Here is a 57,671-nt window from a genome sequence, read left to right on the forward strand (position 1 = left end):
ATATGTTGAAACACTCTTAAACAAATAGCCGTTCTCGTAGAACAAATGATCATATGGCAAACCATTAAAATTCAAGGTAACATGAAAGAACTGTTAACCGGGTGGGAGAAGGTGTCACTGAAATGAATATCATGACATGGATTGATTTATTATTATTTTTTGTTTTGTTCGCTTTGTTCATCTACATATTTGCGTCTGTAACCATCACTAACCTACATAAAGCATACTTAGTATTTCATTTTACTATGATGTTATGGCCCTTCTGTCAATTTGCTATCAAAACTACCGACGATCCCAAGTTTCAATTGTTTTATGTAAAGCTCGCTTTTATCGACTCGGTTCTGTTAACGATTGGCTGGCTTCTGTTCACGGTACTACTCACCGGGAATTCACATCTCCTTCGAAAAAAGAACACGCTGATCCTATACATTCTCGCAGCATTGATCATAGTAGTAGTGATCGCTAATCCAAACGGAAATTTTGTTCTCCCTATGAACGGCGGATATATCGAAAGATATTATGGTCCGATTTTTTGGCTGCTTATTATCTTCTTAACCACCAGCGTAATGATTTCTCTGTATATCATCTATTCAGCCCTAGTCTCAAACACTACACAGCGGATCAAAAAACAGGTTGCTCATGTGCTCAAAGGGGTGCTGGTGCTAACGGTATTTATATTATTGGATGTTTTTCTTAATGTGGTGTTGCTTAAATCTGATCCAGTTATTCCGGGGCTGACCTCTCTGGGGATCTTAATCTCGGCAATTTTTTTCGTAATTGCTATTCATCGGGATAAAATATTTGATCTCGTAACCATCGCCCATCAGGATATCATTGACACCATTACAGAAGGAATTCTTGTACTGGATGATAGTGAGACTGTAGTAGAAATCAATCGCTCGCTTTTCCCAAGAATCAATCTACAAACCGGTGCTCGCTTTGACGTGTCGACCATCGCACCCATGGAGCAAACTTCCGGAGCTTTCGATTTATTCCTTCATACATACTTGAACCAGCCCATGGAGAGAACCGAGGTTGAACTATTCTACACCTCACTCAATGCATACATTAACATTACTGCCGCGCCGATTGTGGTAGGTGGAATCAGGGTTGGACGCATTCTTACTTTTCAGGACAGAAGCGAGCTGCATCGCCTCATAGCCGAGACCAATCACCAGAACGAGACCCTGCAAGAGCGTAATGCTGCATTAACTGAAATCCAGAATGAACTATCGCAAACCAACCAAAAACTTAAGCAGATGGCCATAACGGACAGCTTAACCGGTTGTTATAATCGTCATTACTTAACGTTACACTTAGAGCATGAGATCATAGAAAATATGAAACTCAAGCAGCCTTTTGCTATCATCCTTCTGGATATCGACTTTTTCAAAACAGTGAATGATAATTACGGCCATTTAATCGGTGATGTGGTCATTTGCAGCACGGTAGAGGTAATTAAGAAAACGTTGAGGGAGACGGATGTTCTGGCGCGTTATGGCGGAGAAGAATTTATCATATACTTACCAAATACAGATCAAACACAAGCAAACCACTTGGCAAAACATATCAAATCTATAATAGAAGCTAATAAAGTACATGTAGAGGATGTTGCTCATGCCCTATCAATTACTGTTAGTATGGGACTGCTGTCCATTAGTAATTTTGCAGCTCAATATACAGAAAGCCTGACCAATCAACTAAATGATTTATTCGAATCTGTGGACAAAGCCTTATATCAAGCAAAAAATGCCGGACGAAATCAGATTGTTGAGATTAATAGATAACGTTTAAAATAAAGAATCAGCCTACTTCTGTTGAAGTTAAGCTGATTCTTATTTTTTAGATCTTTTTAACAAACTCGGACTTTAATTTCATAGCTCCAAAACCATCGATTTTGCAATCAATATCATGATCTCCGTCCACTAAACGGATGTTTTTCACCTTTGTTCCTATCTTCAGAACGGATGAGCTTCCTTTTACTTTAAGGTCTTTAATAATAGTTATAGCATCTCCATCATTTAAAATATTTCCGTTGGCATCTCTGACAACCTTGTTCTCTTCACTGCTTTCAGCCTCTGTGTCGAGGCTCCACTCATGCGCACATTCCGGGCAGACGAGCAAACTACCATCTTCATAAGTGTATTCTGAATTACATTTCGGGCAATTTGGCAAAGTAGACATCAAAGTGTCCTCCATTCGTTAATGTAAATCTAGTTGTGGTTCCAGTGCATAGCCTCAAAAGTATATTTCATATTTGGTAAGGTTTCCACTAGATATCAGCAGTAAGTTTGTCTAGATTTCGACAGCGGACAGTAATTCTCAAATATTGTCTTGTATATTTTTTCCTAATTCAATAAGATGGAAATGTCGAATTTTTATGTAAATACATAGGAGAGTGAGTAATGATTAGTCGCAGAAGTGTTGCATTCGCCATTATTTTGTCATTAATTACATGTGGGCTCTATACAATATATTGGTTTATTGTTCTAACCAATGAGGTAGGCGAACTGAGTGGGGACTATACATTTACAGGAGGAAAACATTTTCTTTTAACGTTGGTTACGTGTGGGATCTGGAGCTTCATTTGGGCCTATCAGGTAGGTAAACATATTGCTGAAGCTCAAAGACAGCGCGGCCAATACCCGTCAGATAATTCAGTGCTTTATGTGATCCTGACACTCTTTGGTCTGGGTATTGTCACGTATGCCTTGGTACAATCCGATGTTAATAAACTGGTATAAGTTTACGACTTATAAAAGGACACATCCTAAACTATTTTGGGGTGTGTCCTTAAGTCTCGTCGGCGTAGTTTATCTCAAAGCATGGATACCCTTAACCAAGATTAGTATCCCTTGTCCATTTCATGAATGGACTGGATTGTATTGTCCCGGATGTGGAGTCACAAGAGTTATTCTTTCCTTGCTGAAGTTCGACGTTATTCAAGCGTTTAGATTTAACCCGTTGCTGTTTATTTTAGCACCTCTGTATATGTTGTATTGGATTACTAATAAGAAGCAAATCCGGCCTCTTAGCCAGGCAATTATGGCTATAATGTTGATTCTGACCGTTACATTTGGAATACTGAGGAATCTCCCGCTGTTTGAATATTTGGCCCCGACAGTAATTCGTTAACAGCAACAACTATTACAAAATAGCTTGCAGTCGCACAATCGCTTGGGCCCGATCAACCACTTCTAATTTGCTGTAAAGATTGCTAATATAATTACGCGCCGTACCTTCCGCAATATGTAATGTATCGGCGATTTCACGATTGTTCAGTCCCCGGATAATGAGCTGTGCCAGCTCCTCTTCCCGTTCTGTCAGACTGATGCGATCCAGACCCGATCTCTGCCAATGTTCATAGTCCTCTGTTAACCTGTTCATCCTCGACGCCAGTTTGGCTGCTACCGGAGCTGGCAGAATAAATTGCCCGGATAACGTATCATGAATCGAAGCGATCATTTTATCTGCATCCATGTCCTTCAGCATATAGCCGCTTGCTCCGTAGGCCATTCCCTCTACAATATAATCAGTCTCTATAAAAGTAGTCAGAATCAGAATGAAGATGTTCGACCGAACCTGCTTTATTCGCTTCAAGGCGCTAAGGCCATCCATAACTGGCATTTGAATATCGAGCAGCACCAGATCAGGCTGGAGTGCTTCAACCATCTCGCAAGCTTCTTCTCCATTCTTGGCAGCACCGACCACTTCCATATCATCTTCCAGATCCAAAATGGTGCGAAGTCCTTCCCGCGTCAACAATTGATCATCGGCAATTACAATTTTTATTTTGCTCAATTTCTATCCACAACCCTTCGCATGGGCAGATCAATCTCCAGTAAACAGCCTTCATCCATTTCTGAATCGATGGATAAGCTGCCTCCCAGTTGCTCAACCCGTTCCTTCATCGTCCTAAGTCCAAATCCCATCACGATTGGACTCATCCCTAGCCCACAATCCTTGAGTCTAAACTGCAAGTTCGCTCCAACAGACTCCAGACTAAAATGGAACTCGGCACTCTTTCCATGTCTGATCCCATTAGTTAAGCCCTCCTGCAAAGCATGATAGATTGCCTTTTTATAGGCTGTTGACATGGCTTCCGGCAGATCATAAATAACTGCATGAACAACAACGCCTGCATTGCGTTCTGTATCTTTAATCAACTGCCTCAGCATCACGGTTAGGTCAGAATACCTGTCCTCTTTCAGCATATGGACAGAGCCGCGGATTTCATTCAAGCTATGCCGCACAAGATCCTGGGCTTCTGCCAGACGCTGAAAGCCGCTGTCTATCTCCTTCTTCTGAAGCAGCCGCTTGCCAGCTTCAATCTGCAGAATCGTCGATGTAAGGGTATGCCCGACAATATCATGAATCTCTTGGGCAATACGATTGCGTTCCTCAAAAACAGTAGCTTCGGCCAAAGCCGCAGATGTTTCCCGCATCGAACGCTCCAGGCTGCGAGTTCTTTCTACCACTTGATCCTCCAGATTTTTTTTGAGATATTGGATTCCCGAATATAGCTTGGCATTAGCGATTGAGATTGCGCATTGTGAACCAAGCAGCTTGAGCACATCGAGTCTGCTTGGAGTAAATACACCCGGCGATAGATTATTCTCCAAATAGAGCAGGCAAACCAATTTATTCTGATTCATGATGGGGAGACATAGAACGGATTTCAGTCTATTATTCCTAACGTAAGTATTACGTGTAAATATCCCTTCACTGAGCGCATCATGTAATACAACCTGTTCTTGTGTTCTTGCCGCGTAAGCTATAATCGCTGCCGGGACCAACCCCGATTCTTCCCCAAGTGGAACAGATTCGATATGCTGGGCTTCTGAGGTCCCATAAGCTTCCACCATCCATTTGCCGTCATGATCAAAAATAACAGCCCCATATTCTGCCCCAGCATTGTGGAGCATGATTCGCATCAGCGTGGCCAATAATCGGCTCATCTCCATCTCGCCCGATAATGCTTGGGCAGACATTACCACAGAAAGGGAATCCACACGATCGAGCCCGGGCTCTCGTTTAATATGCAGCAAATGGCGATGCTGCTGCTCCAGGTCAGCCGCTTTAGCCTTTGCGCCCCATTGCAGATAAGCCTCATAGGCCTCAGTCATATAGATTCTTGCCAGATGCATTTTGCCATGACGAAGCCCATATTTGCCATAACATTCCGCCGCCATCGCTAAATCGTGAATATGACCGTGGACCCGGGCGGTCTCAATGGATTGCTCATACAACGCTTCAGCTTGGCGGGGATCTCGCGATAGACGAGTTAACTCAGCCTTCATCAACAGATATTTATGCTGATAATTCCCCGGACAACGCATGGCAAGATTTTTCATTTTCTTCAAGCATTTACGCATTTTTGCCCGATATGTACGTTGCTCTTCAGCGTTATATTCCTCATACAACTGAGCCCAGACTAAACATTCATACATGATCTGCATGGGACTGTCTAAGCCATCTTCGCGTGATTTTATAATGGCCGCTGATTTGGCTAATGCCTCACTGGCTTCTCGGTATTCTCCAAATACATAGCCCGTCAAATACTGATAGATCCAGACCATTTCTTGTATAAAATCAAAGGTGTCCCCATGAACCGACTTTGCAAAATCAGGCTCGCTAATCTCCGCGATGGGAAAGGGATCATCTATAGAGCGATAACCTGTCAGTCGAACAAGAATGGCCGCCGCTACAATAGCCTGCTTACAATGAAGACTGTTGTTATGGCGCAGCAAATCTCCGGAATGAGTAATTAATCGCTCATAGATATCGCCGAGAGGATGACCAAATTGCAAAAGGGAGGCACAGTTGATCAGCACATTCTGGTTGCCCTTCCATAAGTCACCTGATTCCAGTCCCACTTTACCAGCCTTCTCGGTAAATGTATGGAGCATAGCAGGATCATAATGCCGCCAGCTGTCGTAGCACATGGCGAACGCAGCTAAGGTTGTCATATGCTGTTTCGGATAGGGTTCGGATAAGCTGAATGCCAGCATGGCCCATTTGAATGTCTCTTCATCATTACGGAAGTAATAGTATTGAAACATTGCATAACCTATGAATCCAATGGAAGCCTCCGGAGTCATCCCATAATCAAGCGTTAATTCAATCATGGTGAAGGAAGAAGCGAGCCACCCTTCTCGATTGACGTAGAAACAAGCATTGCTCGAATGATCTAAAGTAGACATTGCGATTCTACGTGCTTCATCAGTCATTGGAGGTAAAAGAGTAAGCGATTCGAGTGAGACCTTCTTGAGTCTACGCCGCAATCGCAACCATTGAAGCGTCAATTGAACATACCCAGGATCAAATTGATGCTTCACTTTCAGTAACGATAGGGTATGCTGGCCTAAGGAGATCACCTCTTCGTGGTTATCATTACTTGCTTCCAACTGCACCTTCATTGCGTAGACGTAAGCCTTATCCATATTTGTCGTAGCTTTATCAATTAACAGATGGAATAATTCATTAGCCGTATCAAAATGGGAACATAAATATTCGAGCTCCGCCCTCTCACGAAATACCCGGAAGGTTAGCCCATATTGCGCCTCCCAGCTCTGCTCCGCTAATAATGACGTTGCCTGAAGCATATATTGCAAGGCTGTCTCATGTGCGGTTGTTTGCTTCGCTTTTACCCCTGCCTGTAAGTTCAGCTCTACCAGTTGAAGCCTCTGTTCAGGGCGGTCTAACCATGTAAGTGCCTGATTCAAATGCTGGACAGCTTCAAATAGGGTCGTTCCTTCACTTAGCGGGCTGCGGCCTAGCAATAACAGACCAATCTTCCAATGCAGCTCGGAACGCTCCTCTTCGGAAATAAAGGCATATGCTGCCTGATGAATGCGGTTATGCTGAAACTTATAATGCGGATATTCCTCCCCGTTAACGGGCTGCAACAAGCGCCCATGTACAGCAACCGCCAACGCTTCGCTCAATGCCTCTATCGGGGTCTCCGTAATATCAGCAAGTGTACGTAAATCAAATAGGCTGCCTATGAATGCGGCTCTGCTAAGTGCATATACCGTCTGTTCAGGAAATTGTTGCAATTTACTTGAAAGGTATGAAGCTACGTTATCGGGAACATTTAATTCAGTAATACGCTGGAGATCCCATTTCCAGCTTCGAATATTCTCATCAAATTCCACTCGCTGATCATCTATCAAATCTTGAAGGAATTGCTTAATAAATAACGGGTTTCCATCTGTCTTATGAAGCAGCACACGCGCCAGCTCGTCCAAGTCAGCTGCCTCGTAACGCATAACATCAAGTAGCAGTTGTTTTAAATCGGTGAGTTCAAGCGCTTGTAAAGAAATTCTGCTCATCGCTACGTTGCGGTCAATCAGATGCTTTTCCAGCCTACTGAGTGGGTGCAGCCTTGTAATCTCCCGATTGCGATAGGAAAGCACGATTAGCAGATGAGTCGTTGCCGTATCCTCTATAAGCGAAGTGAGATATTGCAGCGACGTATCATCAGCCCATTGCAAATTATCCAATACCAAGATCAATGGATGATCCTCATGAGGAAAGAGTTGAATAAATCGGCTCATGATTAATTGAAAGCGATGCTGAGCTTCCAGCGGTGGCAGTGAAGGCACGGAGGGTTGTGGGCCAATCAAAAGTTCAAGCTTAGGAACAAAATCGATCAGCAACTGACCGTAATTGTCCACTGCTTGTAGAATACGCAGCTTCCAAACTTCCACTTGCAGCTTTGTTTCCATCAGCAGCTGACTAACCAACTCTTCTATGACTTGATGCCAGATGCCATAAGGGAGTGAGGTATGTCGGGATTCGAATTTGCCTCTGGCGAAGAAACCATCCAAAGAGACTGTATTTCTAAGGGTCTCCTTTAGAAAGGTTGTTTTGCCGATACCACTCTCCCCGCTAATCCAGACCGTCTCTACGGCACCTTGTGATGCTCGTTGCAGCGCTTCCCTTAAGCTTTGTTGCTCAAGATGTCTTCCATAGAAGCGTCCTGATACCATCCACCGCTCTGGGATATCCCAGCTTCCTAGTGGAAAAGGCTCAATATGCCCGGATTCTTCTAGACGGGATAGACATTCCTCAAGATCCGATTTAATGCCTAATGCGCTGGCGTATCTCGCTTCAGGCATCTTCTCCATGCATTTACCAACAATATCAGAGACCGATAGAGGGATAGTGGGGAACTTGCGGTGCAGAGGCTCAGGTGTATCTGCAAGATGACGATATACAATATCAACAACATCATGCAGCTCAAAGGGGCGGCTGCCTGAGAGACATTCATACAGGATGATCCCAAGCGAATAAAAGTCAGAACGGTAATCCGGTTTGACTCCGGTTCGTCCCGTTTGTTCTGGAGCTATATAAGGAAGCAGAACATCGGGCCGACCGCTTAACGGTGACAAAGGACTCGTGATGTTTTCGGTAGAGCACATTCTTATATCAATAAATTTCACTTCAAAAGTAATGGGATTGACGATTAGATGAGCGGGGGTTAGTTCATTTAGTGTTATTTTTTCACGATGAATTTGCATAAGACAATCAGCAATAGCTGTAGCGATCCGAAGCAGCGCTGGAAGACCCAGTGAATTAACAGGCATACGCAGGATCTGCCCAAGAGTACTCCCCTCTATATCTTTTAAGAGAAGGACTGGTCGGTCCGCCATAATTTCCAAACTGTACGCCTCTATTGCACCACGTCCGCAAAGTCGCTTAAGCATGTCATACTCATGACGAAAAGCATCGACCATGGCAGCTCCCGGGTATTCTCCTATTGTTGTCTTAGCGATAACCCTTAGGCCGTCCTCTTGACGTAGGAGTCTGTATAATCTGATATCCGCGGTATTATCTATCAGATCTAAGGTTTGGTATCCTGGCAATTCAAACATCAACAGCACTCCCTAATTACAATTAGACAGAATACTCAATCTTGCAAAGTAGTTAAAGCCATTATAACATCTGATCTTGCCGTTCTACTCGTAAGACATTTCATATTTCGTTAATCCTATCGCGTTGGCGCACAGTGCCGCCTGTGTCCGGTCAGTAACCTGCAGCTTCGCTAAAATCTGACTGACATGCTTCTTCACCGTAAATTCACTGATAAAAAGACGTGTGGCAATCACTCTATTGCAAGCACCTTGTCCAAGCTGAATCAGGACTTCCTTCTCTTTTGGTGTCAATTCATCTGTTGGACTGCTGGCGCTCATTCGCATCTTTTCTTCCATTAGGCCAGGATCGTAATATTTTCTCCCTTTGTACACCAACTGGATAGCAAAGAGTAATTCCTCCGGCAGTGCCTCTTTCAGTACATATCCGTCTACCAGTACTTCTTCAGCCCTCAAAAAATCCTCTCTGCTCGCAGAGGAAGTCAACAGTATGAATTTACTAACCATGCCGCGGGTACGTGCTATCTTAATGACATCCAGTCCTGATTCATCAGCAAGCTTAAGATCAATGAGGACAATGTCTGGCTTTGTCTCTTCAATCACATCAAGTGCTTCCGGGCCAGTCGTAGCTTCACCTGCAAATTGCATATCCGATTGCATTGCAATGACAGATGCCAGCCCTCTTCTAACTAAAGGATGATCATCTACAATGATGATTTTCACAGAAACACCTCTCTCTAAACCGCATACATTATTTACTTCTTTGTATAAAAAGCTTCAATTAGAGTATTCATTTAAATTTGACGCATTTCTGATTAAGTATAGTTAAAAGACTACACCGCTTATAGTGAGCGTTGTCATTTCTTTTGTCATATGACAAAATGGATATTTTTACATAAAAACTTCCTCATTTAAAAACTGGCGAACCATGGTTATAGAGACCACAATCCGCCTGCTTTCTTGGGAATTTAATTATTATTAATAAAAGAAATGATTTGCACGAGATTACCTGCGACTTGGTAAGTTAACCCCAGCATGTAAGTTCCTTTCTCCTCGTTCGATAGGTCAATAGTAAACACATCCGGATTAGCAGCCCATTCCTTCATATCAAACACAATTTCTTTAGATGTTCTAGTGTTTCTTACCCCAGCGGAATTAGGGATCACTTTGCTGCCATCGAGCCCTTTCACCAGATTAGCTACTTCAACCACAGGTCCCTTAAATTCTCCTACCTCTACCACTTGTGGGTCGGCCAATAAGCTCGTTAGTTTAGTTAACCCTTGTAATGGGGAGAAATCTGTAATTTCATTTCCAGTAATATCAAGTGTCTCTAGGTTCTTTGCGTACTGCAAACCTTCCAAGGATCTGACTCTTCTGGTTTCGCTGGTTAACGTTGTAAGGCTATACATATCCCCTAGCGTTAGTTCTCCAGTTACGCCCAATGTAGTCTTGATCGAAGCACTTAAATACGGGTCCGCCACAGTAATCACTTGCGTAAGATCTATTTGGACCAAACCTTCGGTTGCTTGTTGCAACGCTGCTACAGCTTCGTCTACTTCACTTTGCGTAACAGAAGAGTTAACCAACACTGTCTCTGCTATCGAGAGGCTGGACGTAAATGCCGCGATGCTCTCAGGTGTGAAGCCTTCTAGAGAAATTGCTTTAGCCGCTGCAATCGCCTGTTCAAGATCTCTAGTGAATAAGTGATCTCCATTCGCGAAATGTAGTTTGGCTCCACCCCATGTAGCATGGTCAGATCCGTTGCCATTTCCCCCGTCTGTGACGACTAATTTCAGTTCTTTTGCTTCATTAATATCCAATTCGATGAATTTCTGCGGATCTCTCGAACCCATGACCCCACTATCGAATTTCTTCTCTCCATCGACAAACACCTCAAAGCTCACCGAACCAACAGAACCGTACATTTGTCTATCTACACCTACATAGGAAGTGAAATAGTCCACGTTTTTGTCGCTTAGATCGTATACAATCGTCGAGTTAGAGTGCGCTCCAATTCCTCTTTCATAGGACACTACCTGATTGTTCTCATCTGTTAATCTCAGCGTATTGGCACTAATAGATTTATCCTTCAAAGGTGCAGTATAGCTGTTCTGAGTAGAATTCCAGTCGTAATCCGTCAGGTACGTAAAGTCCGTCATGTCTACTACGGCTATCGTTCTAATCTTCGTGGTCGTATTTCCATCACTATCTGTTACTGTGTAAGTGATTGGATACTTTCCAGCCCGGTTGAAATTAACCTGCTCTAGGCCTGTGACCTTCACTTGAGCCGTCAAGTCACCGTCTTCCGAATCCATTGCCGAATAGCTTTCATTGATATCAATCGCTTGGCCCACTTTGGTTGAGACAGATTTAGATATGGTAAGCTCTGGTGTATTGTTCAAGATCATAAACTTCGCATCAGCAAAATCACCGTGATCTGAAGCATTTCCGTTACCTGCATTATCTAACACCAGCTTCAATTCACTTACACCCTTAACAGGTATCCGCGCAAGCTTGGCTTCTGTAACAAATTTCATCAGTCCGCTGTTATAAACCTCTGCCCCATCGGCAAAGATTTTGAAAATTACACTGGAGTTGCTCTGCTCAGGGATATTTCTATCAACCCCTACATACGTTTCAAAATATTCATAGTTTGCACCCGCCAGATTATACACGATTTCAGAGCTGGCATGGGTTCCTAAGCCCTTAGCGAACTCTTTGACCTCACCATTTACCAGCAGTTTAATCGGATTGTTAGAGCTAGCCTTATCTTTTCGAACCACATTATAATCCGTTTTTGCCGATTGCCAATCTACATCACTCAGGTATTTACTAGCGCTGTATACAACAATCTTTCTGGCCTGCACAGCGGAGTTTCCATCTGAGTCTGTAACTGAAAACTCGACGTTGTAAGTCCCTGTTTTGCTTGATGTGAATCCATTGGATTGTACTTCAACGGCTCCAATTAAATTACCATCTTCCGTATCAAAAGCTGTTACATCGCTCAACACATCAAATTCGCTGTTCAGCTTAACGAAGGTTGTCTCTTCCGGCACTGTAATGATAGGTTTGCTTGAATTATTCGAGAACTTCGCATCGGCCCATACCGTATGGTCTGAAGCATTGCCATCCTTAGCATCTGTTGTGACCAGCTTCACCTCTCTTGCGCCAGTCACTGGGATTTTCACAAATTGATGTTCTGTTCCTGCCCGGAAAACATCACTCTCAAATTTCTGTTCTCCATCCACATACACTGCAAAAGTAGCCGAGGAAGGTTTCCCTTTCATGGCCTGATCGATCCCAATGTAGCTTTCAAAGAAGTCGTAACCCTTACCTTCAATATCGTAAACTACCTCAGAGTTGGCATGAACACCAATCCCTTTCGCGTACGTCGCAGCCAATCCTTGGCGAACAAGGGTTATGATTCCCCCGGAAATAGCTTTATCTTTCTTTAATTCACCCCAGCCTACAACGACTGACTTGGCATTGAGATCGGAAATATAGGCGTAGTCGCTCGTTACCGTAACCTGTGTGGTTTTCGTTTCCGTAACCCCTTCGCTTTTCACTTCATATACAATTTCGTAGTTGCCTTTTTGCGTTACATCAACGTTATTGGCTTTCAGAGAGACATCCGCAGTAATATCGTTTCCTAGATAGTTAGCCGCTTTTACATAGCTCATCGGATCAAAGGTTTGATTAAGCTTTAAAGTGAGCTGATCTTCAACAGACAAGGCTGGCTTAAAGGCTTTAATCTGTACGGGCTTCAGTGGGTTCAGCTTTTTATCATAACCGACGATCTTGTACGTATAGTTGATACTCGCATCTACATTCTGATCCACAAATTGGTCAGTTCCTGTAAAACCAACTAACACATCATTTCTATACACTTCATATCCTAAAAAGTCTTGCTTAAGCTCTTTATCTATACTGAAACTTAACGTGTTCGTTCTAGCCGTGGTGTTAGGTGTGATATTAACCTTAATGGCCAGATTTTTATCCACTATTCCAGTTCCCTCATAATTAATCACCGAGTTATTTAAATACCATAACTTTTGCGGTGCCGGATACTTGGCTACTTTCGCTTTTGTCTCAGGATTCACAGTGAAGCCATGTCTGGCAAAATAGCTGCTTAAATCTAATCCCAGTACTTCGGAGGAGAACTCCACCAAATACTGCTGCTTGGAATTGTCACCGTTGGGAAGGGTGACCTTCCGCTCCCGATATAGCTTGGTCAGCTCTGTCCAGTATCCCGGATGTGCCAGCTCCAGCTGCCAATAGGCTCCGAGTTGTGCAAATAAGCCCTGCTGATTCATTACCACTTTATTTTCTTCGAGGACATATTTATAGATATCTGATTCATACGGTATACGATTATCTATCGAATTCGCCGCGACAGACATAAACATAGACACCATATTATTAGTTACTTCGCCATATTCCCGTTCACCCATAGCCAAGCGATGCCCAATTTCGTGATTCAGTCCCCAGCCCGGATAAGCTTTGTTAAAATCACCTAACATGGTTCCTACTGTTCCAAGTTGGATCCCTGTATGATCTCCCGCTGCATACATCGCACCATAAGGCTGCATCAATCGAATATTCTCACGAATTAGCTTGGCATCATGAATCTCACTACTGCCATCCAAGCCATAGAAGGTAAAAATGCTTTTCATCCAGGTGTCATACCCAGTTACGGTATCCAGCGGGTTATTTCCTTGCGTAATAAATTTGTTGTATGCTTCAGTCGCAGTTCCTGTAAAAATAACATGATCGCTGGCCATTTCTACCACATCGATAAGTTTGCGATCTTGAACATTTGGATGAGCCGCTTTATCTTCGTCCAGTCTTTGTTTGTATGTGATTAAGAAGGTTTTGAATTGCTCTGGATCCGTGGTCTTGGTCATAAAAGGAATCTTTTCTAAACCTTCGAAGCGGATCAGTGGCGCCTTCCCTTGCTCCTCAGCTGTATAGGGATTTACGATATAAACGGTGCCGCCCTTAGTTACATCATGAGCATAAGCACTAGTCGTTGCAATTTCAGGTACAGTTATAGTGTTCTTGCCCGCACGCAATTGTACGCCCCTAGCCCAACTATTCCAAGCTCCCTCTTGTTGAGAAAAGATCAAAGAAGGCAACTTATCACCCGAAGCAGCATCCACATAAACATTGATGGTCTCGCCAGGCATTGCCGCAAGTCCTGTAGGCTGGTTGTTCGTGCCGAAGCCTATTCTCAGGTTTTGCTGAGCATGTTTATTCATATCTCCACGCTGCTCGGCCTCTATGATGGTACCTTCGGTTTGAACCTCGCCATTAACCAGCTTCTTAGCTAGTTCCAATGAATCTTTAAGGATTGGATAGAGCGGATGTACTTTTGCCGCTTCCTCCAATTCATTGATTTTTGCAACGTTATTATAAGCAGACACAACCGCACTCATCGTTCCATCTGTGAAAATACCATTTACAGCTTCGCTTACTTTATCTTCTGTATAAAATCTAAATTCAGCCGCAAAAGGTCTGTTAATATTAGCTTTTGTGAACTTAAATTTTAATCTTTTAAACTTCGTCGGTTCGAATTTAAATTCCAGAAAATCATTGGTACTAATCGCGGTTCCGCTAGATACAAGTTGGAAGGTCTCTCCTTTACTCGTCTCTGATGCATAGATTTCAAAAGCCTCTGGGAATCCTTTGCGGTTATCTCTAGCCAAAAAAGCCACTCTGTCCAGCACTTCCGCTTGCGCTAGTTCAAACACGACTTCATTCGTGAAGCTTGCATCATTGTTTTTGTTCGTTTCCCAATGCGTAGTGGGCTGGTCATCCAGCATATATTCAGGCTTCGTACCTGGGTAGCTTCCACCGTTCACCGTTACTTTTGATACGTTTGCATTTGGCATTCTATAAGCTTGGCTATAGGCATTTTCATAGGCTGTACCATACCCTTTTAGCTTCGAAACCTTGGCTGCTGTTACCTCTACCTGATGGTTCTCCAAAAGGATCTTTGCATTCTCTATCTCTTCTTTAAACTGCGCATACAGTGGATGTGCTTGTACTTCATTTTCTAAAGCTGTTAATTTCTCTGCCGTATCAAAGGCTGTACTAACTTGGCTCAAGGTATCATCTGTAAATAAATTTTTCATTTTAGCAGAGACACTATCCTCTTTATAAAAAGAAAACTCAGCTGCACTCGCCCAATCCTGGTTTGCTTTTTTGTAGACAAATTTAAGTCTCTTAAAGGCCGTAGGTACAAACTGAATCTCCACTACATCACCGGTTGAGCCTGTATATTCCCCAGAAGACACGAGTGTGAAATCGCCCGCATCTGTAGTGGAGCCATAGATATCAAATTCTTGAGCAAAGCCTTTACCCTTAGCACCGGATTGCCTAGCGGCATATACCATTCTATTTAATTCAGCGGACTCATTGAAAACAAACACAACCTCATTCGTAAACGTTGAACTATTCGGTTTGCCAGTCTCCCAATGCGTGCTCATATCCCCATCCATAGCCTTAGCTATAGGTGAGCCTGAGTAGTTGCCACCGTTATTTGTGATGGTTTTAATATTTGCTGGATTCATTCTAAAAACCTCATTATAGGCATTTAGAACATCCTTGCCGTACAGCTCAAACGGAATAACCGAAGCGTTGCTTAATAAGTTGACCTTACTTTGCGCGACTGTTTTTGTTACCTTTACCTTGCTTGCCTCACTTGCTAAAGCATAACCTGCCTCACTCGAAAAACTGGCCAACATGGCCGCCGATGTAGCGATCGCAATCATTTTCTTCATCTCTTCTTACCCCCAGATGTCATATGAATCTCTCCAGTGCCCAAAAATGGGCACAAAAAAAACTACCCCAAAAGAGTAGCTTGATTGCGTATAAAGTCGCCTAAAAATTAAGACTTAATTTTTATTAAACCTTAACAAGCATAAACGCCTTCGGCGTCCTTATAAGGACGGTAAGCGTTTAAGCGAGAAATATAAGATATTAAGTATAGGTGTATAACTTATACTTTCTTATATTTTAACAAAAAGCGTTACACACTCTTTGGCAGCTGGCTGACAATAGTTATGATAACCTTAGTCCCTATAGCTTTGCGTCCCTACATTTCCATAGGTTTGCCTATGAAGTTTCGAATACATTCAAAGAGTAACATAAGCCTAGATCTGATCGCATGATTAATTGGTATGAAATGAGTATAGGTAATTGCAATTAGTTTTTCTTATGTGATAGATATTATTTATCGAATATTCCGGAAGAGAATGGGATCCTTTAGGACTGGAGGTCTACTTAACTCCCCGATCCGAACAAACGCCGGAACCAATTCCACACATCGCCCGTGATGGGAATTAATCCGAAACCATGTTCGCCAACTGCGATTACACCATATGCCCATTGTCCGATAGCTATGGCACCCCCAGCGATCCTGCCTATCGCTATCGCACCAAACGCCGTATCCCCTATGGCGATGGCCCCCAACGCTTTTTCCGCGATTGCGATCGCTCCTACAGCCACTCCTGCAATCGCAATCGCTCCCACTGCGAAGCCAAGCCAGCTAAGTGCTATTGCTCCGATCGCTAACCACATTCCCAGTGATATTGCTCCTAAGGAAAGTACGCCCACGCTTATCGCACCTATGGAAATCAATCCGACAGCTACATCTCCAATAGCGATTAAACCAACGGCTGTCTTTACACGGGGTTTACTTCCATGACCATACTTTTGACCTGAGTATCGCCCTAAATTACTACGAATACTGATGACCGGAAATGAGGGAGAAGGCCATTGATAATCAATTTCTCGTCCATCAAAGCCCCTAGAATCCGCCCAGCGCGTTACAAATTGATGCCATTTCATATCCATCCCGTCCCCCTTTTCAAATTACCTAAATTATACAACCCCGGGGGTTGGCTGTACTCAGACTCTGACCTGAAATTCATCTCATCCTCTGGACCGATATATACTCATTAGGATTACTGTTTGGGAATAGGATCAGGCTTTCCAAATAAATATCCCTGAAACAACTGATAACCACTCTGCTTAAGCCATTCAAAGTCCTCTCTAAACTCCACACCTTCTGCTAAAGGAACAGATTGGATTTCTAAAGCCTTTTCTAAAAATTGTTTAGCTATTTTCTGTTTGTTCGGATCACTGGACACGCCTTGAACATATTTCATATCTAACTTCATGTAATGAGGTTTAAGCTCCAATAACATCTCGATTGTGCTGAAGCCTTCCCCAACATCATCTAAAGCGTATTCAAATCCCCGATCCTTGTAATATGTTAAAATAGCTTTCAAATGAGCGAGATCATCCACTTTCTCCGTTTCAACAACTTCAAAGACAAAAAGAGAGGGATCGACACCTAATTGATTAGCCAATTCAACCGTTGATCTTAAGCAGAACTCTGGAGCGTAAATTGATGTAGGGATAAAATTAATAAACGTTTTTTTATTTAAGGGCGCAGCATATTTTACGGCAGTCATTCTACATAACCGGTCTAAAGCATATAAACGCCCACGATTCCGTGCTGCCGCAAAGATCTCATTAGGATAGATAAGGGATCCATCTTCTTTTTTAAATCTCGATAAAAGCTCGTATGCAAAAATCTCTTCCCTTACGTTCACAATCGGTTGGAAGTAACAAGTAACAAGACCCTTAGTGATAACCTCATCAATCCACTTCATATCCATTACAGTAGACATCTCGGATAGAGGTCTCCATGCTTGGTCATCTATACGAAATTCAATTTTCCCGGACTCCATATGATCGTTACAGAAATCTAGAAGATCTCGCGCTTCAGCTTCCTTAATCGTAATCACATTTTCTTCTAACTTATGTATCGTATTACTTCTACTCAAGTGATGAATAACCTCAGGTAAAACCCTAAGATTAAGCTCACCATGAGGCTTGATTTGAAAATTCAGCTCTCTTACTACACAATGATTACAAGCCATATTCATAACCCCTTTAATAATCGATTCTCTGAAAAAGATCCCGGAACGGCTCTTCTCAATCGAAATCCGTATACTCCAGTAAATATGTCGCGTCTAACACGGTGATCTGCTGATGTTGAATCTCAATAATCTTTTGCTCTTGCAGATCTTTAAGCACAAGGGTAGCCGTCTCCCTTAACGTTCCGATCATATCCGCGAACTGCTGATGGGTCAATCGAAGATCAATCCTCTGTTTGCCTTGCTCCTCTACTCCAAATCTTTGGTATAGTCTTCTCAGCGTAAATATCGCACGCGCTCTCGCATCATGAAATTTCATTTCATGTAATAACCGATTCGATAAAAATAAACGGTCCATTTGCAGCAGCATCAATTGCTCCTTAATCAACGGGTAATCGGCAAGCATCTGCTTAAAAAGCTCATGTTTAATCTCAAATAATACAGTATCATTCATAGCCACCGCAGACAGCACTCTTATATTGGAGGGATGGATCACTTCCAGATCGCCAAAGAAATCGCCTTTTCCAAAAAGATCTACGGTATGCTCTTTCCCTTTCGTGGTAGCGTACACCCTTATAATCCCCGAATAGATAATGTAGGCATAATCCCCCGGATCTGTTTCTGCAAACACCAGGGTCCCCTTAGAATATGCCTTATAAGTGAATAATCCTGAGACCGCCTCGATCTTCTCCGAGGGTAAACCTTGAAAAAAGCGAGTGCCAGTCCAAAAAGAAGCTTCCATCTCATTATTCCTTTCTAACACATTCCATAGTTTTGTATGCCAACATACTGATAATAAATCATCATCCTGTTATATTCTATCGTAACGTTGTCACATAGGCTTGATGCCAATACAAATTACAAAGGAGATCCATTCATGAAATATAATTTTGACGGAAAAGGACTTATTGAAACGCCAGATGTCGTGTTTGAGAGCAATCCGCTACTAGAACTGAGCATGTACAACAATCATATTAAAGAGATTCCCGATCAGCTCTTCCTTCATGACGAATTAGAGGTACTTAATTATGCGGGCAATGAAATCGAACAGTTATCCGAGAACATCGGTCGCTTAGTTCACCTAAGAATGCTGGATTTAGGCCATAATCGGCTGAAGGTGTTGCCGGAGAGCATTGGCGGATTGCAGGGGTTGGATTCTTTTCTATACCTAAGCAATAATCAGTTCGAACAGCTGCCGGAGCAGCTCTGTATTCTCCAGAAACTTAAGTATCTGAACGTAACAGATAATCATCTCAAGCAATTGCCTGCCCGTATAGGCGAAATGAGCAGTCTGATTGAATTGCGGCTTTATTATAATCAGCTAGAATGTTTACCTGATTCGATCACACAAATAAAAGGGCTAAGAGAGATCCATCTCTATGGTAATCAACTGGTCATGTTACCAGAACATTTGGGTGCTATAGAAGAACTTCGGATACTTGATTTAAGTGATAATCGAATCACTAAGCTGCCTTCATCTATCGGTAATTTAAGCAAGTTAAGAAGACTGAACCTTAGAAAAAATAAACTTAATCAGCTTCCTGAGGAAATAGGTCAATTAAGCAGCCTTGTTGAGCTTGATTTAAGAGATAATAATCTGCAAGAAATCCCGGATTCGATTCTACAACTTGGACGATTAGAGAAACTGGATTTAAGATGGAATCACAGCTTAAGAAGAACAGAATTATTAGAGCAATTAGAGCAAAGAGGATGTATCGTTTATAAATAACAAAAAAGCCTCCGATTAAAGAAGCTTTTCACTCAAATCCATAATATGCGTAACGCGATTTCTCCCCTGTTCTTTCGAAGCGTAAAGCGCATGGTCAGCTTTTTCCAGAAGAGTGATGTCTGTATCGGTTGCTTCAAAAGTAGCTATGCCGACGCTTACCGTAACCCTGCCAATCTCCCAAGTGGAGCTGGCAATGAATTGCCGCAAATTGTCCGCTATAGCCTTGGCATCCGATGAATCTATATTAGGCAGCAGAAGGATAAACTCCTCACCACCATACCTAGCTACGATATCTTCTTTACGAGATTGGGATTTCAGGATACTCGCCAATTTCTCCAGGACATAATCACCCATCTGATGACCGTAGGTATCATTCACATTTTTAAAGTGATCAATATCTAAAATACATAATGAAAAAGGCGCCTGATCACGGTGATACGCTGCAATCTGCTCTTCCAGCTTTTCTTGCAGGAACCTTCTATTCTTTAATCCAGTAAGCTTGTCTGTAGTAGATAGCTCTACTAAAACGGCATTCATCTCCAGCAATTCAGCTTGCTTTTGCTCGATTTCAAGGTGGATTTGTTTGAGCTTTGCCAGCGCCTGATCTTTTTCCCAATAGGCCTCTTCTATTTGCTTCTTCGCAGATCGTAACTCTAGCTCATAATCAATACGTTTGCCCATCTGTACGAGAATACAATCAATGACCTCTACACCTTCACACTCGAGGCGTCTACCATTTAACAAGTAAGGGACGGCTTGTCCCTTGCTGTCCTTCAAATTGATAAATAGCTCTTCTACATGTCCATTCAGATTGATAAAAGGATAGAAGTATGAATGAAAAATAAGCTTGTTCGCCGTAGACATGATAGATTCAAAATGTTTATTTACCAAATCAACCTGCTGATATCCCATCCCATCCAAAAAGGTTTGATTCACATTGAGGATCATTCCTTCATGGGTAATGGAAACATATCCGCACGGCGCATATTTTAACCGGTCATCCATTGTCTAAATATCCTTTCAACACCATAATCTTCTCCATCTCACCTAAGATACTCATTAATCAAAGTAATGGTCTCCTGTGGATGGCTAATATGCGGATAATGGCCCTTGGCCTCCATTAACCGGAACGTACTATTATTCAAGTGTCTATGTAAATATTCTCCTACTTCTATAGGAACGATACTATCATCCGAGCATTGCAATATGAGTGTAGGCACTGTCGCTTTAGGCAGATCTTCTCTATGATCCGAAAAAAATGTAACTTCCGCAAATTCTCTAGCGATAATAGGGTCGGCCGAAATAAAACTTCGTTCCAGCTGTTTAGTCAACATTGGGTCAGGGTTATTCATCGCAAGTGGAGCCATAAAGCTAGCCCAGCCCGCGAAATTCATCTCCATCATATCCAGAAGCTCAGTAATATCACTTTTTTCAAAGCCCCCGAAATAAGCATCTCCCTCATTTAAATAACGTGGGGAAGGTCCGATCATAATCATTTTATCAAAATAATCCGGCCGCTCGATTGAAGCAAGCAAACCGATCATAGAGCTAATAGAATGGCCTATAAAAATAATATCCTTGAGTTCAAATGTTTCGATGACATCTAGTACATCCTGTACATAACCATGGAGAGTATGATATTTATCCGATGTATATGCGCTTAAATCTGAATGGCCTGAGCCTACATAATCAAATAGAACGATTCGATACTTTTTCTCAAATGATGGCGTAATAAACTGCCACATGCTTTGATCACACCCAAATCCATGCGCAAAAAGGATAGTTTTTTCTCCTGCTCCAATGACTTTTACATGATTCCGCACCATAACATCGTTCATTTCATATAACTCCTCTATAGTTAGCATTCTCTCTATTTTGCAGGGTTCCCCTGGAAATATCAAGCGTATAAAAAACTCCGCTAGATTAATCTCTAGCGGAGTTTTATGTAGCCTCCCGTTTGGGTCATCATTTGGCAAAATGGTAGCGTGCTGGGGTACCTCTGCGTTTAATCCGATCACATTTTGTCCGAAAAAATGGGTTAGCGGACCGAGCAGACCTTAAATGCGCCATTATTACACATTTGGATTACTAACGGACTCCACTGCAGCTATTGGCGCGAAAACACCAATTATGGGCCGATTTATATGAAATAGCGTCTCTGGAGTCCGAATCGCTTCTCAAAAGGCTGAAAATTTGCGAATAACGCCATCTGGGTCCCTAAGACTCCGTGGATAAATTGTTGAGGCAGAGGTAGACAACCAACATTTAGAATGCAGAAGTCCAACCCGCATCAGCAGCGATGATAGCTCCGTTCACAAAACTGGAATCATCCGAAGCCAGGAATAACGCAACTTGTGCGATTTCTTCAGGTGTACCTACACGAGGGATCACAGCCTGTGTTAATTGTGTACGGCTCACGCCGAATTCATTTATATTTTTCATTGAAGCACTGATGTTTGTGGCAGTAGCTCCCGGTGCGATAGCATTACAACGAACCCCTTTGTTGGCATACATAAAAGCTGTGTTTTTCGTCAAGCCTACTACAGCATGTTTAGAGGCAGTATAAGTTGCTCCCGCATGGGCACCACTTACGCCACCTGTAGAAGCGGTATTAACGATAACCCCTTTTCCTTTTTCCAGAAAAATAGGCATTGCTTTACGAGTGGACCGCATTACACTTTTGGTATTGATATCAAAGATAAGATCCCATTTCTCGTCGCTAATGTCGCCAACTGGCTCAAACCCATCCATAATACCGGCGTTATTAACAAGAATATCTAGTGTTCCGTATTCTTTTACTGCGGTATCAATCATGCTATCGATATCTTCAACTAGGGCAACATTTACTTTCAGTGCCTTAGCTACTCCACCATTACTGTTGATCCCTGCAGCTACTTGTTCTGCACCTTCGAGATTAAGATCGGCTACAATCACTTTCGCCCCTTCTTTAGCGTACAACTCTGCGATAGATTTCCCCATACCTGATGCCGCCCCGGTAACCACTGCAACTCTGTCTTGAAGTTTCATGTTGGAAGTCTCCTTTACGTTTATCTATAATGTAAATATCAATATATAAAATCTCTTTAACGCTTAAAATTTATACTACTCAAGTTTAATCCTCTAAAATTTAACTATCAATATACAAATGGGACACCAAATGTTCATAAATATATATAATGCAGGATTCTGTTCAAATAGGATTAGAAAATAGACAGTTAGGTGGTCTTCTGTTGCTTAAAAATAATCGGAGAACTAGCAAATCGCGTAAAGAGCTTAAAAACGCATTGATATTAATCATGGAAAAAAAGAATTTCCGCACCATTACGATAACCGATATCGTTACCCTTGCCGATTTAAACCGCGGAACCTTCTATAAACATTATCAAACCAAAGAAGAACTTCTGAATGAGCTAATTGATGATGTGTTGGAGGATTTAATTAAGGCTTATAAAGAACCCTATCTTCATACCGATAAATTTATAGTTAGTGAGCTGACCACCTCGAGCATCAAGATTTTTGAACATGTGGTCTCTTACTCTAATTTTTATACCATCATTATAAATTCCAATGTTCTGCCAGGGTTCCAAAATAGGATTTGCGACCTCTTAAAGGAGCTCACCAAGCGGGACTTAGTCGCAGTTAATAACACTAATACCAATGTTAATATCGAATTGTTTTCCAGTTATACCGCCTATGCTCTATTTGGATTAATCATAGAATGGGTAAAAGGCGGATTTAAATATACAGCTAACCATATGGCAGAGCAGCTGATTGAGATTCTGTCTTTTAATTCACATAATGTGATCATCAATACTTCAAATCAACCGATTAAACAGAATTCCATCCCTGTTAACGGCGACTGATTTACCTCAAACTATCAAAAGCCACTCCAAAATAATGCTGGAGTGGCTTTTGATATGCAATTTATAAACTAAGGTCTTCTGTTTCCACCACCGCCACCTGGACCTTGATTAGTGTTTGCGGTTGTTACTCCTGATTCATTTAGCCAAGTTACGCTGCTGGTAATTTCGAACGCTACTACTTTTGTTCCTCCTGTGTATTCACCATCCGTATACAGTCCGTTCGCTTCACTACCAGTCGAGGTACCTCCCGAGTAGAGGGTGTAAGAACCTCCGTCCTTCAGATCCGGTGAACTAATCACCACCGTTTGATAGCTCTTCGAAGGAGCAAAGGTCAGGATTGTGTTGCCTTCGCTGTCCTCTAGATGAACCAAGGTTCCAGCCTCCTGGGTCTGAGGGAAAGTCATGCTCACTGCATGTTGGCTAGAGGTGTCAGACGGTGCTTGTGCCATGCCCGAACTTCCCGCAGCCACCAAAATTCCTCCACTCTGTTCAAAGCTACCGTCGAAATCAAGTGCACCGTTACCGCTATTGGTAGGTCCATTGACAATAACCGTGCCACCCGACATTGTGATGGAGCCGTTCGAATCCAGCCCGTCACCTGAAGCATCCACCGTTAGTGTTCCTCCACTAATCGTTAGCATATTGCTAGCAGAATCGCTGAATTGATCCTGCTCCTGAGGGCCGCCGCCTACAGTCGCCTCATCGTTACCTCCTGCTACATTCACTCCATCATCAGAAGCAACCACATGAGCCTCGCCACCGGAAATCTCGATGTTTGCTCCTTCAATCCCTTCGTAGCTCTTCGTAATATCAATTTTGCCACCAGATATCGCCACCAAGGCATCCGCATGGATTCCATCGTCGCCAGTTTTGATGTTGAATTCTCCATCAGCTATAGCAATGTTACTGTTGCTGTGCACTGCATCATCAGCAGAATCGATGGTAAAGGTTCCGTTGTTTAAGCTAATATCTCCTCCAGCCTTCAATCCTTTAGTACTTGGTGTTTCCGATTCTGTAGTTGTTGCCGTTGTTGTCGTTGTTGGTGCTTCCGTTGTTGGTACCTCCGGTTTTGTTTCTGGCATCGTCTCTGGTTTTGTTTCAGGTATTGAGGTTCCTGTTGTTCCTGGTGCTTGATCCCCTGTTCCCTGACCTCGGCCACCTCTCATGCCCATACCTTGCCCTTGATCACCTGTTTTCACTTCACCCTTCTCGTTGCCCCCACCCGTAACTAAGGTGTATGTTCCGCCATCTATTACAAGTGAAGTCTCAGCTTGAATTCCATCATTACCAGCCGTAATATCAAATGTTCCTGCTGCTATTGCTATGAAGCCTTTGTCCGTCTCAGTATCGTTGGTTGATTTCATACCATCGCCTTCTGCCGTTATGCTGATATTTCCGTCTTGTACAGCGACAAGATCTTTACCTACAATCCCGTCATCGGCAGCCTTAATTTCAATAGTGCCACCCATAATTTTCAGATCGTCCTTGCTCGTAATTCCGTCATTATAGTTAGCGGAAACAGACAGCTTCCCGGTACCATTAATCGTTAAATCCGCTTTACTGAAGATAGCCGCACTTGGTTCATCTGTAGTTTCATCGGCATACACGTAAGTTGCTCCATCAGATACGGAGTTCTCCGTCCCGTCTTCCAAGGTAATGATTACTTTGCCCGCTTCTTTAATATCAATTGCAGCACTATCGCTGTTCGTGATGTTCACACCGTTCAGTACCAAGTGCACACTACCTTCATCCTGATTATTAACTACAATCTGTCCATCACTCAGCTTACCAGACAGCACATAAGTTCCTGCTGCAGTAATTGTCACTGAGCCATCCTTAGACTCAGCCCCGGTGCCGTCAACAAGCGCACTTGTTCCAGCCAAAGCAATTTCCGTCGATTGGTCAGCCGTCCAAGTTGTATTAGAATCCTCTTCATCGAACGTCACCAGATCGGACAATTTGGCGCTTGCCAGTTGTACTCCCGTGGCAGCCCCGTTCTGAGTTATCGTTGTTCCCGAGGCTGCTGCTGTACCCGCCGCTTCAGACTGTGTTGTTGTGGAATTGGTGCTGCAAGCCGACATAAGTAATGCACACAATAGCAAGATTCCTACTTTACTTCCGGTTATATATTTATCCATTTTTCATCCATCCTTTCGTTATCTTAATAGTCATTAACAGTTGGAGTCATGGTCAGCGAGAGGTCTAAATTACCGTTCCGGGTACGAATCGCATCCAAAAATTCCTTCTGGTTCACAGCCTCACCCAGCGTTACAGCGTAGACCAGCTCATATAAACTGCCAAGCTCAGTTGTTCTAATCTTTTTAAGCTCGTACCCAACATTATATTTATTGAATACTTCAGCGAAGGCTTCCTCATATCCCAGACTCTCCGGGATGGTTACCTTTAATGTTTTTTGCGACGTTGTTCTTACGCCAAAGTTAGTCCGGTTAAGGATAAACATAAGGGCACATAGGATAAGGGTGAACAAAACTGCATATCCAAAGGAACCCACTCCGCAGGCAAGTCCAGAAGCCATGGTGAACAAAACAAATGTGATATCCTTCGGATCGCCCGGCGCACTTCTAAAGCGAATGATGGAGAACGCCCCGGCAAGACTGAAAGCTCTGGCAACATTACTGCCGATAAGCAAAATGATGATTGCCACAATTACGGGCAGCAGTACCATCGTCAGTGTGAAGCTTTGCGAATAGCCGCTGGCATTCGTCTTCATATAGGTGTAGCTAATGATTCCGCCAAGAACAATAGCTATAAAAATAGTTAGCAGTGCGTTGGTAAACGTTAACTCTGTACTAGTTGCTACGGTAAATAATGAATCAAGCATAGAGGGCACTCTCCCGTTCTGTTTTACTGTTCTTCAGCATTTTTTTATATTCGTTGCCGTACTTAGAGAAGCTTGTACGGTACATTTGATGCTCTGAGAGCATTCTGGCCAGCCAGACCGGAATCGTGTTCTCAGCCTTTACTTCCATAAGCCACTGCCCCGGCTCCAGCAAGGGTTCGCCATGAACACCCTGCTCCATCTTCAGATCGTACCGGCGGCTGCGAATATTTGTATCGAATGTAATTCTTAGATCGCGATTGTTTTTACAGAACAATGCTTTTCGGTCATAAGACAGATACACCTTGGGCTGCAAATCATAGCGTGTCAGAAAATATTTGATCTCTTCAATCACCTGTTTATTCATGTAATCCTTGAATTCCGGTTCCATACCGGTGGCGACAAAATCATAAGCCTCGTTTAATTTAAGCGACGTTCTTCTTTTATTAACAAGACCAAATACCTTCTTCTTGATTTCCAGATACACCTTCGTATCTTGATTTGGAACACCGTAAGCTCTTAAACGAAGCTTCTCTTTGTACTTGGGCTTCGCAAGACTGTTACGAATCAGGGTGTTGTGCTCCGTGTCATAATATAAGTTGGTTATGGAGTAAAACTCATGTTGCTTGTTGAAATCGTCCAGTTCCATGTATTCAAGCAATTGGTTATAAAATTTATAGTAGGCTTCGTTGTCCAACAAATATTTGTTCTCATAACGGTTGAATACCTCAATCGCCATATGTGATCAATCCTTTCTGTTTATCGTTGTCTCGTGTGCTTATGAATGTATCTTAGATCCCAAACCTTTAATGAATCTTAAATGGTTTTACAAATTATTGATTATCTTTTACATTCCCTTAACACAGGTGTACATCGTAACTGCGGTGTATGTTGGACTTCCGGCCGCTGTTGTCTCTCTTCATTAAGGTTCAATAAAGGTAATACTGATATAATGACCTCAATAACAAATACTGGTTCTATGTAGGGGATGGCAAAACCATGAGAATATTAATAGTAGAAGACGAGCTTCATCTCGCTGAAGCCTTAACTCAAATATTAAAAAAACATAATTATTCGGTGGATGCAGTCCATGACGGCAGGTCGGGTCTGGATTATGCACTGAGTGGAATCTATGATTTGCTGCTGCTCGACATTATGCTGCCTGAGATGGATGGGGTTAGCGTCCTCAAGATGCTGCGAAAAAAGGGGATACCCACTCCCGTTATCCTGCTTACTGCAAAGGGTGAGATTACAGATATGGTCACTGGGCTGGACTATGGGGCTGACGATTATATCGCCAAACCTTTTTCCTCAGAGATCTTATTGGCAAGAATAAGGGCTGTACTAAGACGTAAAGGCGAGGTGATACCGGATGATGCTTTAAAGTTCGGGGATATTGAACTGAATACATCCAATCTGAAGCTTACCGTGGGTGGCAAAGAGATCAAGCTCAATCTAAAGGAATGTGAACTATTGGAGCTTCTTATCTTGAGGAAACAAGCCGTAACCTCCAAAGAACAAATTATTGAGAAGCTGTGGGGCTTCGATTCTGATGCTGAGCACAATAATGTAGAGGTGTATATTTCTTTTTTGAGAAAAAAACTGACCTTCTTAAATTCGACCGTACGTATTAGTACGATCAGAAACGTAGGGTATGTATTAGAGGTGACGACCTAATGTTCACGAAGCTCAGAAATCGGTTTCTTATTGTTAACTTAGTCACTATCTCGGTGATCATGCTGGTGGCCTTCATCTCGATTTATGTAATTACGTACCAAGATGTCCAAAACAATATTCAGATGGATCTTCACAGAATCATGGAAAACTACAAGTCTCCCGGTGGTGATACAGGACGAATGGGCTCAACTAAGGGAAGTTCCCAGTTACCCCATGCTGATAATAAACGTATGGATAACGGGACTCCACCTCCTGAACGGTCAGTCTCATTTATGCTGAAGATAGATACAGCGTCGAACCTCATAGGGAAAGATTCCAAATTTACTATGGACGATGAATTTTATAATACGGCTCTGCAAGAAGCGCTAAGTGCCGGTAAAGATACCGGAAGGTTCACCTTGGATAGCAGCAAATGGATCTTCAACATCCAGCATACGAGTGATGGGGCGATGCTTGTATTTCTGGACATCACTGCAGAGCAAAAAATCCTCACCAATTTAATCTATACCTTCTCTGTAGTTGGTTCGGTGATGCTGATTATCTTGTACTTCGCTAGCCGCTTTTTTGCTAATCGTTCAATTGCGCCGGTAAAGGAGGCTTTTGAGAAACAGAAACAATTTATTGCGGATGCTTCCCATGAGTTAAAGACGCCGTTGACCATTATTAACACCAATGCGGATGTTCTCCTGTCCAACAGTGATGACACCATTCACAATCAGTCCAAGTGGCTGCACTATATCAAATCGGAAACAGAGAGAATGACCAGCCTGACCAATGATCTGCTGTACCTGACCGAGATGGACGATTCCAGATCGAGAATGATTTATTCGAAATTCAATCTGAGCGACGTGGTTGAAAATATCATTTTAACGATGGAAGCTGTAATCTTTGAGAAGCATATCTCCCTTGAATATGACATCGAGCCTGATCTGACAGTGCTAGGCAATAGTGAACAGATCAAACAAGTGATTATGATCCTCTTGGACAATGCTGTAAAATATTCGAACCCTAAAGGCTCAGTCACCTTATCCCTTAAAAAACAGCATAATGACATGGTGTTAGCAGTCACTAATACGGGGGAGGGCATTGCACCGGAGCACTTAGCGAGCATCTTTGACCGATTCTACCGTACAAATGCCTCCCGGGCGCGTAAACAAGGGGGATATGGCCTAGGACTGGCGATTGCCAAATCCATTGTTGAACAGCATAAAGGAAAAATTTATGCCAAAAGTTTCGTCGGCGAGTCCACCACGTTTTACGTACATCTTTCATAACTACAAATAAAAAAGACTCAAACCCTGTTATCACTAAGGTTTGAGTCTTTTTATTTATTTTACACTTCGCCCCAATAAATTTCGGTCTTATAATCAAAAAACACTTGCCCACTCTGGTTATTTCGTTCAAATATATTCCGCAGCTCAGTCATCATATTCTCATAGCTTGGATCTCCGGGGACCGGAGTGTAGGAAGACGATCGAAGCCGCCCGCTTAAGCCCTCCAAATCAAACACCTGCTGATTGCTAAAATGCGCTACTTGCATCTGTCCTTTCTTGAAAAAGGAGCTAAGGATCTCAGGGGTAATGTTCTTATGATTAACTTGAGTGTAGTTCGTGCCGAAGGTCTGCAGTAGCTGCTCATATTCCTCCAGAAATGGGGTACCGTAAGTAAGCCGGGAATTCCATATCAGAATAACTTTTCCACCCGGTTTTAGAATCCGCTTGAATTCCAATTGCGTTGCGTCCCTATCAAACCAGTGAAACGCTTGGGCGCATACTATAAAATCCATCGACTGATCTGATAATTCTGTATGTTCAGCAGACCCCGGCGATACAGAGAAATGGTTATCCTTTGCGAACTTCTCTTCCGCAGCTCTACGCATTTCCGGATTGGGTTCAACGGCAGTCACACAACTCCCGCGCTCCAGAAGTAATGCTGAGAATATTCCTGTTCCTGCACCAATATCAGCAATATCACAATTAGGTTGGAGCCCAATAGTATTGTACAAATAATTAATGGCTTCTCCAGGATAGCTCGGCCGATATTTCACATACGAATCTACCCGATTAGAAAATATTTCTTTGCTATTCATCCTTCGTCTCCTCCTAGGCGCTCAGGTTCATATTCACTTAATTTACCTTGGTAAACCAATCTCAGCCGATCACTTTGGCGAAAATCATCCGGAGTAACGAGTGCAGGCAGCTTATTCCATAACTTAATACCCGACCGCTCTAGAATTTCCGCTACAAATTGCGAACAAAAATAAGAGTTGCTGAATTCGACAGGCTCCTTCAGGGCAATGCCAATTACGCCGAGAATATTATAGAGATACTTTTGACGGCTTCGGATAAAGACTTGCAAGACCCGCTCCATTTTCTCCACTTCGCGGGCTGTAACTTGAAGTTCATATAGGACACATGTTGTATTTGGATATTTGCTGAACGTACCTGTCTTAATATCCTCCTTCACAAACCCTCCATTCAGGGGGTTGCTCGGATGCTTCCTGCCAAAGCTATACAGCTCGGAAAGCTCTCGATTAAAGGAGATCGAGGCATGATTATAGGGTGCTTTTGTATAGCCTTGAATGAGCTTCGTAAAAAGCGTCCCGGTATTCGTCAGTAATATAAAGACCGATGGATCTGCTGCCATTTACAATTTTCCCCTTATCAAGTTTGAACGTTTCCTTCATAATAACATATGAACCCATTAATGGAATCTACTCTAGGACAAGTTGGTGATCAGTTATCGACCGCTCTTTATTAACTATAATTCTTATCTTTGCGGCCCTATCGGCCATTCACTTGATGTATGTAGTTATAGGGAAGCTACAGCCAAATAAAGATTATACGGGCATTGGCTTTCGCATCAAGACGTGGTGGGGAATGCTTTTTATCTTTTGCCTAGCTACCCTATTTAATCCCGTCGTCTCTCTTCTTTCTCTCATGGTGCTCTGCTTCTTTGCACTGAAGGAGTATTTCTCCATGATGAAATCACGAAAATCCGACCGCAGGCTATTTCTGTGGGCGTACTTATCCATTCCGTTACAGTTCTACTGGATTTATATCGAGTGGTACGGAATGTTTATTGTCTTCATCCCAGTTTATGTATTCTTGCTCCTACCACTGCCCAGAATGATTAATAAAGGCACGGTTGGTTTTATGCGTAGTGTCAGCTCCACGCAATGGGGGCTAATGCTGATGGTATTCGGGCTTAGTCACTTGGCCTACTTTCAATTTGCTACACCGGAGTATGGAGCCGGGCTTGTACTTTTTTTAGTAGTGCTAACGCAGCTCAATGATGTGGTCCACTATCTGGCATCACTTTATGTAGGGAAGCGTAAAATAGTTCCCACCGCCAATCCGTATTTGACTTGGGAGGGTTTCGCTTTCGCATTTGTCATCACGACAGGAGTTTCCTATCTAATTTATCCCTACCTGACGCCGCTCAACCCAATCTTCGGGTTACTGTCAGGCATGTTGGTCAGCTTGAGCGGCTTCTTTGGCAGTTTAACGGTTTCCGTGTTAAAGCGGGATCTGCTAATCGGCGATGGCGATAAATTCGTGGCTTTGAAGCAAAGCCATTTAAGCCGGATCGATAGCTTGACCTACACTTCACCGGTCTTTTTTCATGTCATTCGTTATTTTTTCGACTTCATGTAAATTATCTGATTGTGAGCTTGAATCAGCCCTTCCATGAATGATTATGCAGTATCTTCATCATCTGTTCTTGATGGCTGGCGAACTGCTTATATCGATGTCCGTTGGCGCCCGAGGGGTGGGGAAATCCCCATAAGCAGCGTTGTTTATCTAGCTCACCTGCGGACACAAGGAGTTGAAGTATACTTTCCACTGTTTTTCCTAAGGGAATAATTAAGGCCCGGCTCAGTATGTTCAGCTCCTCACGCAAGGAAGATAATGCCTGCGCCCTGAGGAATGAATTTGAAAGTAGCTTGGGCTGGGTCCCACTATAATTTTTCTTATCCACGAACACAGGAAAACGCAATAAAGAGCTGGTGTGCAGGATCGTCTGCTGCTGCTGAAATAGTTCTTCACAAGAGGTTAGGTTCAAGTGTTGATGCAGTTTAAGTGTATCTAACATATGAATTAACGTGTTCCGCATGGAGCCTGCGAATCTCGCCGCTTCCTTCGCTGTCCTACATACCTCTTCATCTGATAAACCAGCTTCCAGACCTATGATCGCTTCTTGTATCGCTATGCCCATTTGTGTGAACCCGGGCGTTAACCCTATAATGATCATCTTAGCAGAAGGATTAATGTATTCATTATGGGGGGCATAATACATTTCCACCTTGCCATTACGCTCCATTAGAAGCTTATCCACCTGCAGATCCTCTTTAGTTAGCACTGTACCCTTCGGGAGTGAGAGGATCGCCGATTTATACTGATGCAGATAGTTAGAGAGGAGCATATCATCTGCCTCACAGGTCTCTATTTGTTATCGAACCACTCACCAGACGGCCTTCGTACCAGACAGCTTGGCGCTGCGCTCTTCGGGCTACTGCTTCTGCCGAACAGCTGGCATGCAACAGCACAAAGCTAGCAGTGTCGCCAACCTTTGGCCATACCTGCTCGCCTTTTGGATCAAGGGGTGTTAATCCTCCTGTTATAAATCCGAGGGATTGAGATAATGCCAATTCATCGTTGCAGCCGTACAACTCCGCGTAACGTCCTGCCTTTTCCAATTGATCTCCATTACCAAAAGGGGACCAGTGATCGGTAAGGCTATCTGTTGCCAGCTTCACTTTTACCCCTTGGCTATGCAGCATCGGAAGTGGCATCATCATTCTTCCAATAGGCACTGTGGATGCAATAGTCATACCCAGTGATGCCATCCGTTTAGCTACCTCTTCTGCCTCTTGCTGCTGAGCTCCTGCGAACCAGAACGCATGACTGACCGTGACCTTTCCTTGCAAGCCAGCTTCTTCCGTCAGATCAGCTAACCGCGTCAGTGTTTTCTTTCCCGCTTCTTTTCCATCATGTAAATGAATATCAATGCCGGCATTACTCATCACTGCTAGTTCCACCATCGTCTGAAGTGACTTCTCGATATCTCCATCCACCGTATAAGGATCTACTCCGCCTACAAAGGTTGCCCCCTCTGCCAGAGATTGTTTTACCAGTTGCACAGAATCCGAGCGCAGCAGGCCATGCTGGGGAAACGCCACAATTTCAGCTGAAATTGTGCCCGCGAATGTATTTAATGCTTGTACAGTTGCCTCTAATCGCTGCAAACCGCTGACAGGCTCAATATTGCAATGGCTACGCACATGTGTGGCACCAAACCCCTGAATAAGCGTCAGGATGCTCTCTGCTTGTTGTCTCGCCATGGGCAGCAGCTTAGGCAATAATACCTTCTCTTCCTCAATCCGTTCGAAAACACTGGACGCAGGCTTTACCGCTCTCCATGGTCCACCGTAATACGTTTTATCTAAATGGATATGTGCTTCTTCGAAAGAAGGCAACATCAACAACTCTTTACAGTCATATTTCGGGAGCTGGCTCTGAAGCTCTATGTCTGCTCCAACAACTTCTGATATCTTATCCCCGTCAATGCGGAGATGACAAATCTTCGTATTCGTACCCGCTACTTGCCCATCCTCAATAACATAACCTTGTTCTAATCTTATATTGGTTAACCAGTAAGAAGCATTCAACATGCTACCCCATCCTTTTCTCAACAATTTATATAGGTACGGACCGCTTTACTCTAAATGTTACCATAGCCCTTGCCATATAAAAAATGATTGAGAAATTTCAATAGCTACAGATCAATCTGCCCCCGATGTTTGACTCTGGATCTAGCTTCTCTACTATGACTAACTTCCTTGTTCAGCAGTTCATCCATCCGAAGACACTTCAGACCCTTTTTATCCATTTCTTTTAAGACTTCTTCTAATCCAGTGATCATATTCAAGGGCGCTTCTTCATCTGCCCACGGTGTATCTCCGCTGTCGTGTAGAACAATGATTGAGCCTGGTTTTATTTTTTTTATTAAGGCATCCTTTAATTGTTCTGCACTCAGTGAAGCTTTCCAATCTCCGACCATGACAGACCACAATACGATTCGATAAGATTCTCTTAGCAAAAAGAAATCCCCTAAATTAAGAAGCCCCCAAGGTGGGCGGTAAAAGATAGGCCGCTCTCCTGTAATTCGCTCAACAATGTCTGCTGTGCGATCTACTTGCTTCCGTCTATTGGTCCAGGGGAAGTGGATCCAGTTGGGTGTATGAGTATAATTATGAATGCCGATTTGGTGTCCTTCTCTGTGCATACGCTCGATCAATTCCGGATATTGCTTTGCCTTTTTGCCTAATACGAAGAAGGTCGCCTTTATGCCATGCTCTTTTAATAGATCTAGAAGTTCAGGTGTATAACAAGGATCCGGACCGTCATCGAACGTAAAGGCAATTTCCTTCTCTGCACCTACGTCCGAGTGAACCCCCCATCCCAATATTCGGGTAAGTGCAAAAGGAACGATCATATAAAGAACAATCACATCCACTGCTAAAATTATGAAGGCCCACATTAGGAAGCCGCCTCTGTCTTACGCGGGGCAAACCGCGCTTTCAAGGACTGCTTACTAAGCACAAGCATCATGGGAGATAACTTCTCTGTGCTGTCCTCTACACGATGTTTCCCTTCCGGATGCAGCATGCGCAGTAAGAAACGAAGGTATATCCCGAACCAGTGCCGCTGCCATTTGGACTTGATGGGGCGCTGCTCAAAACCTATTCCATGAATAATCCCCCGGTGAAGCAGCGTAATCCCGGTTAGCGCATTTACTTTGCTTAGTTCCGGATTGCTGTCTAGATCACGACTGATCTCCTTCATAGCCTCGCGAAGCATGCGTGCCGTACGAATTCCGGCCCGATCTGCACCAAGCGTCCGTGTCAGCTGCACGATCTGGCGATTGTCCAAATGAAGCTCACCCACCCAATCTCCAGGAAGTATCCGTTGCCCATCTTGGCAGACCAAAATTTCTCCGTGATATTTCAACACTACCAATTTACATATCCCGTATCTACGCACGGACTGACTACGAAATTTGGTGATGACAGCAAATATGTTCTCCCACATCATCCAAAGGGATTGTGAGAATAATTTTATAAATGGAACTGAGGTTATCATCATTTTTCCTTCTTTCCTGTTTGAGTTTATCTTCTAGCAAAATCCTTCACTAAACGCCGCGTATACCTGCCGATCATCTTTACCAGACTGTTTCCGAGATAAGCACCTATCCATAGAGACACTGCACCTAACAACATGAAGAAAAGTGAGATGTTGAATGTTTTATTTTCAATCCCAAATAGCGTTATAGAGGATACATCTAATAAATACAGGATAGGTGACAACAGGAGAATAATAGGGGTCAAGTAAAAAAGAGTGGCACAAATGAGACTGACCATGCCGATGCCAAGTTGCAACATCAACCCTATAATCGCTCTCCAGTTATGATTATCCTGCAACTCCATCTTCACCTTTTCCCACAAGCTGCCTTCTTCGTGAGATCGGGTTGGTAGCGTGCGAACGGAGATATCCGTATAGACTTTAGTTCGAATTCGCTCATACTGTAAAAAAGTCTCGGTAGAACGCAAAACATAATAGAGGATCGGAATCCCCACTAAGGTGAAGGACATCGCAACTCCAAAGGTAATGCCCACCAAATAAAAACAAAAGTAAAATAGCCCTGTGGCAAAAGTAATTAATAAGAAACAGAAATTTCTCACATGTTTCCGTATCATTTGATTCATGCTTTTCTCTCCCTCTCTGCAATAAAAAATTGTTCATATCTAAGCAACTCTTATGCTAGTGCTTTTGGTGTAAAATCGACCAGTGCCATAATGTCATATGACAAAAAAAACACCCTACTGCCCACTCCCACAAGGGAAAGCAAACAATAAGGTGTTTCTCAATTTTAACTGATTTAGATTTAGTCAGCGTTAATCCGAAATGCCAAAAGCCTTCTCGACTGCCTCCTCACGGTTTCGTACCCCGAGCTTAGCATAGATGGTGGACGCGTAATTTCTCACCGTTCCATCGGACAGATATAGTTTAGCGGCAATAGATTTATAACGCATTCCCTTCGAGAGGCATTCTAGAATCTCCAGCTCACGCGAGGTCAGCCCATATTCATTATTCTTCTCCGTCGGCGGCGCCTCTGAAGCTGGATGCATCTCATAGTGATCAATTAATACATTCGTAATATCGGGTGTAATCATCTTTACGCCCCGATGTACGAGACGTATTCCTTCGAACAGCTCCTGCGGCTCGGTAGACTTTAACAAGTAACCATCTGCCCCATTTTGCAGTGCCTCGACTGCCATATCTGCTTCTTGAAAAGTAGTCAGGATCAACACTCGTACCCCTGGCCACTTTTGCTTAATAAGCTTAGTCGCTTCTGCACCGTCCATGCCTGGCATATTTAAGTCCATCAGCACCACGTGAGGTTGTTCCTGCTCGCAGAGGCTTATTGCTTGTTCACCATTCTCAGCTAACCCAATAATCGCAAAATCCGGCTCCTGCTCTAGAATAATTCGCAGACTATCGCGGATATAGGGTTGATCATCCACCAGCAATAAACGAACCGTTTCCTCCTGTATCTCTTCAAGCCTTGGTAAACTGCAGGTCACTAAGGTTCCTTCCCCTGGCTTAGAGTAGAAATACACCTGTCCTTGCAAGTTGGAGGCACGCTCCTTCATCGCATTGACACCAAATCCTGCTTTTAAATCTTCAGTGCCTAATCCATTATCCTGCACATCCAGCCGAATCAACTTCTCTTCATAATGTAAGCTGATGACAATTTCAGTGGCGTGACCATGACGTGCAGCGTTGGTTATCGACTCCTGCAAACATCTGTATAGTGCCATTTGGGCCTGCTTAGATACTGTATACGGCTCTCCGAATGTTCTTAAGCGAATCTTAACCTTGGAGAAGGTCTGGAAGTCATCCACTAATTTCTGTAGGGACTGCATAAGCGTCATTGCATCCTCCGAAGCGCCCACATGGTGCAAATATCGCCGAACATCATCCAAGCCATTGCGGGTTAGCTTTAACAAGGCATCTATTTTGTGCTCTCCTTCAGAGGTGTTCACCTCCGAACGTAAAGTCTCTAGCCCCATAATAATTGAAGTATAAGAATGCCCCACCGTATCATGCAGATCTTTGGATAAACGATCTCGTTCTTCCAGAAGTGTCATACGTTCAACTTGCGAGATATACTGCTCTAAAACAGCATTTTGCTCCTTAATAATTCTACCCTGCTTGTGATTCACCACTAGTAAATGAAAAGCGAACCCAAGCGTATACACTAAACCCATGTTAAAAATCATTGATACAGCATCCATTTGTTGTGACAATCTAGATAACATAATTGGAATCAAAATGACCGTGATCGGAGCTGTCCAACGATAGGACTTCTCTGCACTATTGCTGGCAATCATAAAAGCGATAGGCAGAAAAGTTACGTACGATTCAGGAAACAAAGCAGCCAAATATAAGCAAAGTCCACCCGAAAAGAGGATCTCCGCCATCAGATAATACTTGTAGTGCAGCTGCAAACAAAACCAAGGCACAGAAAAAGAGACCACGCCCCAAACAAACGCGATCCAGAACGGAATCGTAAAATCCTCCGAAAGATAACACATGGTGACCAAAAAAGAAGTAGAAAAACAAATCCGAAACAGGAGGACGAGCCAATCGTACCAGAACCACTGTTTGACCAGATTAAACAAGACATTTCCCCCTATATACTCTGCTGACTTAATCTTTATTATAGTGTAACCCCTTAAGGACTCACTAGTTACAAAAAGTCATGAGTTGAGATGACATTTTTACTAATGGTGTAATTAGTGTAATTGATCATTCAATGTCCCTCTGAATAAGCAGCTTTTTAAAGCAAAGCCCAGACTGTATGATAGTACATATTATTTGTCCATAAAATTGTAGTAAACCAATCAAACCAATAGGTCCGTAAATTTTATAACGTATGACCAGTATCGGGGGAATAATAACTATGTTAGCCGCACTACTTCATGGCATTGCACTAGCCTTTGGATTAATTCTTCCACTTGGCGCACAAAATGTCTTTGTATTTAACCAAGGGGCCTCGCAGCCACATTTTAAAAAAGCCATTCCCGTTATTGTTACAGCCGCTTTATGCGATACCCTGCTTATTTTATTAGCCGTATTAGGTGTTTCAGTCCTTGTGTTTGCCATCCCCGTTCTGCAGACCGCTTTATTTGCTGTAGGACTTTTATTTCTTTTGTATATGGGATGGTCTATCTGGAAAAGTACACCGGCATCGTCAGCGCAAGACGCAACCCCTTTATCCTCCAAAAAACAAATCCTGTTCGCGCTGTCCGTTTCTTTATTAAATCCACATGCGATTTTGGATACTATTGGCGTTATCGGCACTAGCTCGCTTAGTTACACAGGTGTAGACAAAGTTGTATTTGCTGGCGCGACTATCCTAGTGTCATGGATTTGGTTCTTTGGGCTGGCTGTAGCCGGAAAAACCGTAGGACAAATCGACTCAAGTGGCAAAATCATGCGGATCATTAATAAGATCTCCGCGATCATTATCTGGACCGTTGCTGCTTATATTGCCTTCAAGCTTTTTTAAATGGAGGAAAAAGAATGCCGTACACGAATTTGCCGTATAATTATGTCCAATTTACACCATAATGTACTAGAATTTTGACTTACGGCGCAGAATGAGGTACATTACAATTTGGACGAACAATTAACAAACAAAAATACTATAATGTTCGCATTTAGAGGTGTAAATTATGAAAGAAGTATTCGATTATGAAGATATTCAATTAATTCCTGCAAAATGTATCGTAAACAGCCGTTCGGAGTGTGATACATCAGTCACCCTCGGTGGGCATAAATTTAGATTGCCGGTGGTACCTGCCAACATGCAAACCATCATTGATGAGAAGATCGCTATCTCCTTGGCGCAAAATGGCTATTTCTACATTATGCATCGTTTTGAACCGGAGAAACGTACGTCTTTCATCAAAGACATGCACTCCCGTGAATTAATCGCATCCATCAGCGTCGGAGTTAAAGAAGAAGAGTATGATTTCGTCGAACAATTATCCAAAGAACAGCTGGTTCCGGAATTCATTACAATTGACATTGCACATGGCCATTCCGAAGCAGTCATTCGGATGATCAAACATATTAAACAATACCTGCCTGCTAGTTTTGTTATTGCAGGAAATGTAGGAACACCTGAAGGCGTTAGAGAATTAGAAAACGCTGGGGCTGATGCTACTAAAGTTGGGATTGGACCAGGGAAGGTATGTATCACTAAGATCAAAACTGGATTCGGTACAGGCGGCTGGCAGTTAGCTGCACTACGCTTGTGTGCCAAGGCTGCAAGCAAGCCTATTATTGCCGATGGAGGCATTCGCACACACGGTGATATTGCTAAATCCGTACGATTTGGCGCTTCTATGGTCATGATTGGTTCACTATTTGCTGGTCATGAAGAATCTCCGGGTGAAACCATCGAAATCGCTGGGAAGCTCTATAAAGAATACTTTGGCTCCGCTTCAGAATACCAAAAAGGTGAAAAGAAGAACGTCGAAGGTAAGAAAATTGCGGTTGAGCATAAGGGGGCTTTAGCAGAAACCCTAAGAGAAATGGAGCAGGATCTTCAATCCTCCATCTCTTATGCAGGTGGCAATAAATTAGAGGCTATCCGTAATGTGGATTACGTTATCGTTAAGAACTCCATTTTTAATGGAGATAAAGTCTATTAATTGAATACACAGGTGGGCAGGATGACTTAGGTCAATCTTGCTCACCTTTTTTTATGAGAACGAGTTCCGCTGGCCTACTTTGGGGTAATGGTAAGAATAAACTTCTATTAGATCACAATAGAGAGGATTATCCTTATGCGGCAAGCTATGATTATTATTAACCCCTCATCCGGTAAAGAGGAAGCCAGCCAATATGTCAGATACGCAACAAGAGTCCTAAGTGACAAAGACTACTCCGTTACGATCAACGAGACGGCAAAAGAACTAGACGCCACTCGTTATTCCATCACTGCTTGTGAGGAAGGTTATGACCTGGTTGTCTCTATCGGCGGGGATGGCACGCTTCACGAGACCATTAATGGTCTTATCGATCAGGAACACCACCCAATATTAGGTGTGGTTCCTTTAGGAACGGCTAATGATTTCGCCCGTGCATTACAAATTCCACTGAATCCCGAAATAGCCATTCAAACCCTTGCCTCCTCTAACCTAAAAAACGTAGATATCGGTCGCTTAAATGACCGCCTATTCGGCAACGTTGTTGCTGTAGGTTCAATTGCCGGATCATTATCCTCTGTATCCTCCGAAGATAAAACCAAACTCGGCTCATTGGCATACTTGAAAGAAGGTCTTAAACAACTTACAAGCCCTACAGCCCACCCCCTTGTCATTCACCATGATGAACAAATATGGCAAGGAGACTCCTTACTCTTTCTCGCCGTATTAACCAACTCAGTCGGCGGGTTCGAGAATCTAATACCGGATGCTGCGGTTGACGACGGTCTGCTTCATTGTTTTATTATTTTGGACCTCAGTATATTCAATACCATTACAGCCAGTATATCTTTACTGCTGGGTACCCTCAAAGATCATAAAGACGTTGTCTATTTCACAGCCCACAATGTAAGTGTAAGCTCTCCAGAAACCGTAAGAACCAATGTAGATGGCGAAGAAGGTCCAACTTTGCCTATTACACTAAGTGTTCTCCCTCGTCATATCCAAGTCATTGTGCCAGAAGTGGACTAACAAACAAAAAGCAGTCCGGAACTCAAAAAGTTCCAGACTGCTGCCCTTAATTTATGGACGCCCCGATCCATATCTTCCTACTAATCCAATGACTAAGAAGTTATTTCTATTCCACTACAATAAATTTTTTACCTAATAACCACATTCCGCCGCTAATCCCTAAGAAATAAATAGGCATCGTCAGTAATGAACCATTATGAAGAGCGCTCATTCCCCACGTCGCCAAGCTAACAAGCAAATAATAGCCCAAGCTAAATATTGCGCCTGCTGTTCCTACAACATCCTGAAATTGAACAAGAGCAAGACTTAGACAATTAGGTAAAGCAATCCCTGCACCCATTAATAGGACAAACAGCGTTATTAGAATACATACGATCACTATCATGTCCGGCAACGAGACAAGACTGCTTGCGATTGTTAATAGCAAGGCTCCGCCCGCCATTACTATACAGCCGATATGAATTATTTTTTCTGGGGCATAGAGGGTTAATAACCTTTTGGAGATCATTGCTCCTACAATCGACGCCAAAGCCACAATAATGCCGAGAAAACCATAGACTCCTGGCGAAATCTGAAAGTGTTCAATAAATATAAAAGGAGCTTCAGCATAATAGCTGAATAAGATTCCGTTAATGCCTCCAATTAGTAATCCAAACACCAATACACGTGGCAATGCGAGCATTTTTTTGACTATAGGCAGAATAGCCACCTTTTTTCTCATGGAAACATCAGTGGTTTCTGGCAGCTTCCAAAAAGCATACATAAATAACAACACACTCATCATCACTAATGTAAAGAAAACCGCTCGAAAACCAAAAGCTTGATCCACCCATCCGCCAATTAACGGACCTACTGCGGGAGTAAAAGCAATGACCGCCGAGATTTGGGCAAACATAACATGCCGTTTATTCCCGGAGACACTCTCACGAAGAATGGTTTGGGTAATAATCGAACCTGTTGCTGCCCCAAACGCTTGTATAAACCGGCTGACTAACAGCAGATGAATGGATTCTGAGTAAAAACACATCAGGCTTCCCATACCGTATACAAGAACTCCAGCCAGCATGGAAGATCTCCGCCCGATGAAGTCAGACAACCAACCCCAGCTAAAAACACCTAAAGCAAATCCAATAAAATATATACTTAACGTTAACTGTACAGAACTATTGGTGGACCCAAGTGCTACTGCGATATCCGGTAACGATGGGGTGTAAATCGTCTCACTAATTTGCGGAAAAGCCACAAGAACAATCATTAAAAGTAACGATGGTGCTGCATATTTTTTCATCTTATTTTCGCCCTCCTACAAGCTTATATCCTCGAACAACTACAAGAATATGAGCCTAGCTAGGGAAATGGGGGCATCATTATGGCAAGACGACTATAGATCATCATGTTAGAAAATCACCTTTCATTGTTATGCTTTCATTGTTATATAGGAGGGCTTACCCGAAAGATATCGGGCAAAGATTTGAGTTTCAATTATTCAACCAAAACATCATTATACACGGTAATAGAAAAGCTCTCAAACGAATCGCTTCGCCTGAGAGCTTATTTAGGTTAGGAATTTTGTTCTGATAATCCATGTATAGTTACGCCAACAGCGCTGGATTTCTTTTTGTCCTGAGAAGCATGTAGCTTTACCATCACAAATCTTGCAAACGGCTGTATTAATATACTTTCAGCGAACAGTGCAATCAGGAAATTTCTTGGCCAATTGGCTAAGAAGTGATTAAACGTTTGAGAACTCAACCCGTTTCCGATAATGTCTCCAATAAACGTCATACAAAATGACATCCCTAGTACGGTGAACAAGATACGGAATAGGATTTTGGCGTTGAAGCTATCTGTGGGTTGTGTGAATGTAGCTGTCAGCTTTTCGGCAATACGGCCAATAACAACAGGCTCAATAATCATGACAATTACCCAAATGATCGGAAACACCTTAAGAATCGTTAAGGCAACCTCACCATTAAATTCTCCAACCCCTAAAATGATATTTATTGAAGACATAAACAGTACCGTCAGTGTACAAATGATTGCACCATATAATGCCCCCTCCTTACCGTTTCTTGGTAATCTTGCTTCTTGATTCATGATGTTCTTCCTTTCAATATTGTCGGTAATAGTTTGGCGATAGTTTTTAAGGGAGTTGTAGATTTTTGCGTTAGGCACAACATCATCGCCCCTTCAATCGAAGCCGTCATCCACAAAGCCATATCGGAGGCTGATTCCTGCGAATAACCTTCAGTTACAAGCTTATCGCAGTAAATTCGTTCCATGTTCTCATAGAGCAAGCTACATGCCTGGCGAACAGGTTCACTCACCGTAGCCATTTCACTGACAATACTGCTAAAGGTATATCCGGTAATCGTGCCCTCAGTTTCTAAGTTGTGAACTAACTTGTCAATCATGGATTGTGTAGCTTCTAACGTCGATGGATGCTTTTTAAAAATATCCTCAATATCTATCGTAATTGCTTCATTTAAGCCCTTTAAACAAGCAATTAATAGTTCTTCTTTTCCATTTGGAAAATGATGATAAAGCGCTCCTTTGGTCACATTACAGGCTTTTAAAATTTCACTCACGCCTACATTTTTATATCCTTTTTGCTGAAAAAGAAGTGTCGCCGTCTCAATCATTAGCGATTTTGTATCCACAATAACGTACTCCCCCTAACATACCAACCGGTCTGTTTGTTATTATAACAATATAAAAATGATTAATGTAAGTCTTTTTTGCTTTTTTTCAAAAAATATTTCATTATTTTCATTTATAACAGCAAAAAAAGCTTAGAAAATTGTGTCGAAAGTGGAATTGTTGCAGTATCACTTGGATTAATGATATCATTCTGAGGAAACTTATCTTACTTTAAATATGAAGGAGGAATACCCGGTGAAAAAGAGATCGCTAAAATATCTATCTTTTGGTATTGGGTATTCTACTGCTGTTTTTTTCTAGAATTAATTATTGATAGGATAGGTCTGTCAAAAATTAAAAGAAACTAAAAAACAGCGGAGATATATAACTTAGATCTCGTTATGTATCTTCTATTTAAAGGAGAATTCACAAAATGAACTTAAATAATAATGTTATTACAAGATATAATCCAGAGAATATTGCTAAACCGGTTGGTAACTATAGTCATGTAACAAAAATAAGTAGAAATGCTGAAATGTATGTATTTTCTGGCCAAATTGGAATCGATCAAAACAATCATATCCCTACAGATTTTAACCAACAGGTAACAAATACGATGAGTAATATTGTTGAAGTCCTTTCTTCTCAAAGGCTAACACCTGATAATGTAATCAAAATCAACATTTGGGCTACGGAAGAAATCGATTGGAACCATTTCTATGAAATTTGGAATAAAGTATTCGGCATGACACCTCCTTCAATGACAATTGCTTATATTAAAGGATTAGGGTTACCTGAATTAAAAATTGAGTTAGATGTATGGGCTGCTGGTTAAACCCTAAATCAAGAGGGAGTAATTTAATTTTCTGTACACAAAACGAGCCTTAGAAGCGATTCTAAAGGCTCGTTTTTCTAACTACCCCTTTATACCAAAAAGGGCTCAGTTTCCTGAGCCCTCAAATACTTACCCTACTATGTTTTTATATCTGAAGAATTGTCCCAACATTCCACGTTCTCCAAACCCTCTATGCTATCTTTATAAAAGACAGGGTCCTTGCCTGCACGCTTCTGGCGCTTATAATCCTGCAGGGCGGCAAAGGCCACCTTAGATAATAGAAGAATAGCGATCAAATTCACGATGACCATGAAGCCCATAAATAAATCAGCCAAATCCCATACCAATTGAACCTTAGCTACGGAGCCAAAAATAATCATCGCCAAGACGCTGTATCTATAGAATAGTAATACTTTTTTATTGGAGTTCAAGAATTCTATATTGGTCTCACCATAATAATAATTTCCGATTAACGTACTGAAAGCAAACAACAAAATCATGATCGCTAGGGATCCAGAGGCCCACGAACCAATATGTTCGCTTAATGCCGCTTGTGTCAGCTTAATTCCATCCAGCCCTGGCTGTTTATACGCATCAGATAACAAGATAATAAAAGCAGTACTCGAACAAATAAGTAACGTGTCTGTAAGTACACCCAGCGCTTGCATCAGCCCTTGTTTCACCGGATGACTAGTTGTTGCAGTTGCCGCAGCATTTGGAGCACTACCCATCCCCGCTTCGTTGGAGAATAGTCCTCTTTTCACCCCTTGCAGAATGACTGCCCCAAAAGATCCCCCCGCGATTTGTTCAAATCCAAAAGCACTTTTCACAATAAGCGCCAGAATCGCCGGTATTTCCGTAATATTAATTAACATAATAATAACAGCGGCCCCAATATAGATCCCTGCCATTACCACTACAATATATTCGGACATTCTAGCAATACGTTTAACCCCACCAAAGATAACAGCCGCAAAAGCAGCAGCGACTACAAGTCCAAGAATCACCCGATTAGTGCCAAATGAATTCTCAAAGGCCACTGTAATCGTATTGGATTGAACTGCATTAAATACAAGACCAAAGGATAACGTGATCAAAACCGCAAATACCGCGCCCATCCAACGTTTTTTCAGGCCTTGCTCCATATAATAGGCGGGACCACCACGAAATCCAGTCTTGTCCTTCACTTTATACACCTGTGCCAGAGTACTTTCAATAAATCCGGACGCTGATCCAATAATAGCTATGACCCACATCCAAAAAACAGCTCCTGGTCCACCTATTGCGATAGCAATTGCGATCCCTGTAATATTCCCTGTCCCAACCCTTGCTGCCATACTGATACAGAAAGCCTGAAACGACGAAATGGAATCTTTTGACCTTTCATTGGACTCTTTAAGGACCCTAAACATTTCTTTAAACATGCCAAACTGAACAAACTTCGATCGAATGGTGAAATAAATTCCACAAACAATAAGCAGAACCACCAAAATTTTCGACCAAAGAAAGTCATTTGTTGCGCTAATCATACTGTCTAACATTTGTTGCATGTGAATCCGCCTCTCCATTGTGTCGATACCCAGTTGCTGAACCTTAAGTTACATAGTATTTTCAAATATAACAGCCCTTATTTCAAAAGCCAACAAAAAAAATTAGCCAGCGACACCATACCTTACACCGGTGTGAGAGCTATTTCTCCATCTTCATCTGAGTACACAAGCTCCTTTAGATTCATCTAGGTATTATAAAAAAAATGAAAAAGCAGCCGGTGCAAGAAATGTATGACTACAATGTATGCGCGTATTTATATCGTGGAAAACATTTGGTTTGATCCCACCGTTGTTTTGAACCATCCAACTATGGGATCACTTGAGACATCCACTTCCAGTGTTATCTTGAATAATCATAGAGCAGATATTTTCGAGGTATTAATTAGCCACAGCTTTAAAATATTGGTACACCTGATTTAACTTCTTATCATGTTTCCCTTTCGGACTCTCCATATTCCCAAATTCGAAAAACTTCACTTTCTTGATGCCACAATATTGAAATAATGCTTTTCTCATCAGCACTTTATGGGAATTATTCAGCCAATATAAAGGATAAAGGGTCGGCCCCTTCATGCTGGAAATGCAAACCACAGACTTTCCTTTCAGCAGCCCCTCGGGGATGAGGCCACCCTTTTCTCTGTAAGCGAAATTAGAAGCAAACATTTGGTCAATATAACCGAGCAACATCGCGGGAGGCCGGCCCCACCAGATTGGATACACAAACACAATTTTGTCGGCCTGACGAATCTGCTCCCGATACTTCTCGAGCTTGGGATCGATATGCATGTCTCTTCTACGTTTATTTTCATTAAAGACCAGCACAGGATCAAATTGCTCTTCATAAAGATCAAGGACCTCTATCTTCGTGATCTTTTGATTCTCATTACTTCCCTGAATGACTTTATTGAAAAAAGCATAACTTAAACTTTTATGATTCGGATGTGTATAGATGACTAAAACGTTCATTGCTCCACCTCTTTAATTATCATTTGATAACAAAATGGTATCACAACCGTTATTTAGTTGTCAAATGATAATTGTATTATGATAATTATTTTGTTAAGGTTTACAATAAGAGGTGATCCTTATGGACAAACAAGCGTTTTTTCAGAAAATTGTTACCTTTACGACAGCAGTCCATGAAGTAACATTTGACTTTACCAAAGATGTTAGACCGGAAGGCATTACGCCCGTTCAATATAGTATTCTGGAATATATTGCGGTTAGCCAGCCTGTTACCCTCAGCCAAATCAGTGATTGTAAGAATATCTCTATGCCGAATACCAGCCGTGAGCTCAAGAAATTAACAGAAAAAAACCTGTGTGAGAAGCTTGATGTCGCCGAGGACCGGCGTAAGCAAATGATTCGGTTGTCTGATGCTGGACAAGCGATGATGAACGAGGCTTTTGAACGGATCGGTGAACGTTTTCTGAACCGGATTAAAGAGGTTCTCCCAGAGGAATTAGCCGAGATTAACCATGCCCTCGATATCCTGCAATCTAAGGTGTTTAGCACCCAGCAATGATCCGAGAAAAAGACAGCAGAGCAGCGGTTCCCCATTAATGGGGGCACCGCTGCTCTGTGTTTTGGGTCGTTGGTTAGCTGACTCAAGACCGATTATTGGCTAGTAAAACCCAACGACTTCGAATCAGCCCCACCTTCAGCTAAATCGCCGAATCGTATTCGTCCACTGAGGCTTTCGGACCCAGATGACGTTATTGGCATGTTTTTAGCCTTTTGTGCGTAGTTTCGGACTCCAGCGACGCTATTCCTATGAATCGGGTTCATATTGGGTGTTTTTTATGCCAATAGCTGCTATGCGGTCCGTTGGCATTCCAAATATGCGAAAAAGCTGCATTTAAGGTCAGCTGAGTCCGAAAGACGCTTCCCTAATAATCACCTAATAGAAATAGGCACTCCTCTTAAGGAATGCCTTGATTTGATTATAAGTATTCTTAGCCAGCGAAATGGACTATTTCACCAGTCCGCTGATAAAGGTCTCAAAATTATCAGCCAAACGTGTGATTTTGTATTTGTTATCCCGATCTACATGAATAACCTCAGGTTCGCCATCATTCCCGAACTCGCGGTAATCCAGCATTACCACTTCATTCTCAGAAGGACAATCACAAATCACCACACCAACTTCAGGATAACGTCCATTTTCAATCACAGTCCGGCTGCCTGAAGCTCCACACAGCGACTTATTCTTATCTCGTCCAATTCCGTGGATACCAGAAATCGTAATAAATTCTCCTGTTCCCGGAATCGGATAACGATTGTTATGAGGAATTCCCCCATTATGTAACTTCATCATATCCACATAGGAAGCAGGCAGCTTGAAGACCAGCTCTTCTTGTACTGATGTAATCAATGCATCTGAAGGCGGATCAGAGATATATTCTGAGAACGCATACTCGCTGTCATCCCAGAAATTAGTGGTATCCAACGCTATTACAGGCTTCTTAGCAGGTTTGTTTACAGGCTTTTTCGCAGCTTTTTTAGCCAATTTACGTTTGATCCAGCCCAGAAACTCCAGTGTGTCTTCATCATCAGGCTCCAGCTGATCGGCAATCGTAAACGCTTTTAAAGCTTCGTCATATCTTTTCAGATAATAATAAGAAACCCCGATACGGTAATGCCAGAGCGGGTCACCTTCACCCTCTTCTTCAATGCTCAAATACTGCTCTAAAGCCTCTTCATATTGACCGAGATTATTAAGCGCCCTGCCCAAATGACTAGTTAGAACATAATCTCTTTCCTCTTCAGGAATTTCCGCGATTGCATCCACGATTTCTTGAAATTCATCTTCCTCATGCCATTCATCCAATTTTGCCAATAACTCATCACTCATCATTAATACCTCCTATTAACGATCACTCAAAATACCTATTAGAAATTATACCATTTCTAACCTATGCCCAGCCAATAACGCATGTCCTAGCCATATCAATCAAAAGACAACTTCCCTTTTTGCTGTGAAAAACAGACCGCAGCGTTTATCTGCGGCCTGTTTTTCGTATACAGAAAACCATTTATTTATGGGTAACTATAATTGCTGCCTTCTATCTTGCCTTTACGACTGCATCCCGTTTTCGATCCTCTGCAGGAACTCTTCAGCGGCACTATAGCCAAGCTGCTTAAGGTACCAATTATTCGCAGCCGCTTCGATCAGGCCAGCCACATCGCGGCCAGGCTGAAGCTGAACTTCAATATGCGGAATTTGCACGCCAAGATAGTCTGTGAACTGGGGTTCGATTTCGAGCTCATTATTCAAGGAATTCTCCCGCCATGGTGACAACTCGATGTCGAGTACAATTCGTGTCTCTTCCTGAAAAGCTCTACGCCCGTACTGCCGTACAACGTTGATCAGACCAATACTGCGCAGCGCTAGGAATTCACGGGTCGTTTCATTATGTGTGCCAAGAAGCGTAGCCGGTCCCAGCTTCTTAAGCACAACTACATCATCGGCCACAAACCGATGACCTCTTCTAATGAGCGTGTGAGCGGTTTCGCTTTTTCCGATCCCGGACTTGCCCCTCAATAGGACCCCTATGCCGGACACGTTCACACACACTCCATGAATTGAAAGTTCAGGCGCCAGCGCCTTCACCAGATAAGTATCAATCTTTGCGATGAACTCTGACGTCGTCTCTTCCGTTCGAAGTAGTGGTATACCTTCTTGGTCGCAGAATAAAGTCAAATAAGGAATCTCCTGCTGACCCGTCGTCACAATAAAGCATGGGGGATGATACTTAACAATATTGCCAATATGTAACTTACGTTGCTCAACGCTTAGCTTTAGCAGATAATTGATTTCTTTGCGGCCCAATACTTGTACTCGCTTCATGGGGAAAAAATCGAAGTAACCCACGAACTCCAGGCCAGGTCTATGTGTCTTTGAGCGAGTAATCTCACGGTCCATGCAGCTAGCACCCGCAAGCACTTCCAGCTTAAACGTTTCCGTAAGGCTTTGAACGGTAATCGATTTCAATGTTGTTCTCCTCCTGTGGCTACGTATTTTGAATACGTAATACGGTTACCGGGATATATTCAACGACGAATAGAATGATTCCTGCAAAAGAAATAGGCAGATCAAGAGATATTAACAACTATGTTCCTTCAAGAAAATTAATAAGGTATATCTCCGGCTGCGTGAGAAATTCTGCAAAACTACATAAATCCGCGTACGTCTGATGTTCCACGTCGTAACAGCCGATCAGGCCTTTTTTCTTCGGATTCCACATAAGCAGCAGATCAGAGTAATTATCTATATCGGCTGACAGACGGAGCAGCTTTTGCCGGCCGATTTTCATTTCAATGGTATCAGTTAATGTGAAAAAGTCGATATATCTAATTTCATATTCATTTTGTGTTAGCTCAAGACGCAGATTTTTTCCAGTAAGAAAGCTAACCAATTCATCAGACAATTTATATTTTCTCAGCTCAAACTTCTTGTTCTCGATATCATGAAATTCAGCCGGCTCTAACGATTTCAAATAGTCAGCCAAAGCTGTATTCTTATTACTCACTGCAATGGTGTACGGGCGATCGCCATCTTTTTCTGCCAAGGTAACGTCTGCGCCACGTTCAATCAAAAATTGTACCATCGCTTGATTACCAATTCTCGTGGCAACTGTTAACGGAGTCGCTTGATAAGGATAGACCATATCGGATTTGTTGTAATTAATGTCCACCCCATGATCCAGTAAATAAGTAACGGTCTTAAGGTCATGATCTGACACCGCTTTGCGTAATACGCCCCCACCATGCTGCTTAATATCTAATCCTAGCTCATGTATGAGCGGGATATTGTTTTTGTTGCCATAGTAGGCCTGCGAATATGCACCTGACTTGACCTGATTAAGCTTGTCCAGTTTAGCCCCTTGTGCTGCAATATAGCGGACGATATCTTCTTTGCAATAGCGAACCGCGAGCAAAAAAGCCGGATTATTCTTCACATTCAGATTTACACCGTGCTGTACCAGCAGCTTTATGACATCCATTCTCTCTGATATAAGCGCCAAATCTAACGGGGTTAACGTAGTATATTGGCTAAGGACGATGCCCTCTTCAATATCCCAGCCTGCTCTAATGGCAGCCTCTAATTCCGGAATGTTTCCATTGTAAATATGCATGGCCATTTGCGGCAGTTCCTGGAACTTCCCTATATCCTTCAGGCGGATCATCCATTATCCACTCCTACTTCAAGTATTATGAAGAGTATAGAGAACCGTATAGTAAAAAACAATCCAAACTAAGGATGTTGTTCTAACAAATAGTCCTCATAATATTTAGATCGGCAAGATTATTGCTGCTATTCAAAAAAATAAAAAGAAGCTCCGTTAATACACGAAGCTCCTGTTTACAATTTATGATGGTAAGTAAAGTTGAAGCAGCTTGCTGTTGGCAGCGAGAAAGCTGGCTATATCCCTCTTTATCCTTGGATGTCCCGTCTCGCCTCTTGCTCGGCAAGAATCTCGTTATCTTCCGCGTTATCCCGCGTCACTTTCTGAACGCCAATAGCGCTATAAGAAATCAAGAGAATAACAGCTATGTAATACCCCTTTACATTTAATTCAAATGGAGCATTGTAAAGGCCAATAAAAAACATCGCATACCCGATAATCAAACCCACAAAAGCCATAATTGTGAAGGCCCCTGTGTTTCTCATCCTGTGTTTAGGGTTATCCAAACGAAATTCTTTATCCTCTGTATTGTCCCTGACCACCTTTTGCACAACGATACAGGAAATCGTAATTAACACCATACAGAGCAAATAATACCCTTTTACGTTTAGCTCCCAAGTGTCGTTGTACACTCCCAAACAGAATAGAAAAAGTCCTGCCCCCAATGCAAAATACGATGCCCCCGTAAAAGCAGCCGTGTTGCGTTTGCGATATCTCTGATTCATCTGATAATTCCTCTCCCACTACAGACTTGAATGATGATATATCCTTCTCCACTATACCGTGGAACATCGGTAAAATTCTACCATGAATCAGGTTGTTTTAGGGAATTTCAGGAATTTTTTTACTATACAAATATAAAATAACGCAAACACCGAAAGGACGGTCTCAGTCCCATACAATATAGGACAAAAACCGCCTCCCGCGATCTCAGCAACATATATTAGAAAAATGCTACTGCCTTTCCTGGTCCACCAATTGCTGCTGTGCGAGACGAATCATTTCGCGGACCATCGATCCACCAATTTTACCGCCGATCTGGCCCACCGATTCTGTGCTCAAATGACCATTTTGACCGTGCTCCAAAGGGACACCCAGTTCTTTTGCAACTTCGTATTTCACATCATCAGGCCGCTCCGGATCTACGTCATACCCCTCGCGGCGCATCACTTCCGCTTTAAAAATTTGCATTCCGCGGCTGGCTCCCGGCACTGCATATTTCCTGTTTCTTCTAGACATCCTTATCCCCTCCCAAACCTGTTTTAAATAACATGCCCGGAAACCGGAACCTCCACCCTTATTGACTTGCCCCGATTATTTCCAAGCAGGGCGCCGTTGCAACGCGGCATTCGTAGCACGCAAGGTTACAGCCCAAAATAAAAAAGCCACAGCACTAACAGAAGCTCCAAGCCAACATACCCCGTTCCAGCCATAGTGAGAATATATTTGAGTGGAAGCAATCGATCCGGTAGCACTTCCAATGGAGTAAAAAACCATATACCCTGCGGTGAGCCGACTACGTGCCTCCATGCGCAAGGTAAGTATGATACTTTGATTGGTGACATGCACCGCCTGCACAGCCAAATCAAGCAGAACAATACCAATGACCAATGCCAACAGCGACTGCTCCGTAAAACTGATAAACCACCATGAAATCAACAATAGAAGTAATGCTATGCCTGTCGTTCTCTGTCCATGACCCTGATCAGCTAGCTTTCCCGCCCGCGCAGCAGCTAATGCTCCCACAATTCCCGCCAGACCAAATGCCCCAATTGCAGTATGTGAAAGTGATAACGGCGGAGCACTGAGAGGCAAGACCACAGAAGTCCACAGAATACTGAAAGCAGTAAAAATCAGCAAAGCCAGAATAGCGCGGATACGCAATACTCTCTCTTGCACAAACAACATAAACACTGAACTAAGCAGCTGAGCGTATGACAGTGTTTTTACCTCACGTTCCACATTTGGCAACACCCTAAATAATGTACACACCATACAAAGCATTAAAGCAGCAGAAAAAAGGTATACGGAACGCCAACCTGCAAGATCTGTAAGTATTCCTGAAATGGATCGCGCAAGAAGTATTCCAATCACAATTCCACTTGTGACCATGCCTACGACTCGCCCGCGTTCGGCAGGGGCAGCCATTGTCGCCGCGAACGCAACAAGCGTCTGTGTTACAACAGCGAGTAGTCCCACTGAGGCCATACCTACGAATAGTACCGTGCTGGAAGAGGCAGTACCCACGATAATCAAAGCCACCACAGATAATAACATCTGGCCGATAATCAGGCAGCGCTGATTCAGTAAATCTCCTAGTGGCACGAGCAGTAACAGCCCCACTGCATAAAAAATCTGCGTGATAGTAATAAGAATACCAATGGTTGAATAATCAATACCAAATTCTCTCGACAAATGATCAAGCAATGGTTGTGCAAAGTAGATGTTTGCAACCGACATCCCGCAGACAACGGCAAACAAAAGTGTCATATAACGAGGCATCGAGGAAGCATGAATAGAATCAGATGGCGTATGCGTCTCTTGTGACGAAAGCTTCTCTTTAGTCCCTTGCATTTTGGACACACCCTTTCTCTGTTAAATTTAAATCGCAAACACTTTCCATACCGATCAGTATGTTATTGTGCTCAGTAAATTTATCCCACAAAACAAATGATGTCAACATAAATATTTGATGCCACCGACTTTCATTTGACAATTTATACGACTAGTTCTAGTATTATAAAATACTGTTCGGTAATCAATTATTGAAATCAAATATAAAGAGGGGTGTTATAATGGCTCGAACCCGTGAATTTGACGAGGAAAAAGTATTAGAATCAGCTATGGAGCTATTTTGGGAAAAGGGATATGAGGCTACCTCATTAAGTGATTTAACTTCCAGAATGGGCATTCAACGCCCCAGTATATACTCAGCTTTTGGAGACAAAAAAGAATTGTTCGAAGCTGCGCTACGTAAATATACGATGTCCCATGCTTCTCGTGTCCGAGCCCAACTTCAAAGCAATCCATCCGTGAAAAAAGCCTTTCGTAGTTTTTTTGAAGATGTGGTGGCGGAGGAGTATTCAGGCAGTGTGAACCGAGGATGTTTTTGCATCAATACAATGGTCGAGCTGGCACCTCATGATGAGAAATTCGAGATCCTTACAAGAGAACATCAAATGTATCTATCGGTCATATTTCAAGAAACTATTGAACGCGGTATACAATCAGGTGAGCTTAAGGGTGGTGTAAATGCGAAGGCCTTGGCACAAGCACTAATCGTATCGCTAATAGGGCTTACTGTACTCTTGAAATCTCGCCCGGAGCGATCCTTTGTTGATAACGCGATAACAATGATACTTACTTCGCTTGATTAAATTCAGAGTCTTGATTTAAGTCAATGCCCGGCATAGTACTCCTAATTACAATAAAATAAAAGTCCTTTAGGAGGCTATCTTATGGCTATCTCAGAAAAAGACCTGTCGAATCAGCGTAAGTCCGCTTTAACAGCTGGAATATCACTGATCATCATGACCCTCGCTTCATTTTTTTCATATGGCTTTGTCCATGGGACTCTTGTTGTGCAAGGCGATGCCAGTGCCACATTTATTAACATCGTATCTTCCAACAACCTTTTCAAAGGGGAAATCTTGGGCTGGATCATCATTATGATTGCTGACATTCTGGTCGCCTGGGCGTTTTATGTGTTTCTAGAACCCGTCAACCAAAATCTTTCATTACTCGGCGCATGGCTCCGTTTAACCTATTCCGCTATATTGGCAATCTCTATCTTAACCTTGATATTTGTGCTGCTGCTCACGGGAAACACAAATGGCTTTTCCACATTAACAATCGAACAAACTCAAGCATTTATGATGTTATTTCTGGATGCATTTCAATTCATTTGGTCTATGGGGTTAGTCGTTTTTGGCGGGCATTTGTTAATAGTGGGCTATGTGGCTTTAAAATCCGATGTCATTCCTAAAGTAATCAGCATCCTGCTGCTGCTTGCTTCAATAGGCTATATTATCATTCATCTAAGCAAAATGTTTCTCCCACAATATGAGGCAGTCATTACAACACTTAATTTTATTTTTACTATTCCTATGATTGTAGGAGAACTAGGCTTTGGGATATGGCTACTGCTTAGAGGTGGAAAAATCCCCAAAAGTGTATAACGATTTTGCTATTCATCACCGGAATGAACCCGCTTCTTAATTCTACTTAATGACTCTGGCGTAATCCCCAAATAACTGGCTAGTTGATGTTGGGGGACACGGGTAAGTAAATGAGGTCTTTTTTGTAACAAGGCTTTGTAACGTTCTTCAGGATTGGAAGCAATAAAGGAAGTCAACTCATCCTGAACCTCACCCAGGTTTTCCTCTACCATTTTGCGTATCATGGTTTCCAGCTGAGCGTGTTTATGGAGCATATCCTGTTCCGCATTAAGATCACCAACCACCAATATGCTGTCTTCTAGGCAGGTTAAGGTGTACGCTGAGGGTCTACTCTCTTGATGCCGATTAAAAATCGAAACCGCTTGCTCTTCCGTATAAAAATTAGATGTGACTTCTTTACCCGATTCATCTACCGAGGACTGCCTCACACATCCCTTTAATACAAAAAAACATTTTGAGGGAACGTCTCCTTGTCTAAGGAGTACCGTTCCCTTCTTGTATTCCTCAATAGGAATACCTTCAACAATATCCTGCTGTTCCATTTCATTAAGAGATGTAAATTTACTCATATACTTATACAATATGCTTTTCATTTATCTCTCCAATCTCATTGCACGACCTCATATAAAGATACCTCTAACGGCTGAATAAAGTGTGACCAATCACCTGTTGTGTACAGCAGAAGCCGATGCATCGCACGCGTACAGGCTGTATAAAAAAGCTTGCGTTCGCTTTCCCGATCATACGTCTGTGTGGAAGCATCATAAATCAGTACGGCGTCGAATTCAACCCCTTTTGCGAGATAAGCGGGAATTACTAAAATGCCCTTCTCAAAAGTGAGCGTCTCTTTCGTAATAAGCCGCAGAGCTTCGCATCCTTGTTTCTTTAATTCTTCATAGACCGCACGGCTTTCAGCTGCAGTCTTGGTAATAACGGCAATAGAGTCGAGCCCTTCAGCCATCAGCGCCGCGAGATCCTCTTTAATTCTTATCGCCCGCTCTACGTCGCTACTCGCCTTCACTAGGAACGGCTTCTCACCCTCTCTTTCAAAAGGTACGATCTCCTCATTAGGCAGCAACGCCTTCGTAAACTCCACAATCTGACGAGTTGAACGATAACTTCGAATTAGACGGATCAGGATCGTTTCATCTTCCCCATAAAGCCGGATCAAAGGCGAATCCACCTCGTGCAAATTCGTTGCTTGAGGGAAAATCGCTTGGCCGAAATCGCCGAGCACAGTCATGCGCGCGCGGGGAAACAGCTGTTTGAGAAACGCGTATTGGAACGGCGAATAATCCTGGCCTTCATCGATAAACAGATGCCGAACTTCTGTGTTCATACGAGTACCCTCGACAAGTTCTTTTAAATACAGGAATGGAGTCGCATCCTCGCAAAAGAGTTCATCGCAGCTCAGCTTTTCCTTCGTTTGCTTACAGATTTCCTGCCACTGAGCAGGCACCTCAGTCTCGTTTGTCATTCTCCGATAGATGGTTTCATCACTAAACAACTGATCGTATAACCCAATCGTATCTATGAACTCAAACCGTTTGACATCGCGTCTCAGCGGTTTAAAGTGCTCCTTCACAATCATGCGGCGCAGCAGTTCTTCTTCCTGCAGACCAAAGTCAAAAACATTCTCTTCCCCTTGGTCCTGATTAGGAAAATCCCCATAGTTCTCAAGATACTGAGTCGTAAAATCGAAGACGGCTTCCTCCCGCCGATATTTCTTAAGTATCTCACTGTAGGCTTCGGCATACTGATCGGTATCGAGGTAATCGAGTTCATCTTGAACCCAGAATACCTCCTGTTCCTGACGCTCCAGCGAAGCCAACTGACGCAGTAGCCATTCACGCAATAAAACGATGCGATTAGCCAAACGAATGGAGCTATCATAGCTGTAAAATTGCGATTTCATCTGCTCCGCAGTAATCAACTCGCGATCCCGAAAGCGGATACTATGAAACAACATCCCTTCCTTCCCTAACCACAACGCATAGTTTTGCAGAGCATGCAGAAAAGCTTCTGAAGCTTTATACTGCATGCCAGTTAGCCGCGCTTCATACTCTGGAGAAGCTTTGGACGTCAGTACATATTCAATCTGCTCGAACGGGTCCTCTAGACGAAGCGTAGATCCAAGCCAATAATCAATATACTCCTGAAAGGTAGTTTGCTGCATATTCTCTTCGCCAAGCTCGGGAAGCACCGTGGATACATAACTGTTAAACATCGGGTTAGGCGAAAAAAGAACAATCTGATCCGCCTTGAGCCTATCGCGGTGTTTATATAGCAAATAGGCTACCCGTTGCAGCGCTGCGGATGTTTTCCCACTGCCCGCAGCCCCCTGCACAATGAGCATACGACTACTATCGTTGCGGATAATAGCATTCTGTTCCTTCTGAATAGTCGCCACGATGCTCTTCATTTGTGAATCCGCACCCTTACCAAGCACCTGCTGAAGTAATTCATCACCGATCGTTAAGCTCGTATCGAACACGTTCTGAAGCTGACCCTGACGGATCTGGTATTGCCGCTT

General features: G+C 42.8%; 50 protein-coding genes, 1 pseudogene and 1 riboswitch (1 of these 52 only partly in view). Of the genes and pseudogenes, 15 read left to right on the forward strand and 36 right to left on the reverse strand.

Going from position 1 to position 57,671, the window contains the following annotated elements; genetic code table 11:
- Positions 1-122 precede the first annotated feature (122 nt).
- A complete protein-coding gene (locus PODO_RS28985; RefSeq protein WP_038573823.1) occupies positions 123-1,787 on the forward strand; it encodes a histidine kinase N-terminal 7TM domain-containing diguanylate cyclase in 1,665 nt (554 codons plus the stop codon).
- Positions 1,788-1,842: 55 nt separating this feature from the next.
- Here the strand turns inward: PODO_RS28985 and PODO_RS28990 are convergent, their stop codons facing one another.
- The gene (locus PODO_RS28990) at positions 1,843-2,184 is read right to left on the reverse strand and encodes a zinc ribbon domain-containing protein YjdM (RefSeq protein WP_036682263.1); all 342 of its coding nucleotides are present in this window, start codon (positions 2,182-2,184) and stop codon (positions 1,843-1,845) included.
- 221 nt (positions 2,185-2,405) lie between these two features.
- On the opposite strand from PODO_RS28990, the gene PODO_RS28995 reads away from it, so the two are divergent.
- Positions 2,406-2,744 carry a DUF4234 domain-containing protein gene (locus tag PODO_RS28995; RefSeq protein WP_051491231.1) on the forward strand — a complete coding sequence of 113 codons (339 nt, stop codon included), beginning with the start codon at positions 2,406-2,408 and terminating at the stop codon, positions 2,742-2,744.
- Positions 2,725-3,135: a DUF2752 domain-containing protein gene (locus tag PODO_RS29000; RefSeq protein ID WP_038573826.1), complete on the forward strand. Its 411-nt coding sequence runs from the start codon at positions 2,725-2,727 to the stop codon at positions 3,133-3,135. Before PODO_RS28995 ends, PODO_RS29000 begins: the two co-directional genes overlap by 20 nt.
- A gap of 12 nt (positions 3,136-3,147) precedes the next feature.
- Here PODO_RS29000 and PODO_RS29005 read toward each other — a convergent pair whose 3' ends face one another.
- From PODO_RS29005 to PODO_RS29035, 7 genes are all read right to left on the reverse strand, one after another.
- A complete protein-coding gene (locus tag PODO_RS29005; protein ID WP_038573828.1) occupies positions 3,148-3,801 on the reverse strand; it encodes a response regulator in 654 nt (217 codons plus the stop codon).
- Positions 3,798-8,879, reverse strand: a complete 5,082-nt coding sequence (locus tag PODO_RS29010; protein WP_038573830.1) for an AAA family ATPase — start codon at positions 8,877-8,879, stop codon at positions 3,798-3,800. The genes PODO_RS29005 and PODO_RS29010 overlap by 4 nt, the downstream gene beginning before the upstream one ends.
- 84 nt (positions 8,880-8,963) lie before the next feature.
- The gene (locus tag PODO_RS29015) at positions 8,964-9,599 is read right to left on the reverse strand and encodes a response regulator (RefSeq protein ID WP_038573832.1); all 636 of its coding nucleotides are present in this window, start codon (positions 9,597-9,599) and stop codon (positions 8,964-8,966) included.
- A 245-nt stretch (positions 9,600-9,844) separates the two neighbouring features.
- Complete coding sequence (locus tag PODO_RS29020) at positions 9,845-15,658, reverse strand: NPCBM/NEW2 domain-containing protein (protein ID WP_052097388.1); 5,814 nt, start codon at positions 15,656-15,658, stop codon at positions 9,845-9,847.
- Between the two features lie 258 nt (positions 15,659-15,916).
- A riboswitch (cyclic di-GMP riboswitch) is annotated at positions 15,917-16,003 on the reverse strand.
- A gap of 157 nt (positions 16,004-16,160) precedes the next feature.
- On the reverse strand, positions 16,161-16,733 hold the full coding sequence (locus PODO_RS29025) for a hypothetical protein (RefSeq protein WP_244886409.1): 573 nt from the start codon (positions 16,731-16,733) through the stop codon (positions 16,161-16,163).
- Between the two features lie 110 nt (positions 16,734-16,843).
- Positions 16,844-17,827, reverse strand: a complete 984-nt coding sequence (locus tag PODO_RS29030; RefSeq protein ID WP_038573834.1) for an EAL domain-containing protein — start codon at positions 17,825-17,827, stop codon at positions 16,844-16,846.
- A gap of 55 nt (positions 17,828-17,882) precedes the next feature.
- A complete protein-coding gene (locus PODO_RS29035; protein WP_038573836.1) occupies positions 17,883-18,566 on the reverse strand; it encodes a Crp/Fnr family transcriptional regulator in 684 nt (227 codons plus the stop codon).
- Between the two features lie 135 nt (positions 18,567-18,701).
- Between PODO_RS29035 and PODO_RS29040 the strand changes: the two genes are divergently transcribed.
- Positions 18,702-19,553, forward strand: a complete 852-nt coding sequence (locus tag PODO_RS29040) for a leucine-rich repeat domain-containing protein (RefSeq protein WP_038573837.1) — start codon at positions 18,702-18,704, stop codon at positions 19,551-19,553.
- Between the two features lie 15 nt (positions 19,554-19,568).
- On the opposite strand, the gene PODO_RS29045 is transcribed toward PODO_RS29040, so the two are convergent.
- The 3 genes from PODO_RS29045 to PODO_RS29055 all read right to left on the reverse strand — a co-directional run bounded on the left by PODO_RS29045 (position 19,569) and on the right by PODO_RS29055 (position 22,580).
- Positions 19,569-20,558, reverse strand: a complete 990-nt coding sequence (locus PODO_RS29045; protein WP_036682276.1) for a sensor domain-containing diguanylate cyclase — start codon at positions 20,556-20,558, stop codon at positions 19,569-19,571.
- A gap of 38 nt (positions 20,559-20,596) precedes the next feature.
- Positions 20,597-21,391 carry an alpha/beta fold hydrolase gene (locus PODO_RS29050; protein ID WP_036682278.1) on the reverse strand — a complete coding sequence of 265 codons (795 nt, stop codon included), beginning with the start codon at positions 21,389-21,391 and terminating at the stop codon, positions 20,597-20,599.
- Between the two features lie 427 nt (positions 21,392-21,818).
- Positions 21,819-22,580, reverse strand: a complete 762-nt coding sequence (locus PODO_RS29055; RefSeq protein WP_038573840.1) for an SDR family oxidoreductase — start codon at positions 22,578-22,580, stop codon at positions 21,819-21,821.
- A 269-nt stretch (positions 22,581-22,849) separates the two neighbouring features.
- On the opposite strand from PODO_RS29055, the gene PODO_RS29060 reads away from it, so the two are divergent.
- A complete protein-coding gene (locus tag PODO_RS29060; protein ID WP_063829811.1) occupies positions 22,850-23,416 on the forward strand; it encodes a TetR/AcrR family transcriptional regulator in 567 nt (188 codons plus the stop codon).
- A 68-nt stretch (positions 23,417-23,484) separates the two neighbouring features.
- Here PODO_RS29060 and PODO_RS29065 read toward each other — a convergent pair whose 3' ends face one another.
- The 3 genes from PODO_RS29065 to PODO_RS29075 are packed head-to-tail and all read right to left on the reverse strand — an operon-like array spanning position 23,485 to position 26,994.
- Positions 23,485-25,554, reverse strand: a complete 2,070-nt coding sequence (locus PODO_RS29065) for a carbohydrate-binding domain-containing protein (RefSeq protein WP_038573842.1) — start codon at positions 25,552-25,554, stop codon at positions 23,485-23,487.
- A 23-nt stretch (positions 25,555-25,577) separates the two neighbouring features.
- Positions 25,578-26,258: a DUF4956 domain-containing protein gene (locus PODO_RS29070; RefSeq protein WP_036682284.1), complete on the reverse strand. Its 681-nt coding sequence runs from the start codon at positions 26,256-26,258 to the stop codon at positions 25,578-25,580.
- Positions 26,251-26,994 carry a polyphosphate polymerase domain-containing protein gene (locus tag PODO_RS29075; RefSeq protein WP_036682286.1) on the reverse strand — a complete coding sequence of 248 codons (744 nt, stop codon included), beginning with the start codon at positions 26,992-26,994 and terminating at the stop codon, positions 26,251-26,253. Before PODO_RS29075 ends, PODO_RS29070 begins: the two co-directional genes overlap by 8 nt.
- A 260-nt stretch (positions 26,995-27,254) precedes the next feature.
- Between PODO_RS29075 and PODO_RS29080 the strand changes: the two genes are divergently transcribed.
- Complete coding sequence (locus tag PODO_RS29080; RefSeq protein WP_036682288.1) at positions 27,255-27,932, forward strand: response regulator transcription factor; 678 nt, start codon at positions 27,255-27,257, stop codon at positions 27,930-27,932.
- Positions 27,932-29,206, forward strand: a complete 1,275-nt coding sequence (locus PODO_RS29085) for a sensor histidine kinase (RefSeq protein ID WP_036682290.1) — start codon at positions 27,932-27,934, stop codon at positions 29,204-29,206. The genes PODO_RS29080 and PODO_RS29085 overlap by 1 nt, the downstream gene beginning before the upstream one ends.
- A 59-nt stretch (positions 29,207-29,265) precedes the next feature.
- Here the strand turns inward: PODO_RS29085 and PODO_RS29090 are convergent, their stop codons facing one another.
- Positions 29,266-30,021 carry a class I SAM-dependent methyltransferase gene (locus PODO_RS29090; protein ID WP_036682291.1) on the reverse strand — a complete coding sequence of 252 codons (756 nt, stop codon included), beginning with the start codon at positions 30,019-30,021 and terminating at the stop codon, positions 29,266-29,268.
- Positions 30,018-30,578: a hypothetical protein gene (locus tag PODO_RS29095; RefSeq protein WP_036682293.1), complete on the reverse strand. Its 561-nt coding sequence runs from the start codon at positions 30,576-30,578 to the stop codon at positions 30,018-30,020. The genes PODO_RS29090 and PODO_RS29095 overlap by 4 nt, the downstream gene beginning before the upstream one ends.
- 95 nt (positions 30,579-30,673) lie before the next feature.
- Here PODO_RS29095 and PODO_RS29100 point away from each other — a divergent pair, with 95 nt between their 5' ends.
- Positions 30,674-31,588 carry a phosphatidate cytidylyltransferase gene (locus PODO_RS29100; RefSeq protein WP_036682294.1) on the forward strand — a complete coding sequence of 305 codons (915 nt, stop codon included), beginning with the start codon at positions 30,674-30,676 and terminating at the stop codon, positions 31,586-31,588.
- Positions 31,589-31,610: 22 nt separating this feature from the next.
- Here the strand turns inward: PODO_RS29100 and PODO_RS29105 are convergent, their stop codons facing one another.
- From PODO_RS29105 to PODO_RS29130, 6 genes are all read right to left on the reverse strand, one after another.
- A complete protein-coding gene (locus PODO_RS29105; RefSeq protein WP_235219470.1) occupies positions 31,611-32,270 on the reverse strand; it encodes a uracil-DNA glycosylase family protein in 660 nt (219 codons plus the stop codon).
- A gap of 97 nt (positions 32,271-32,367) precedes the next feature.
- Positions 32,368-33,606, reverse strand: a complete 1,239-nt coding sequence (locus tag PODO_RS29110) for an amidohydrolase (protein WP_036682298.1) — start codon at positions 33,604-33,606, stop codon at positions 32,368-32,370.
- A gap of 104 nt (positions 33,607-33,710) precedes the next feature.
- Entirely contained in the window at positions 33,711-34,475 is a 765-nt protein-coding gene (locus PODO_RS29115) for a polysaccharide deacetylase family protein (RefSeq protein ID WP_052097389.1), read from the reverse strand.
- A complete protein-coding gene (locus tag PODO_RS29120) occupies positions 34,475-35,080 on the reverse strand; it encodes a YkoP family protein (protein ID WP_038573845.1) in 606 nt (201 codons plus the stop codon). The genes PODO_RS29115 and PODO_RS29120 overlap by 1 nt, the downstream gene beginning before the upstream one ends.
- Before the next feature lie 23 nt (positions 35,081-35,103).
- Positions 35,104-35,700: a sensor domain-containing protein gene (locus PODO_RS29125; RefSeq protein ID WP_036682302.1), complete on the reverse strand. Its 597-nt coding sequence runs from the start codon at positions 35,698-35,700 to the stop codon at positions 35,104-35,106.
- 189 nt (positions 35,701-35,889) lie between these two features.
- Entirely contained in the window at positions 35,890-37,680 is a 1,791-nt protein-coding gene (locus tag PODO_RS29130; protein WP_038573848.1) for a helix-turn-helix transcriptional regulator, read from the reverse strand.
- Between the two features lie 281 nt (positions 37,681-37,961).
- Between PODO_RS29130 and PODO_RS29135 the strand changes: the two genes are divergently transcribed.
- The 3 genes from PODO_RS29135 (at position 37,962) to PODO_RS29145 (ending at position 40,746) form a co-directional block, all read left to right on the forward strand.
- Positions 37,962-38,570, forward strand: coding sequence for a LysE/ArgO family amino acid transporter (locus PODO_RS29135; RefSeq protein ID WP_036682305.1), 609 nt, complete (start codon positions 37,962-37,964; stop codon positions 38,568-38,570).
- 166 nt (positions 38,571-38,736) lie between these two features.
- On the forward strand, positions 38,737-39,720 hold the full coding sequence (gene guaC, locus PODO_RS29140; protein WP_036682307.1) for a GMP reductase: 984 nt from the start codon (positions 38,737-38,739) through the stop codon (positions 39,718-39,720).
- A gap of 135 nt (positions 39,721-39,855) precedes the next feature.
- Positions 39,856-40,746: a diacylglycerol/lipid kinase family protein gene (locus PODO_RS29145; RefSeq protein ID WP_036682309.1), complete on the forward strand. Its 891-nt coding sequence runs from the start codon at positions 39,856-39,858 to the stop codon at positions 40,744-40,746.
- A gap of 106 nt (positions 40,747-40,852) precedes the next feature.
- Here the strand turns inward: PODO_RS29145 and PODO_RS29150 are convergent, their stop codons facing one another.
- The 3 genes from PODO_RS29150 to PODO_RS29160 form a co-directional block, all read right to left on the reverse strand.
- Positions 40,853-42,034 (reverse strand): multidrug effflux MFS transporter, encoded by a 1,182-nt coding sequence (locus PODO_RS29150; RefSeq protein WP_038573851.1) that lies wholly within the window; start codon positions 42,032-42,034, stop codon positions 40,853-40,855.
- 272 nt (positions 42,035-42,306) lie between these two features.
- Positions 42,307-42,843, reverse strand: a complete 537-nt coding sequence (locus PODO_RS29155; protein WP_036682312.1) for a DUF2798 domain-containing protein — start codon at positions 42,841-42,843, stop codon at positions 42,307-42,309.
- Positions 42,840-43,406, reverse strand: a complete 567-nt coding sequence (locus PODO_RS29160; RefSeq protein ID WP_036682313.1) for a TetR/AcrR family transcriptional regulator — start codon at positions 43,404-43,406, stop codon at positions 42,840-42,842. The genes PODO_RS29155 and PODO_RS29160 overlap by 4 nt, the downstream gene beginning before the upstream one ends.
- A gap of 413 nt (positions 43,407-43,819) precedes the next feature.
- Here PODO_RS29160 and PODO_RS29165 point away from each other — a divergent pair, with 413 nt between their 5' ends.
- Positions 43,820-44,221 (forward strand): RidA family protein, encoded by a 402-nt coding sequence (locus PODO_RS29165; protein ID WP_036682315.1) that lies wholly within the window; start codon positions 43,820-43,822, stop codon positions 44,219-44,221.
- Between the two features lie 137 nt (positions 44,222-44,358).
- Here the strand turns inward: PODO_RS29165 and PODO_RS29170 are convergent, their stop codons facing one another.
- Positions 44,359-45,771 carry an alanine/glycine:cation symporter family protein gene (locus PODO_RS29170; RefSeq protein ID WP_036682317.1) on the reverse strand — a complete coding sequence of 471 codons (1,413 nt, stop codon included), beginning with the start codon at positions 45,769-45,771 and terminating at the stop codon, positions 44,359-44,361.
- A 378-nt stretch (positions 45,772-46,149) separates the two neighbouring features.
- Entirely contained in the window at positions 46,150-46,737 is a 588-nt protein-coding gene (locus PODO_RS29175) for an NAD(P)H-dependent oxidoreductase (protein ID WP_036682318.1), read from the reverse strand.
- A gap of 121 nt (positions 46,738-46,858) precedes the next feature.
- Here PODO_RS29175 and PODO_RS29180 point away from each other — a divergent pair, with 121 nt between their 5' ends.
- Positions 46,859-47,296 (forward strand): MarR family winged helix-turn-helix transcriptional regulator, encoded by a 438-nt coding sequence (locus PODO_RS29180; protein WP_036682320.1) that lies wholly within the window; start codon positions 46,859-46,861, stop codon positions 47,294-47,296.
- A gap of 447 nt (positions 47,297-47,743) precedes the next feature.
- On the opposite strand, the gene PODO_RS29185 is transcribed toward PODO_RS29180, so the two are convergent.
- The 7 genes and pseudogenes from PODO_RS29185 to PODO_RS29210 form a co-directional block, all read right to left on the reverse strand.
- The gene (locus tag PODO_RS29185; RefSeq protein ID WP_038573854.1) at positions 47,744-48,625 is read right to left on the reverse strand and encodes an SMI1/KNR4 family protein; all 882 of its coding nucleotides are present in this window, start codon (positions 48,623-48,625) and stop codon (positions 47,744-47,746) included.
- A 222-nt stretch (positions 48,626-48,847) separates the two neighbouring features.
- On the reverse strand, positions 48,848-49,765 hold the full coding sequence (gene hprK / locus PODO_RS29190) for an HPr(Ser) kinase/phosphatase (protein ID WP_036682323.1): 918 nt from the start codon (positions 49,763-49,765) through the stop codon (positions 48,848-48,850).
- A 118-nt stretch (positions 49,766-49,883) separates the two neighbouring features.
- Entirely contained in the window at positions 49,884-50,960 is a 1,077-nt protein-coding gene (locus PODO_RS29195) for an ankyrin repeat domain-containing protein (protein ID WP_038573856.1), read from the reverse strand.
- Positions 50,961-51,208: 248 nt separating this feature from the next.
- Positions 51,209-51,445 carry a YiaA/YiaB family inner membrane protein gene (locus PODO_RS32235; protein WP_305953524.1) on the reverse strand — a complete coding sequence of 79 codons (237 nt, stop codon included), beginning with the start codon at positions 51,443-51,445 and terminating at the stop codon, positions 51,209-51,211.
- A gap of 57 nt (positions 51,446-51,502) precedes the next feature.
- Positions 51,503-51,685 (reverse strand): annotated as a pseudogene (locus tag PODO_RS32240) (YiaA/YiaB family inner membrane protein); the annotation flags it as partial.
- 229 nt (positions 51,686-51,914) lie between these two features.
- Positions 51,915-52,199 (reverse strand): alpha/beta-type small acid-soluble spore protein, encoded by a 285-nt coding sequence (locus PODO_RS29205; RefSeq protein ID WP_036682328.1) that lies wholly within the window; start codon positions 52,197-52,199, stop codon positions 51,915-51,917.
- Between the two features lie 75 nt (positions 52,200-52,274).
- Complete coding sequence (locus PODO_RS29210) at positions 52,275-53,462, reverse strand: MFS transporter (protein ID WP_052097547.1); 1,188 nt, start codon at positions 53,460-53,462, stop codon at positions 52,275-52,277.
- Positions 53,463-53,755: 293 nt separating this feature from the next.
- On the opposite strand from PODO_RS29210, the gene PODO_RS29215 reads away from it, so the two are divergent.
- Together PODO_RS29215 and PODO_RS29220 are read left to right on the forward strand one after the other, a co-directional pair.
- Entirely contained in the window at positions 53,756-54,337 is a 582-nt protein-coding gene (locus PODO_RS29215) for a TetR/AcrR family transcriptional regulator (protein ID WP_036682330.1), read from the forward strand.
- Between the two features lie 81 nt (positions 54,338-54,418).
- The gene (locus PODO_RS29220) at positions 54,419-55,138 is read left to right on the forward strand and encodes a DUF4386 domain-containing protein (protein WP_036682332.1); all 720 of its coding nucleotides are present in this window, start codon (positions 54,419-54,421) and stop codon (positions 55,136-55,138) included.
- Between the two features lie 8 nt (positions 55,139-55,146).
- On the opposite strand, the gene PODO_RS29225 is transcribed toward PODO_RS29220, so the two are convergent.
- A complete protein-coding gene (locus PODO_RS29225; protein ID WP_036682333.1) occupies positions 55,147-55,731 on the reverse strand; it encodes a Crp/Fnr family transcriptional regulator in 585 nt (194 codons plus the stop codon).
- Between the two features lie 14 nt (positions 55,732-55,745).
- Positions 55,746-57,671, reverse strand: partial view of an RNA polymerase recycling motor HelD gene (helD, locus tag PODO_RS29230; RefSeq protein ID WP_038573859.1) — the 3' portion only. The gene runs 501 nt beyond the window's last position; only the last 1,926 of its 2,427 coding nucleotides appear in the window; the start codon falls outside the window, past its right edge; the stop codon is at positions 55,746-55,748.

Origin of the sequence: Paenibacillus odorifer (genome assembly GCF_000758725.1) — a bacterium.
Lineage (GTDB): Bacteria > Bacillota > Bacilli > Paenibacillales > Paenibacillaceae > Paenibacillus_AQ > Paenibacillus_AQ odorifer.

Excerpts from the sequence above, each read along its gene's own strand:
- PODO_RS29110 (WP_036682298.1), bottom strand. The coding sequence starts at position 33,606 with ATGTTGAATGCTTCTTACTGGTTAACCAATATAAGATTAGAACAAGGT.
- PODO_RS29180 (WP_036682320.1), top strand. The coding sequence starts at position 46,859 with ATGGACAAACAAGCGTTTTTTCAGAAAATTGTTACCTTTACGACAGCA.
- PODO_RS29055 (WP_038573840.1), bottom strand. The coding sequence starts at position 22,580 with ATGAAACTTCAAGACAGAGTTGCAGTGGTTACCGGGGCGGCATCAGGT.
- PODO_RS29045 (WP_036682276.1), bottom strand. The coding sequence starts at position 20,558 with ATGGATGACCGGTTAAAATATGCGCCGTGCGGATATGTTTCCATTACC.
- PODO_RS28990 (WP_036682263.1), bottom strand. The coding sequence starts at position 2,184 with ATGTCTACTTTGCCAAATTGCCCGAAATGTAATTCAGAATACACTTAT.
- PODO_RS29040 (WP_038573837.1), top strand. The coding sequence starts at position 18,702 with ATGAAATATAATTTTGACGGAAAAGGACTTATTGAAACGCCAGATGTC.
- PODO_RS29210 (WP_052097547.1), bottom strand. The coding sequence starts at position 53,462 with ATGCCTCGTTATATGACACTTTTGTTTGCCGTTGTCTGCGGGATGTCG.
- PODO_RS29175 (WP_036682318.1), bottom strand. The coding sequence starts at position 46,737 with ATGAACGTTTTAGTCATCTATACACATCCGAATCATAAAAGTTTAAGT.
- PODO_RS29020 (WP_052097388.1), bottom strand. The coding sequence starts at position 15,658 with ATGAAGAAAATGATTGCGATCGCTACATCGGCGGCCATGTTGGCCAGT.
- PODO_RS29155 (WP_036682312.1), bottom strand. The coding sequence starts at position 42,843 with ATGAATCAAGAAGCAAGATTACCAAGAAACGGTAAGGAGGGGGCATTA.
- PODO_RS29090 (WP_036682291.1), bottom strand. The coding sequence starts at position 30,021 with ATGAATAGCAAAGAAATATTTTCTAATCGGGTAGATTCGTATGTGAAA.
- PODO_RS29085 (WP_036682290.1), top strand. The coding sequence starts at position 27,932 with ATGTTCACGAAGCTCAGAAATCGGTTTCTTATTGTTAACTTAGTCACT.
- PODO_RS29115 (WP_052097389.1), bottom strand. The coding sequence starts at position 34,475 with ATGTGGGCCTTCATAATTTTAGCAGTGGATGTGATTGTTCTTTATATG.
- PODO_RS29170 (WP_036682317.1), bottom strand. The coding sequence starts at position 45,771 with ATGCAACAAATGTTAGACAGTATGATTAGCGCAACAAATGACTTTCTT.
- PODO_RS29220 (WP_036682332.1), top strand. The coding sequence starts at position 54,419 with ATGGCTATCTCAGAAAAAGACCTGTCGAATCAGCGTAAGTCCGCTTTA.
- PODO_RS29145 (WP_036682309.1), top strand. The coding sequence starts at position 39,856 with ATGCGGCAAGCTATGATTATTATTAACCCCTCATCCGGTAAAGAGGAA.
- PODO_RS29135 (WP_036682305.1), top strand. The coding sequence starts at position 37,962 with ATGTTAGCCGCACTACTTCATGGCATTGCACTAGCCTTTGGATTAATT.
- PODO_RS29120 (WP_038573845.1), bottom strand. The coding sequence starts at position 35,080 with ATGATGATAACCTCAGTTCCATTTATAAAATTATTCTCACAATCCCTT.
- PODO_RS29075 (WP_036682286.1), bottom strand. The coding sequence starts at position 26,994 with ATGGCGATTGAGGTATTCAACCGTTATGAGAACAAATATTTGTTGGAC.
- PODO_RS29080 (WP_036682288.1), top strand. The coding sequence starts at position 27,255 with ATGAGAATATTAATAGTAGAAGACGAGCTTCATCTCGCTGAAGCCTTA.
- PODO_RS29165 (WP_036682315.1), top strand. The coding sequence starts at position 43,820 with ATGAACTTAAATAATAATGTTATTACAAGATATAATCCAGAGAATATT.
- PODO_RS29030 (WP_038573834.1), bottom strand. The coding sequence starts at position 17,827 with ATGGCTTGTAATCATTGTGTAGTAAGAGAGCTGAATTTTCAAATCAAG.
- PODO_RS29035 (WP_038573836.1), bottom strand. The coding sequence starts at position 18,566 with ATGGAAGCTTCTTTTTGGACTGGCACTCGCTTTTTTCAAGGTTTACCC.
- PODO_RS32235 (WP_305953524.1), bottom strand. The coding sequence starts at position 51,445 with ATGAGAAACACAGGGGCCTTCACAATTATGGCTTTTGTGGGTTTGATT.
- PODO_RS29065 (WP_038573842.1), bottom strand. The coding sequence starts at position 25,554 with ATGGATAAATATATAACCGGAAGTAAAGTAGGAATCTTGCTATTGTGT.
- PODO_RS29185 (WP_038573854.1), bottom strand. The coding sequence starts at position 48,625 with ATGAGTGATGAGTTATTGGCAAAATTGGATGAATGGCATGAGGAAGAT.
- PODO_RS28995 (WP_051491231.1), top strand. The coding sequence starts at position 2,406 with ATGATTAGTCGCAGAAGTGTTGCATTCGCCATTATTTTGTCATTAATT.
- PODO_RS29215 (WP_036682330.1), top strand. The coding sequence starts at position 53,756 with ATGGCTCGAACCCGTGAATTTGACGAGGAAAAAGTATTAGAATCAGCT.
- guaC (WP_036682307.1), top strand. The coding sequence starts at position 38,737 with ATGAAAGAAGTATTCGATTATGAAGATATTCAATTAATTCCTGCAAAA.
- PODO_RS29095 (WP_036682293.1), bottom strand. The coding sequence starts at position 30,578 with ATGGCAGCAGATCCATCGGTCTTTATATTACTGACGAATACCGGGACG.
- PODO_RS29000 (WP_038573826.1), top strand. The coding sequence starts at position 2,725 with ATGTTAATAAACTGGTATAAGTTTACGACTTATAAAAGGACACATCCT.
- PODO_RS29060 (WP_063829811.1), top strand. The coding sequence starts at position 22,850 with ATGGAAAAAAAGAATTTCCGCACCATTACGATAACCGATATCGTTACC.
- PODO_RS29010 (WP_038573830.1), bottom strand. The coding sequence starts at position 8,879 with ATGTTTGAATTGCCAGGATACCAAACCTTAGATCTGATAGATAATACC.
- PODO_RS29125 (WP_036682302.1), bottom strand. The coding sequence starts at position 35,700 with ATGAATCAAATGATACGGAAACATGTGAGAAATTTCTGTTTCTTATTA.
- PODO_RS29150 (WP_038573851.1), bottom strand. The coding sequence starts at position 42,034 with ATGAAAAAATATGCAGCACCATCGTTACTTTTAATGATTGTTCTTGTG.
- PODO_RS29205 (WP_036682328.1), bottom strand. The coding sequence starts at position 52,199 with ATGTCTAGAAGAAACAGGAAATATGCAGTGCCGGGAGCCAGCCGCGGA.
- PODO_RS29070 (WP_036682284.1), bottom strand. The coding sequence starts at position 26,258 with ATGCTTGATTCATTATTTACCGTAGCAACTAGTACAGAGTTAACGTTT.
- PODO_RS29195 (WP_038573856.1), bottom strand. The coding sequence starts at position 50,960 with ATGATCCGCCTGAAGGATATAGGGAAGTTCCAGGAACTGCCGCAAATG.
- PODO_RS29025 (WP_244886409.1), bottom strand. The coding sequence starts at position 16,733 with ATGGATATGAAATGGCATCAATTTGTAACGCGCTGGGCGGATTCTAGG.
- PODO_RS29050 (WP_036682278.1), bottom strand. The coding sequence starts at position 21,391 with ATGAACGATGTTATGGTGCGGAATCATGTAAAAGTCATTGGAGCAGGA.
- PODO_RS28985 (WP_038573823.1), top strand. The coding sequence starts at position 123 with ATGAATATCATGACATGGATTGATTTATTATTATTTTTTGTTTTGTTC.
- PODO_RS29225 (WP_036682333.1), bottom strand. The coding sequence starts at position 55,731 with ATGAAAAGCATATTGTATAAGTATATGAGTAAATTTACATCTCTTAAT.